Here is a 56331-nt window from a genome sequence, read left to right as displayed (position 1 = left end):
GTGCCCGCCGTAGAACCCTGCGAGGGGTCCCGCGTGCGCGAAGATCACCGCGAAGGCGAGAAGCCATCGGAGGAACCCGATGCTGTTGGCCCGTGGATCGAAGGCCTTGTCGAGCGTCAGCGGCATAGCTTCCTAGGTCGTGGAGTCGTTCGCCCGCAAGCAGGCGGCGCTTCATCCTACACAGAGAGCAGAATCGCGATTTCGGGCCGTCAGGGCGGAATTCCGGGGCTTCGGCTAGGAGACGGTGACCGTCATCGGCTCGCTGGAACCGCTGCCAGCCGGGCCCTCGTACTGCATGACGGCCGACCAGTCGCCGGCTTTGATGGCCGGGTCGCGCAGGTTCACGATGCAGCTGGACGCGTCGGTGTCGGCCGAGGTGGGGGCGGTGGCCGTCGCGGTGGCCGCGAACGTCTCGGGACCGTTCTTGAGGACCAGCGTGCACGTGCCGCCCGGGTCCGTGGTCGAGACGAGCGCTGCCGCAGAGATGACGCTCTGGTCCGGCACCCAGTAGACGCGGCTGAGCGAGACCTGCACGCCGGAGGCCTCGGCGGGGTCGCTCGGCTCGGCCGTGGCCGTCTCCGTCACGGTGACGGTCGGCACGGGCGTCGCCGTGACGATGAGCGTCTCCGGAACGGCGACCTCGGTCGCCTGCGGCAGCGTCGTGACGGGTGCCGTGTTGTCGGCAGGAGCGCCCTGGCCGAGTGGGTTCATGAGCACGAACACGATTGCCGCGATCGCCACGGCCGCCGCTATGAGGAGGCCGATGACAAGCCCCCGGCCGGTGCCACGGCGTTCGGCCTGGCTCTCCAGCTCTTCGAGCTCGTCGGGGTCGTACTGCCCGCCGAGCGGCGTCTCGCCGTTGCTCATCTGCCACCTCCAGTCGCAGACACGGTACCCCGGCGCGGGTAACGGCCACCTGATGCCGCGCCGCGAAGCGGGGTCAGCGGATGCGAGCGAGCAGTCCCTTGGCGTCAGCGGCGAGACGCCGCAGCGGCTCCTCCAGCGCCGGCATCCGGTGGAAGAGCGACGCGGCGAGACTCGCGACGCGACTGCCGCCAGGCTTCCGTGCCCGCGCGAGCCGGTGCGGCGCCCGCACCTCAGCGCCGAACTCCGCGACGAGGTCCTCGTACTTCGCGGCCAAGAGCGCGTAGTCGCTCGCGAGCCCGTCGGCTGTCTCCGCCTCCGACACCGCGAACCCTGCATCGAACACGAGGCGGCTCGCGAGCAGGTCGAGCAGCCGGGAGAGCTCGCCGTCGGGGAACCGGGCCTCGAGCGCCGAGAACCCATGCGTGTCCAGCACCGCGGCGAAACCGCGGAGCGCATCCACCCGGTACGCGGCGAAGCCCGCAAACGGCGCGACGGGCGAATTCGCGTCCAAGGGCGCAACCGCACCGAGCGAAGCTGCCAGCGCGGTCGCCTTCGCTCGCGCACCCCGCCAGCCGTCGGCGAGCAACCCCGTGCCGATCGGCGGTGTGACAGGGACGACCATGCCAAGCGTTCGGTGGTCGGCGAACTCCCACGCGAGGGGCTCGGCGCGCTCGAAGATGACCCGGCGCCCACGCTGGCGGGCGAGCAGGGAAGCGCTCGCCGGCATCGAGTCCAGGGACGCGGCCGCGACCGACTCGACGAGCACGAGGTCGGATTCGAGGAGTCGCGCGTCACCGTTCGCCAGCCTGCGCCAGAAGTCACCGCGCACGATGCGGAGGTGGAGCCCCGAGATGGTCGCCGACTCGTCGCCGCTCGCCTCGTCGCGAACCCACTCGTGCGTGACCGCGGTGGATGCGCGGCGCAGGACCCTGGGCCCGGCCCCCACTCCCCCGGCCAGCACACGGCTCGGCGCGAACCTCGCCGTGCTCTCGACGAGCACGTCGATGGGGAACGCGCGACGCTCGAGATCGAGCGCGACATCACGAGCGGACACACCCCGATGGTCGAGTTCGACGGGGTCGTGGACGAAGATCCGGCGCTTCACGAGCGGCGCACCGGCCTCGAGCAGCAGGACAGGCGTCTCGAGGCTCGGATTCGCGACCGGTGCCCCCTCGACTCTGAAGTTGCCCGCCGGGAACTGCGCGCCGACCGAGAAGCCGCGCTCCGCGAAGAACGGCGAGAACCGAGCCTCGTGGTGCCGCACCGAATCGTCGTAGGACCGGATCTCCGGCAACGACGCCCAGTACTCGGCCCACGCATCGCTCACCACGACGCTCCGGCGCACGGCGATCCAGTGCGACTGCAGATGTGCTGGCATCGTGCCGCGGCGCGTGTACGGGTCGGGCGTGAGTTGGCCGTGCTCGGTGACGCCCCACACATCGTGCCCCGCCGCATCCGCCCACTCGAACGTCGCGGCGAAGTCGCCGACGGGGCCGAGGAACGTGTAGTTCGCGAGGATCACCTCGTCGAAGGCGGCCAGACGCTCGGCGCCGATCTCCTCGAGCGCCGCACGGTAGCCGCCGACGTCGAAGCCCTCATTGGGTCGCTCGAAGACCGAATCGGCGACCGCGCCGAGCGACGCGCGCGACTCGTCGGTCACCGAGCCGTTCACGACGACGAAGAGCTCACTCGCGTGCGGGCGCAGGCCGCGCAGGGCGTGCAGCACGCCAGCGTCGGCGACGCCAGCCCTGTCGAAGAGCAGGTAGATGACAAGTCGATTCATAGTCGCGGGTGGCCGATACGGCCGACTCCTCCCCTGAGCGCGTGCAGACTCGTGCCAAGCTAGCACCACCGCGCACCAGACCCAGGAGAGCAGATGCCAGCTTCGCGACTCGTCGCCGAACGCCGACCAGAGGACGCACGCGAGCCGCGACTCGGAGACGCCGCCGTCACCGCGGTCGTCTGCACGCACAACGGCGAGAGATTCTTCGAGCAGCAGCTGCTGAGCATCCTGTCGCAGAGCCACCCCGTCGCCGAGATCATCGTCTCGGACGACGCGTCCAGCGACGGCACGGTGGAGCTCGCCCGCCGCGTGCTCGAAGCCTCCGACCGGGCGTTCCGCATCTACACGCGAGACGAGCCGCTGCGTGTCAGCGCGAACTTCAGCTTCGCCCTCGGCGAGGCCCGCACCGAGTACCTCGCGACGAGCGACCAGGACGACGTCTGGCACCCCAAGAAGGTCGAGCACCTCCTCGCAGCCCTCCTCGGTGACGACGAGGCGCTCCTCGCCCACTCGGACGCGCTCCTCGTGGACGAAGACGGCGAGCCCATCGGCGGCACCCTCCTCGACTCGCTCGAGATCACGCAGACCGAGTGGCGCGACTACGAGAACGGGCGGCAGCTCGAAGCGCTCACCGCCCGCAACTTCGTGACCGGCGCGACCATGATGCTGCGCGCATCCCTCGTCTTCCGGGCAGGCAATGCGCCGGCCCCCTGGATCCACGACGAGTGGCTCGCGACGACAGCCGCCCTCGTCAACGGCCTCCGCGTCGTCCGCGAGCCCCTCATCGACTACCGGCAGCACACGGACAACCAGATCGGGCAGACCGCGCCGACGCTGCAGGTCAAGATCGCGCAGGCGACGAAGGACGGCTCGGCCGACCAGCTGCGCCGCTACCGCCGCGCCGTCGCCCTCCTCAAGCGCGTCACCGAACTCGGCGGCACGGCAGAGCAGGAAGCCCACGTGCGGCGCAAGGTCGCCCACGAACGGCAGAGGGTCCAGCTGCCGACCGCACGAATCCGGCGCGTGCCCCGCATCCTCAGGTGGACCCTGCGGGGCCGCTACCGCACCTACTCGCGCGGCAGCTACGACATCGCCCGCGACCTCTTCCAGTCGCTGCGGGACCGCGACGCGCACACCGGGAGCTGAACCCCGGCTGCGACGCCGACGACGAAGGCCGTGACTCGGACGAGTCACGGCCTTCGCCATCATGAAGGACTCGCTACGCGAGCAGTCCCTGCATGTAGCGTCCGTATCCGCTCTTCTGCAGCGGCTTCGCGAGCTCAGCGAACTCGGCGTCGTCGATCCACCCGGCACGCCAGGCGATCTCCTCGATGCAGCCGATCTTGAAGCCCTGGCGGTCCTCGATGACGCGCACGTACTCGCTCGCCTGCATCATCGACTCGAACGTGCCCGTGTCCAGCCACGCCGTGCCACGGTCGAGGACCTGCACCTGCAGCTTGCCCGCATCCAGGTACGCCGAGTTGATGCTCGAGATCTCCAGCTCGCCACGCGCCGAAGGCTCGACGTTCTTCGCGATCTCGACCACGTCGTTGTCGTAGAAGTAGAGGCCGGGCACCGCGTAGTTCGACTTCGGCACCTCCGGCTTCTCCTCGATCGACACGGCCTTGTTGTCCTCGTCGAACTCCACGACGCCGTACGCGACCGGGTTCGACACGTGGTACGCGAAGATCAGGCCGCCGTCGAGCACGTTGTTGCCGCGCAGCGACGAGCCGAGGCCAGAGCCGTGGAAGATGTTGTCGCCGAGCACCAGCGCGACCGAGTCGTCGCCGATGAACTCCTCGCCGATGATGAACGCCTGCGCGAGCCCATCCGGCGACGGCTGCACGGCGTACTCGATGCGCATCCCGAGCTGCGAGCCGTCACCCAGCAGGGCGCGGAACTGCTCGTTGTACTCGGGCGTCGTGATGATCAGCACCTCGCGGATGTCCGCCATCATGAGCGTCGACAGCGGGTAGTAGATCATCGGCTTGTCGTAGATGGGCATGAGCTGCTTCGAGATGCCCTTGGTGATCGGCCACAGGCGCGTGCCCGACCCGCCGGCGAGGATGATTCCCTTCATGGCTACGCACCCGCCTTCGCGCTGAGCTCCGCGTAGTAGGCGCGAGCCTCTTCCCAGCTGGGGAGGAGTCCGGACGCGGCCGCCTCGGCGAGCGAGGGAGCATCCGTGTCCTTCGGGGAGAGCAGCAGCTCGCCGGCCTCCTCGGGGAACCGCAGGTCGACGTCCTTGTCGAGCGGGTTGATGCCGTGCTCGCGCTCCGCGTGATACGTGTCGGTGACGAGGTAGCTGACCGTCGCGTCGTCGGTCAGCGCGACGAACGCGTGACCGAGGCCCTCGGAGAGGTAGATCGCCTTGCGGTCGACGTCATCGAGACGGACCGAGTCCCACTCGCCGAACTTCGGCGACCCCGTGCGGATGTCGATGACGAAGTCGAGCACGGCGCCGCGCGTGCACGTCACGTACTTGGACTGGCTCGGCGGGATGTCCGCGAAGTGGATGCCCCGGACCACGCCACGCGTCGACACCGAGGTGTTCGCCTGCTTGAGGTCGATCGAGTGCCCGACAGCTTCTGCGAGCTTGTCGAAGCGGTACCACTCCAAGAACACGCCGCGGTCGTCGCCGAACTGCTTCGGCGTGATCTCGTAGCTGTCTGGGATGCTGAGTTCGCGAATCTCCATGCCGAGGAGTCTAGTGCGGTGCGTGCAGCGATCGCGCTTAGACGCACTCGGCCATACTTGGGGGCTGGCGACCTGCCCGACCCACAGGGTTCGCCGCACGCAAGAGAGAAAGAGGACGACGGATGCACACCAACGCCGAGTCGCGCACGCCGCCGCGCGTCGCCGTCCTCCTCGCGACGCACATGGGCAGGACCTACCTCGACGAGCAGCTCGACTCGATCCTCGACCAGGCAGGGGCCGACCTCCACGTGTTCGTCTCCGACGACGGATCGACCGACGGCACCCTCGAGCTCCTCGCCGAGCGGGCCGCAGCCGACGCACGCATCACGATCCTGCCGCCCGAGACCTTCGGCGCCCCCGCCCCGAACTTCTTCCGCCTGCTCACGACGATCCCAGTCGAGGAGTACGACTACGTCGGCTTCGCAGACCAGGACGACGTGTGGATGCCGGGCAAGCTCGAGCGCCACATCCGCCTCCTCACCGAGGGCCACGCCGACGGCGTCTCCTCGAACGTGACCGCCTTCTCGGAAGACGGCACGCGCATCCTCATCAAGAAGGACTACCCCCAGCGCCTCGCCGACCACCTCTTCGAGACGCCGGGCCCCGGGTCGACGTTCCTGCTCACGAGGCGCTTCGCGCACCTCGTCGCCGAGCAGCTCGACAACCCCGACTCCCCCGCACGCGAGGCCTTCGCGCACGACTGGCTGATCTACGCCCTCGCGCGCGCCGCCGGTCTGCACTGGATCATCGACGGCGAGTCGACCGTCGACTACCGGCAGCACGTCGCCAACGCGGTCGGCGCGAACACCGGCCTCGCCCAGGCCTGGAAACGGCTCCGCCTCACCTCCAACCGCTGGCACCGCGGGCAGGTGCAGCTGACCGTCGAGGCGTGCATCCACATCGCCTCCCCGGGAGAGCTGCCGAGGCTGCAGTGGCTGCACGAGATCCTCGTGGAGTTCACGTACCGGGACGCGCTGCGGCTCGTGCGACGCTGGCGTCAGCTGCGCCGCAGACCGCGCGATCGCGCCGCCCTCGCCACGCTCATCACCGCACGACTGTGGTAGCACGTCGGAGGGCCGCGCTAGAGTAGCTCCGACCGCGCGCGGGTCACACCGCGCCGCTCGAACCGCACAACCATCGGCAAATTTCCATCGGCACAGCCCGGCCGACGATTGAACAGGACAGGTATGAAACTTCTCGTGACCGGCGGGGCCGGCTTCATCGGCTCGAACTTCGTGCGCCGCGCGCTCCAGGACCAGTACGAGGGTCTGGAAGGCGTCGAGGTCGTCGTCCTGGACAAGCTGACCTACTCGGGAAACCTCGAGAACCTCGCTCCCGTGTCCGACTCCGAGCGGTTCACGTTCGTCGAGGGTGACATCACCGACGACGTCGTGCTCGACGAGTGGATCCCGAAGGTCGATGCAGTCGTCCACTTCGCCGCTGAGTCGCACGTCGACCGCTCCGTCCGCGACGCGTCCGTGTTCATCGAGACGAACGTCGTCGGCACGCAGAAGCTGCTCGACGCCGCGCTTCGCCACGAGCTTCCCCGCTTCGTGCACGTCTCCACCGACGAGGTGTACGGCTCCATCGAAGAGGGAAGCTGGAGCGAGACGTTCCCGCTCGAGCCGAACTCGCCGTACTCGGCGTCGAAGGCATCCTCCGACCTCATCGCGCGCTCATACCACCGCACGCACGGCCTGAACGTGTCGATCACGCGCTGCTCGAACAACTACGGCCCGTACCACTTCCCCGAGAAGGTCATCCCGCTGTTCGTCACGAACCTCATCGACGACAAGCACGTTCCCCTCTACGGCGAGGGCAACAACATCCGCGACTGGCTGCACGTGGACGACCACTGCCGCGGCATCGCGATGGTGCTCGTCGGCGGCAAGCCCGGTGAGATCTACAACATCGGCGGCGGCACGGAGCTAACGAACAAGGAGCTCACGCAGCTCCTGCTCGACGCGACCGGCAAGGACTGGTCGTACGTCGACCGCGTCCAGGACCGCCTCGGCCATGACCTGCGCTACTCGGTCGACATCTCGAAGATCCAGCGCGAGCTGGGCTACGAGCCGAAGGTTCCGTTCGAGCAGGGCCTGGCTGACGTGGTGCAGTGGTACCGCGACAACCGCACCTGGTGGGAGCCGCTGAAGGAGCGCGCTGCCCTGTGACCGATTCGACGTCTGTCCCCGCCGCGGCGGCCGCACCAGCGGCCGCCGCGCGGTTCCTGATCACGGGTGCATCCGGGATGCTCGGCCGTGACCTCCAGCGTGCCCTCGCGGGCCGGGACGTCACCGCCTTGGATCGCGCCGCGCTCGACATCACCGACCCCGCGGCGGTCGCGGCCGCCGTGGCGGGGATGGACGTCGTCATCAACGCCGCCGCCTACACCAACGTGGATGGCGCGGAGACCGACGAGGACACCGCCTACGCGGTGAACGCGACCGGTCCCGCCGTGCTCGCCGCCGCGTGCGCCGAGCACGGCGCGAAGCTCGTGCATGTGTCCACCGACTACGTGTTCCGCGGCGACGCGACGTCCCCGTACGAGGAAGACGCCGACCACGACCCGATCTCCGCCTACGGCCGCACGAAAGCGGCGGGCGAGACGGCCGTGCGCGACGCCCTGCCGGACGCCTCCTACATCGTGCGCACCGCCTGGCTCTACGGGGCCGACGGCCCGAACTTCGCGAAGACCATGGCGCGCCTCGCGGCCACCAAGCCCGAGGTCTCGGTCGTGTCCGACCAGCTCGGACAGCCCACCTCCTCGGCAGACCTCGCGGCCCAGATCGTCGCGCTCGTCGACGCCGACGCACCCGCAGGCACCTACCACGGCACCAACGCGGGCATCGCCTCCTGGTACGACTTCGCGCGAGAGATCTTCCGCCTCGCGGGCTTCGACCCCGCCAACGTGAAAGAGACGGACAGCACCGCGTTCGTGCGTCCAGCCCCACGACCCGCCTACTCCGTCCTCGGCCACGACGCCTGGGCGAGCGCGGGAGTTCCACCCATGCGGCCCTGGCTCGACGCACTCGAAGACGCCGCCGCCCAAGGAGTCCTCAGAACCTGATGGTTACCCTTCGTGTCCTGCTCGATCGCGCCGCCGACGAGCGCCCAGGCGGAACCCGGCGTTACAGCGAGGAGCTCGGACGCCAGCTCATCGTGCGCGCGCCACGCGGGTGCGACGTCGAGGCGATCATCCCCAAGCGGTCGCGCGAAGAGGTCGCGCTGCTCGAGGAGCGCGTGCCCGGGCTGACGAACGTCGTGCAGGCTCCACTTCGTCCGGAGCGCCTCGAATCGTCCTGGTCTCGAGGGCTGCTCACGAACTCCGTCGGCGGCGGGTTCATCCACAGCTTCACTCCCCTCGCCCCCATGCGCGACATCTCACTCAGCCAGGGCATCGACCAGACGGTCGTCACCTGGCATGACATGACGGCGTTCACCCACCCCGAGCTCATCAGCTCGCACACCGTCAAGCACCACAAGGCGCTGCTGCGCCGCGCGTTCCGCTACGCGAGCGGCATCGTCGTGCCGACCAACGCCGTCGCCGACCAGGTCATCGAGCACTACGACTTCGGCGACCGCGTACGGGTCATGAGCCCCGCCGCGGCAGCCAGCATCCGCCTCCCCGAGTCCGAAGAGGCCGGCGATGCGATCGCCGAGACGCTCGGACTCCCCGACGACTACATCGTCACGCTCGCCTCGCTGCACAAGCGCCACGGCCTCGCGCAGCTCCTCAAGGCACTCGGCGAGCGCAGCCTCGACGGCGTCAAGCTCGTCGTCGTCGGCCCGACCGAGCGCGGCGACGTCACCCTCGACGCGCTCGTCAGCGAGTCCGGGGTCGCCAGCGAGCGCGTCGTTGCCGTCGGAGCCATCACCGACGAGCAGCTCGCCGTCGCGCTCCAGCGCGCCAGCGCGCTCGTCGTGCCCAGCCTCAGCGCCGGATTCGGTCTGCCCATCATCGAGGCCTTCAAGTTCGGCACCCCCGTCATCACCTCCGACGACCCCGCCCTCGTCGAGGTGGGGCTCGACGCGACCCTCGTCGTGGAACGCGGCGACGGTATCGCCGACAGCGGCTACCCGGAACGACTCGCCGGCGCCATCGCCGGGGTCCTCGGCGACAGCGACCTCGAACGTCGACTGCGCCTCGCCGGCAAAGACCGCGGCGGCATGTTCTCGTGGGAGATCTCGGCCGACCAGGTCTGGAACTTCCACGCCGACCTGTAGCCGCGTCTCGGGCTGGGAACCTCACTTCGTGGCGGGCCGTCTGGCGGGCCGCCTGGCCTTCGGGATGGCTTTCACGCATGCAGATGGCTTACAACCCATCCCGAGGCGTGCAATCCATCCCGAGACCGGGTGACCGGTACTTGTGGATAAGTCCCGAACACGTGCACACGGATCTCTACTGTTGCGGACATGGAATCGCAGGACGAGGAACGCTCGGCTCCACGGATGCGTGCGTTCACGACACGAGACGGCCAGAGCGCGGGGATCAGCGCGCGCGAGCTCTACGGTGGCGACTACGGTCGCCCACACCGTGGCGTCTTCACCACGCGTCCTGTCGAATCCGCCGTCGACTACGCCCGTGCCTTAGCCCCACGGATGCGCGACTGGCATGCGCTCGGCGATGCTACGGCCGCTCGGGTATGGGGGCTCCCACTCCCACGCCGCTTCGAAGCCGAGCGAACCGTGCACATCGTCGTACCATCCGGTCGTAACAAACCGCGCGGGAACGATATCCGGGCGAGGAGCATCCAGGCTTCGAACTGGGCCCGAACCATGGAGTTCGAACTCTCGCTCGCACCCCCTCCACTCACGTGGGCACTCCTCGCGCGCGCGCTCACCACTCGCGAACTCGTGACCGTCGGAGATGCGCTCGTGACCACGTCGCGGAGCTACAGAGGGATCAATCGTCCGTACGATCCGGCTGTCTCGGAGAATCCCTACTCCCCGGTGCCACCACTGGCACAGCTCGCCGAGTTGCAAGCGGTGACCGATTCCTGGGGGCGCACTGTCGGAGCGACGCGGATGCGGTCAGCCCTCACGTTGATCCGCCTCGGCGTCGAATCTCCTATGGAGACACTCACCAGACTTGCGATCCTCGAAGCGGGGTTCCCTGAACCGGCCGTTGGCTACCGAGTTCTCGACGGGGGCATCTTCATCGGGCGCGTCGATCTCGCCTTTCCTGAAGCGAAGGTCGCGGTCGAGTACGACGGGGAGTACCACTGGGAGAAAGAGCAGGCGATGGAGGATCTCGCACGGATCAACCGCCTCCAGCACGCCGGTTGGACAGTGATTCGCGTGACGAACCGAGACCTCGCCAACCCGACCGCGTTCTTCTCGCAGCTGCGCACGGCACTGCGACGCGGCCGCGCGTCCTAACTCGATAGTCCCACTGCTGATTCGTACCGATCCGCGGCTTCGTCCGCGCCCGCAACTTCAACTCGGGATGGCTTGCACGCTTCGGGATGGCTTGCAAGGCATCCCGAAGCGTGTAAACCATCCCGAAACCACGAGGTGACGGCGCGGGCGCGCGCTACTCGGCGGGCGCGGTCTCCTCGGGGGCCGGCGCCTCTGGCGGGTCGGAGGCGATCGCGTCCTGCACGGCGACGTGGATGGCGGGGATGTCGGGGTTGCCCTGGTCGAAGTTCGGCGGCACGATGTCGAGGCGAACGCTGTTGCCGCTGCGGGACTTCAGGAGGAGGTCGCCGACGTAGCCGATCATGCCCTCGGGGATGTCGGTCTGCACCACCTTCTCGAGCGCATCCGTGACCGGGCCGATCTTGCCGAGCAGGTTGCTGGGGGTCATGGTCGCCACCATCGCCTCCTGCAGCTGTCGCTGGCGTTCCATGCGTGCGAAGTCGGTGGTCTCGTAGCGGGAGCGGGCGTACCAGAGTGCGGTCGAGCCGTCCATGTGCTGCTGTCCCACCTCGATGAACTCCGTTGCTGGCGCCCATCCGGGTGAGCCGTCGTCGTTGATGCCGATGCCGACGCGTTCGGTGACGTTGATGTCGACGCCGCCGAGGGCGTCGATGAGCTCGGTGAAGCCCGCCATGTCGACGAGCACGTAGTACTGGATGCTCAGCCCGGTGATGCCCTCGACGGCGTCGCGCATCGCCTCGATACCGGGCTCGGAGCCCTTCTCACCGGCGTCGGCGTAGCTGCCGTTCTCGGAGATCGTGGCCTCGGTGTAGACGGAGTTGAGGTAGCAGACGTCGACGGCGCAGCCCTCGTAGAGGTTCGGGTAGAGGTCCTGCATCGGCCCCTCGGAGAACGGGAAGCTCTCCATCGCTCTCGGCAGTCCGATGGTCGTGAGCTTGCCGGTGAACGCGTTGAAGCTCATCACGCTGATGGAGTCGGGGCGGAGCCCTTCGCGGTCGTCGCCGCGGTCACCACCGAGCATCATGATGTTCAGCTGACCGTCTGCTGGCAGCTGGATGCCGTTGGAGGCGCCGCCGAAGAGCCCCTCGATGGCGGACCTGCCCTGGTTGGCGACCTGCGAGGTCACCGCAGCGAAGACGAGCGGCACCGTGACGAGCACGACGCCGACGATGGCGATGAGGGGGCGCGCGACCTGTTCGAGCTTGATGATGCGCACGAGCCGCAGCGCGTCCAGCCCGCTCACCACCCACATGGCGATGTAGAAGAGCAGCACGAGGTGCGCGACCGTGATGCCGAGCGTCGTCGAGAAGACGAAGAGCAGGGGCCCGCGGAGCACGAGGGCGAGGATGACGACCACGAGGATCGCGGCGATGCCACCGAGCCAGATGGACAGCATGAAGCGCCCGAACTTGCGGTTCCCGGCCAGCACCTGCGCGGTTCCCGGCAGGAAGAAGTTCGCGACGAGCAGCCACCAGGCGCGCCTGGTCATGAGCTGCGGCGAGCTGGCGTCCGGGTACCGGAGCGGGAGGGTGAGTGTCATGGGGTCCTGCGGTCGAGGAGCATGGATGCGGCGACGGGTCTGGCCGGCGACGGCTTGGCTAGAGCGACTGCTTGAGGGCGTCGTTCTTGGCTTCGACGGCGTCGCGCAGTCCGTCACTGTAGTCGGCGAGTCTGGCCGCGAGCGCTTGATCGCCTGTGGCGAGGATGCGTGCGGCGAGGATTCCCGCGTTCTTGGCTCCGCCGATGGAGACCGTCGCGACGGGGATGCCGGCGGGCATCTGCACGATCGAGAGCAGCGAGTCCATGCCGTCGAGGTACTTGAGCGGCACGGGGACGCCCACGACGGGCAGCGTTGTGAGGGAGGCGACCATGCCGGGGAGGTGCGCTGCGCCACCGGCTCCGGCGATGATGACGCGGATGCCTCGGTCGCGCGCTTCGCGGCTGTAGCTGACGAGCTTCTCCGGGGTGCGGTGCGCGGAGACCACTTCGACCTCGGCGGGGACGCCGAACTCCGCGAGCACGTCGCGGGCCTCGTGCATGACGCGCCAGTCGCTGTCGCTGCCCATGATGATGCCGACGAGGGGCGCCTGCTGCGAGGCCTCGTCGGTGGGCGCGGGCGATGCGGTGGGGTTCTCGCTCATGCGTGCAAGCGTAGACGCGGGTTCGCCGGGCGCCGCTGAGGCGTGCCGGTGGGGCCCTTCCTCCGGGCGCCCCAGGTCACACGCGTCAGATGGTGCTGTCGTCGTCGAAGGCGGCCGCCGCTGCGCGAGCACGGTAGGCGACGTCGTCGAGTTCCTGACCGGCGACGGTCACATGTCCGACTTTCCGCCCGGGACGCGCGGACTTGCCGTAGCTGTGGATCTTCGCGTCGGGATGCGCGTGCATGGCCCGCTCGTAGCGGTCGCCGTAGCTACCTTCTTGCGGGCCGCCGAGCACGTTGACCATGACGGCGTGCGGCGCCGTCATGCCGGTGTCGCCGAGCGGGAGGTCGAGGACTGCGCGGAGGTGCTGTTCGAACTGGCTCGTCGTGGATCCGTCGATCGTCCAGTGGCCTGAGTTGTGGGGGCGCATGGCGAGCTCGTTGACGAGGATGCGCTGGTCGGTGGTCTCGAAGAGCTCGACCGCGAGCACTCCGGTGACGTCGAGGCCGAGGGCGACGGACTGGGCGATGGTCGCGGCGACGTAGCCGAGGCGGTCGTCTGCTCCTTCTGCGCCGGGCGCGGGGGCGAGGACTTCGGCGCACACGCCGTTTCGCTGCACGGTCTCGACGATGGGCCAGAGGGCGATCTCGCCGGAGGGACGGCGGGCGACGAGCTGTGCGAGCTCACGCCGGAAGTCGACTCGCTCTTCGACGAGGAGCGGCTCGCCTGCTTCGAACCAGTCGGCGCCTTCCGCGCCGGACCGCACGATGCGCACGCCCTTGCCGTCGTACCCGCCGCGTGGGGTCTTGAGGACTGCGACGCCGCCGTTGGCATCGATGAAGGTCTGCAGTTCGGCTTCGTCCTGCACTTCGGCCCACTCGGGGATGGGGATGCCGAGTTCCGCGAGCCGTCGGCGCATGAGCAGCTTGTCCTGCGCGTACTGGAGGGCGTGGGGTCCCGGCCGCACGGCGACACCGGCGTCGACCAGGCCGCGGAGGACGTCCTGCGGGACGTGCTCGTGGTCGAAGGTGACCACATCCACGCCTCGGGCGAACGCGAGCACCTCTTCGAGCACGTGCATGTCGCCGACCTCGGTGACCGCCCGATCTGCGCTCTCACCGCGGCTGGCGGCGAAGACCCGCAGGTCGATATCCAGCTCGATGGCGGGCGGGAGCATCATTCGTGCGAGCTGCCCTGCTCCGATGACGCCGACGACCTGACCCATGGTTCGCTCCGTTCGAGAGTGTGCCGGCAGTCTGCTGCCGTGGAGGAGTCTGTGCGCCCGCATCGAATTCGACGTGAGGGGACTTCTCCCCGCCTTCGGTGCTGTGGCAATCTCGTGCCTGTGCTCTGACGTGTCTATACTCCGACGAGGGTCACAACTCCCCGACAGTTTATCCTGCTTGCGGCGGCATCATCCCCGCAAGTGCCCCACGATGGAGGTCGAGCGCTTGACCAATCGCTCCCACAAGCACGCAGAGCCGCATCACTCTGAGCCTGAGGATTTCGTCGGCTTCGTCGCTGCTGAGACGGCGGAGTTCGATCTTCCCGCCCAGCGCACCTCGAGGTCGCTCTGGGGCCGCGTCGCCAACGTGTTCCGGCGCATTGCCGCGTCCAAGGGCATGATGGCGCAGCTCATCAACTTCGGTCTGGTCGGCGGGGTCGGCTTCATCGTCGACACGGGCCTCTTCAACGTCCTCATGCTGACCGTGCTCAATCCGAGTGAGGTCGCGCACGGTGCGCTCTGGGCGAAGGTCATCTCGACGTGCGCCGCGATCGTGACGAACTGGATCGGCAACCGCATCTGGACGTTCCGCCAGCACAAGCGCCAGGACAACTTCCGCGAGGCGATCGAGTTCTTCGGCGTCAGCCTCGTGGGGCTCGGCATCGGTCTGCTGCCGATCTGGTTCACGAACGCCGTGCTCGACAACCACTCGCTGGTGGCGTACAACATCGCGAACCTCGTGGGCATCGGCCTGGGTGCGATCTTCCGCTTCATCCTCTACCGCTTCTGGGTGTTCTCCCCGAAGCGCGTCGCCGAGATGCAGGACAAGAACGACTCGGACGTCGCGACCAGCTGACGCCCGCCCGCGCCCCGAGACCGACCTCTTCGACCCTACGGCCCGCTGAGTTCCCGGATGCACGCGGCGACCGAGTTCGCGCTCGGGACGTCGACGAGTCGCAGCCGCTGCCCTGACACCGAGGTGATGACGATCGTTCCCGAGCGGAACATCGCCTGCCACAGGTTGCGCCGGACGGTGACGTCGACGATCGCGTTCATGGGGATCTCGCGGTTCTCGCTCGTCAGCGTGCCGTGGGAGAGCACGACCCTGTGCGTGGTGATTCGGTTCCGCGCCTGGAGCCACATGACGATGGGCACGATCCCGAGCAGGACGATCGCGGCGAGCGAGACGAGCAGCCAGGCGTGGCGGGCCCCGATGGTTGCCTCCTGCAGGGCGCCCAGGTTGTAGCCGGCGGCGCCGAAGCCGGCGATGAGGATCAGCGAGGGCAGCAGGAGGCGGCGCCCGTGCTTGCGGACCCGCATGACCGTCTGCTCGGGCAGGCGCATGCCGAGCGGCTCGTATTGGCGCTGCGGGCCGCTGTCTGGCTGCGCGGCGTATCCGTCGTACTGCTGCTGGCTGGGGTCGCCGTACTGCGGGTACTGCGTGTACGCGTGGGGAGCCGCCGGCTGGGCGTACTGGTTCGGGTACTGCGCGGGCGCGGGCTGCGCCGGGTACTGCTGGTAGCCCGGCTGCGCGCTGGCGGGGGCACCGAAGATCTGGTCCCAGGACTGCTCGCTCGGGTGCGGTGGGCGGCCGCGCATCAGGCCCCGTTCTCGGGGCGCACCCGTTCGACGTCGCCCGCAGCGACGGCTCTCGTCTCACCGTTGTCACCGCGGATCACGAGGTGCCCGTCTGGCGTGAGCTCGGTGGCGAACCCGTGCAGCACCTCGCCCGAGGGGAGGGATGCGGCGACTCGCGCCCGGAGGGTGGAGCAGACGTCGCTCAGCTCGCCGTGCGCGCCGCTCGCGACGGCGTCTCCCTGTGCCGCGCGAAGCGCGTCGAGGCGCGCGACGAACTCGGCGAGGTAGGCGGGAAGCAATTCCGCCGGATGCGCGGGGAGCATGCCGCTGAGGGCGAGCGAGGTCGCGTGCGGGGTGGGGAGCTCGTCGGACTGCAGCGTGATATTGACGCCGGTGCCGACGACGCAGGAGAGCTCGCCGTCACGAGTGCCGAGGACTCGGCCGAGAATGCCAGCGACCTTGTTGCCGTCGATCTGCACGTCGTTCGGCCATTTGATCTCGACGCGGGCCGCCTGCTCGTCGGGGCGGAAGCCCGGTGCGGGCGGTGAGAGCTCGAGGATCGCGCTGCGGAGGGCGAGGCCCGCGATGAGTGGCAGCCAGCCCAGGATGCGGGGAGCGGTCTCGTCGTCGGTGAGGCGCACGAGCGTCGATGCGGCGAGGCACTTGCCTCGGGGGGACACCCATTCGCGCCCGTGGCGTCCGACGCCAGCGGTCTGCGCGTAGGTGACCAGCGTGCTGAGGGCCGGGTTCTGGCTGGCCTCTCCTCCGGTGCGCTCCCAGATGTCGGCGAGCACGTCGTTGGTCGAGGTCGCCTCCGGCACGGAGATGAGGCGGAGCTCGGTGCCGGCCGCGCGCCCCCCGAGGAGGAGCTGGGTGATGGCGGGGGCGTTCACTGGGCGCCCGCGATCGCCGAGCCGATGAAGGAGAGGTAGACGAACGTCATCACGACGGAGGCGAGGACGGCGACGAACAGCGTGACGAGCGCGGTGATGGCGAGCGCCTTCGAGCGTCGCTTCTGCCAGAGGGCGACGATCGAGAGGACGAACGCGACCGCCGCGATGGAGAGCGCGAGCGCGATGTTGAGCACGGGAACGGGGATGAACGCGAGGACCAGCGACAGGACGGCGACGCCGAGCGCCCACATCCCCCAGACGCTGCGGCGTGACTCGGGAACATCCGCCGGCCGGTCTCCGCGCGCGTTCGCGTCGTACGGGGTGACGGGGGCGCTCGGCGGCAGCATGCACTGCTGCGCCTGCGCATCCGGTGCGAGCGGTACTACCTCGGCGCCCGGTCGAGGCGCGGCCTCGTTCGGTGCACCAGTGCCCTGAGTCATGCCGTCAACCTCTCAAATGTCGTGCGTCGCGCGTGTCTCGTGCACGCCGCCGGGCACTCAGGCTAACCCGTACGGCCGCATGTGAGCCGTTGCCCGGTAAAGTAGCGCGGGTGAACTCCGCACCACTTGACTCCGCAGCGTCCGGCCCGACTCCCACGAGCACGGCCGACAAGATCGCCGACCTCAGGGCCCGCCACGCGGAAGCGGTGACGCAGGCGGAGGAGGTCTCCGCGTCGAAGCAGCACGCGAAGGGCAAGAAGACCGCCCGCGAGCGCATCCTCGAGCTCCTCGACCCGGGTTCGTTCGTCGAGCTGGACGAGTACGTTCGGCACCGGACGACGGCGTTCGGCATGGATGCGCGCCGCCCGTACGGCGACGCGGTCATCACCGGCACCGGCACGATCCACGGTCGCGGAGTCGCGGTGTACTCGCAGGACTTCACGACGTTCGGCGGCTCGCTCGGCGAGGTCGCCGGCGAGAAGATCATCAAGATCATGGACCACGCCATGAAGGTGGGGGTGCCGATCATCGGCATGCTCGACTCGGGCGGGGCGCGCATCCAGGAAGGCGTCGTCGCGCTCGGCAAGTACGGTGAGATCTTCCGCCGGAACACGCAGGCCTCCGGCGTCATCCCGCAGATCTCCATCGTCATGGGTCCCGCTGCGGGTGGGGCCGTGTACTCCCCCGCGCTCACGGACTTCGTCATCATGGTCGACAAGACGAGCCACATGTTCGTGACGGGGCCCGACGTCATCAAGACGGTGACGGGCGAGGAGGTCGGCTTCGAGGAGCTGGGCGGCGCGCTCGCGCACAACCGCACCTCGGGCGTCTCCCACTACCTGGCAGCGGACGAGGACGACGCGCTCGACTACGCGCGCCAGCTCCTCTCGTTCCTCCCTGACAACAACCAGGCGGAGCTGCCGAGCTACGACATCGAGACGGAGCTCGAGGTCACAGACCTCGACAAGAAGCTCAACACCGTCATCCCGGACTCCCCGAACCAGCCGTACGACGTGAAGCAGGTCATCGAGCTCATCGTCGACGACGGCGACTTCCTCGAGGTGCAGCCGCTGTTCGCGCCGAACATCATCATCGGGTTCGCGCGCGTCGACGGCACCTCTGTCGGCATCGTCGCGAACCAGCCGAACGCCATGGCGGGCACCCTCAACATCGAGGCCGGCGAGAAGGCCTCCAGGTTCGTCCGCTTCTGCGACGCGTTCTCCATCCCGATCCTCACGCTCGTGGATGTGCCCGGCTACCTGCCAGGCACCGACCAGGAGTGGTCGGGCGTCATCCGCCGCGGCGCGAAGCTGCTCTACGCGTATGCGGAGGCGACTGTGCCGCTCGTCACCGTCATCCTGCGCAAGGCCTACGGCGGCGCGTACATCGTCATGGGGTCGAAGCAGCTCGGCGCCGACCTGAACTTCGCGTGGCCGACGGCCGAGATCGCCGTCATGGGTGGACAGGGGGCCGTGAACATCCTCTACCGCGGCGAGATCAAGCGCGCCGAGGAGGCCGGGGAGGACGTGGCCGCCGTGCGCACGCGCCTCGCGAACGAGTACACGTACAACGTGGCGTCTCCCTTCCTCGCCGCGGAGCGCGGTGAGCTCGACTCGGTCATCGAACCGGCGTCGACCCGCGTCATCGTCGCGAAGGCGTTGCGCACGCTGCGCACGAAGCGCGCTTCGCTGCCACCCAAGAAGCATGGGAACATCCCGCTGTGAGCCAGGAGCAGATTCCCTCGCACGTCGGCCTCGAGCACATCGTGCGCACGGTCAGCGGCAATCCGAGCGAGGACGAGCTCGCCGCGGCGACGCTTGTGCTCGCGTCGATGATCGAGTCCGCGCAGGACCTCGACCGACCGCGTGACATCGTCAGGCGGCGCACGACGTGGGAGCTCTCCCAGCGCGGGATGCGGGGCGGCGGCTCCGCGAGCGACCCGTTCGGCGGCTCCTACCGGAGCTGATCCCAACCGCATGCGAACCGAGCGATCGTCTGGCGGGTTCCTGTTCGCCGTCGTCGCCTTGCTTGCCGTGGTGCTGGTGTTCGCGACTCCTGCCGGTGTGCCCTCGGACGACGAGGGTGGTGCGAGTGCGGCAGAGCCGTGGAGCGCTGAGGGCGTCCGCGAGTGGTTCGAGGTCAACGTCTTCGGCACGCAGTCCCGCTTCGAACCGGTCGTCGTCGCGCCGGAGGATGCGCAGAGCTCCTCGTTGAGCTACCCGCCGCTCGTCACGGCCCCGCTTGGTCCGTGGCCGGAGGGGGACGCAGGCATCGACGCGTTCATCGCGGCATCCGGTGTTCCTGCGACCTGGGCTGCGGATGGCCAGACGGCCTGCCCTGAGGGCGCGCAGGCCTGCACGAAGCAGTCCTGGTGCGAGGGCAGCGGCTGCCCGGTCGAGCCGCCGACGGCCAGCATCCATCTGCGGGCGGATGATGCGACGCTGTTCCCGACGATCACGGAGGTGGGCGCGTCGGTCCTGATCCATGAGCTGGGCCACGCGCAGCAGGCGTACGTCTTCCCGAACCCGGACGAGATGATCCGCGTGCTGGAGGAGGAAGGATATGGGCAGTTCTCCGGCTGGGACGGCAGCACCGTCCCCGCGGTCGAGGGGCACGCCGAGTGCTACACGCAGGCGCTCATCGCGAGCTCAGCGTATTTCGCGGACTGCCCGGTTGATCGGAAGGAGCGCGCCGTTGCGCTGCTTCTCGAGAAGCGGTCCTGAAGCGCCCATTTTGTCGCTACAGTGAGCGAAAACCACCGAGCCTCCAGGGGGAGAACATGGCGAAGAGCACCGTCACATCAGCACTCGCGATCGGAGCACTCGCGCTCCTCGGGTTCGGCCTCACCGGCTGCTCAGCGGCGCAGGAGATCGCGGACTCGGTCGAGAGCGAGGTCTCCGGTGGTGAGAGCGAGGTCCGCGACGACGAGACGCAGGAGGTCACCGAGTCGGGTGACCTCGACGTCTTCAAGCTCGCGATGGGTGACTGCTTCAACGACGCCGGCAGCACCATGGTCAGCGAGATACCTGTCGTGCCGTGCTCGGAGCCGCACGACTTCGAGGTGTACTTCGAGGTCGAGATGCCCGCGGGCGAGTACCCGGGAGACGAAGCCATCAGCGCGCAGGCGGAAGCCGACTGCACGGCGCAGTTCGCGACCTTCGTGGGGCTTCCCTACGAGGAGAGCGCGCTGAACTTCAGCTACCTCACTCCCACCCAGCAGAGCTGGGATGACGCCGATGACCGCCTCATCCAGTGCATCGTCACCGACGAGGCCGCGCAGACGACGGGCAGCCTCGCCGGCGCAGCTCGCTAGGACGCTCTGGTCTCGTCGTTCGACAGAGGCCGTGCGACGAACGCCGGGCGCCTCGCGGATGCGAGTGCCCGGCGTTCTTCGCGTGTGGCGACGTCGTTCGGGTCAGGCTCGCACGAAGCGCGCGATCGTCTCGAAGTGGTGGGTGTTCGGGAAGAGGTCGTAGGCGCGCATCCACTCGAGCGCGTAGCCGTGCGCGAGGAGGAGGCCCGTGTCGCGTGCGAGGGCGACTGGATCGCAGGCGACGTAGATGAGCTGGGCTGGCGCGAAGCCGGCGATGCGGTCGACGACGTCTTTGCCTGCACCCGAGCGGGGTGGGTCGAGGATGACCGTGCCGCGGCTGATGCCTTCCCGGTCGAGGTGCGTGGCGTCACGTTCGAGGTGCGCGAGGTACTGGTCGACGCGTGCGGTCGCGGCGCTCGCGCCGCGCCATTCGGCGAGGTTCGCCGCGGCGTGGCGGGTGGCCGCCGCGTTCGACTCGACGGTCTCGATGAACGCGCCTGGTCCGGCTTCCTGAGCGAAGGCGGCGGCGAGCAGGCCGACGCCGCCGTAGAGGTCGAGGTTCACGGCCTCCGCGTCGACAAGTGCCGGGTCGATCGCGTCCGCGACGGCGTTGGAGAGGGTCTCGGCGGCGAGTCGGTGCACCTGCCAGAACCCGTCTTCGTCGACCCGGTACTCGCGCCCGTTGACGACCTCGGTGACCACGCCCGGCTTGCGCCCGTGGGCGCCGTCGAGGATGGTCCGCATGCGCGTGTCGAGCTCAGCCGGCGCGACGAGTTCGATGCGCCCGGTTCCAGCGAGGCGCTCGCCGAGGGGAGCCAGCTCCTCGATGTCGCCGTGCGCGAGCGGCAGCGTCTCGGTCTCGACGACGCGGTGCGAACGCGCGGCGTACGGGCCGACGCGGCCGTCCTTGTCGACGTGCAGGGTCACGCGGGTGCGCCACCGGGTGCCACCGTTCTCGTCGTCGCCGAGCAGCGGTTCGACGACGCCCTGCCATTCGTGGCCGGCGAAGCGCGCCATGGATTCGCTGAGCACCTGCGCTTTGAGCTCCCGCTGCCGGGCGAGGCGGATGTGTCCGAGCTCGGCACCGCCAGCCCGGTCCTCCGGAGCTCGCTCGATGCTCGCCTCCTGCCAGACGTGCACCTGGCGGTCGGCGGACGCGCGCAGCACGTCGGTGGCGACGGCCCGAGCGAACGACTTCCGCACCTCGGTGATTCGCGCCCGCACTCGCTCCCCTGGCACGGCGTCGGCGACGAACACGACGCGACCCTCGTGGCGAGCCACGAAGATGCCACCGTGCGCGATGTCGCCGACTTCGAGTTCGACCTCGTCGCCTGGGGTGATCTCCGCCGAAAGGTGCTGGGTCGTGCCGTCCTGGGTCATGCGCTCGAGCCTAGCCGGGTGCGTGCATCCCGCCCTCCGCGTGAGGGTCAGAGGCGGGCGAAGAGGCCGGGGTAGGTGAGGACGAAGCCCTGCTCGTCGGTCGTGATCTCACGCTCGAAGGAGCCATCGACTGCTTGGAAGAGGTAGCGGGTGCGACTGAGGCGGCGGTACCGCTGGCGGTCGAGGAAGACGGAGAACGTCTCGGTGTCGATGTAGGCGACCTCGATCTCGCGCTGCTCACCGACCTCGAGGCCGAGCCTGCGCATCGGAAGCGTGTTGGTGAGCGGCGTCGCGCGGATGTCCACATCCAGTGCCCCGCTCAACTCGGGGGCTGGACGATCGCCGACGCGCCAGTCGCCGCGGCCATTGGACGTGATGGCGAGGCTCTCCCCTGAGCGGGGACGGCGAAGGGAGACGAGCCTGGTGCGCAGCACGGGGTCCGTCTCGAGCAGGTATTCGAGCACCGGATCCTGCGCCTGGACGGGTGCGCCGGCGACGGGCGCTGAGATCCGGGAGTTCGCAGTGAGGGCTCCGACGGCGTTCTCGACGACGCTCGCCGACTCGACATGGCCGGTCGCCTCGGCCACCCAGGCGAGCGTGGCGGGGGCAGACACGGCCTCGACGCCTGGCGCATCCCACACCACCGATGAGCGGGAGAACCTGGTCTGCCTCGGCGCACGGTACCGCGATTCGAGACGGGTCACCCGACGCCCCTCCCCTCGGAATCTGGGCGCTGGGCCGAACTGCGGAGCCTGATGAGCATGCGAGAGATCGTATGCAAGCGGCCTTGGCGCACTCTGGCAGGAGCTGGCGCGTTGGCTGACCGCGCCCTGACCAACGCCCGGGGAGCGGTCTCGCGTGCCCTCCACCGCCGCGTCCTCCCACAGCCCCGGTACCCTCGCCTCATGCGCTTGTACCTCGCCTCGACGTCGCCCGCCCGCCTCATGCTGCTCCGCCAGGCGGGCATCGAGCCCGTCGTCATCCCGTCGAGTGTGGACGAGGACGCCGTGATCGAGGCCCGCCTCGCCGAGGGCCCTCTCGATCCGAGCGACTACGTGCAGCTGCTCGCTCGGGCCAAGGCACTCGCGGTCGCGGATGCGCCAGACCCGTCGACGGGAGAACCGCTCGACGGGCTGGTGCTCGGCGGCGACTCGATGTTCGAGATCGGTGGCCGGATGCACGGCAAGCCCTACGAGCCGCAGGCGGCCCGCGAGCGCTGGCTCGGGCAGCGAGGCCAGACGGGCACGCTGTGGTCCGGGCACTGGCTCGTCGACCGCCGTGGCGGCTCGAGCGCTTCCGGGGACGGGGTCGGGAGCACCGCGAGCGCGAGCGTGACATTCGCCGGCGACCTCGACGACGCAGAGATCGACGCCTACGTCGCCTCGGGCGAGCCGTTGCACGTGGCCGGCGCTTTCACGATCGACTCCCTCGGGGCGCCGTTCATCGACCGCATCGAGGGCGACCCGTCGACGGTCGTGGGGCTCTCGCTGCCCGCGCTCCGACGGCTCGTACGCGGGTTCGGCGTCGAGTGGCCGGAGCTCTGGAACCGGGCCTGACCCTCCGCGACCCACGGGCTCGCGGCATCCCCCGAACAAGTGATCTCGCGTATTCGGACACAAAATGAGCACAGACGCTCCTCACGTCTAGCGGATGTCGGAGGCCGGGCGTAACGTCGCGCTCGAGTCGTCAACGGTGACGCCTCACAGGGGAGGGGTCCTGCCATGTCCGCACACTCATCAGGAGCTTCTGGGCCAGCCCAGGAGATCGTCGACCAGCTCGGTGGGGCCGGGAACATCGACAATCTCACGCACTGCGCCACCCGGCTGCGATTCCAGCTTCGCGACGCATCCGGCATCGACCAGGCGGCCGTCGAAGCCATCCCCGGCGTCATGGGAGTCGTACCCCAGTCGGGTGACCGCTACCAGGTTGTCATCGGTGGCGGCGTGCAGAACGTCTACAACGACATCCAGGCGCTCCCCTCCATGTCGGGAGGCGGGGCGCCCGCTGATCCGGAGGACGCGGCGTCCATCAAGGCGGCCGCGAGGGCGAAGGGGCCCCGCGGCAAGTTCGCCTGGCTCGACAGTGTCTTCGAGTTCCTGTCCGACTCGTTCCGGCCCATCCTCGGGGCGCTGCTCGGCGCATCCCTGTTCATCACGTTCATGGCGCTCATGAGCACCCTCGGCGTCATCCCCAACTGGGCCGACCCGCGCACCGACCTGCCACCGTCGTGGCGTTTCCTGAACCTGTGCTGGCAGGCGGTGTTCGTCTTCCTCCCCCTCTACATCGCCTACAACGCGTCGAAGCGAGTCGGGGCCGACCCGTGGATCGGCTTCGCCATCATGGGCGTCGTCATGCTGCCCGGCTTCACAGGACTCAGCGACGGCATCGACCCGATCGAGGTCTTCGGCTCCGAGGTGTCGGTCGTGCCGATCTTCGGACTGCCGCTGACCGTCTTCGACTACAGCTCGCAGGTGTTCCCGCCGCTGCTCATGGCCGCGCTGCTCGGGCCCCTGTACAAGGGCTTGAAGAAGCTCATCCCCGAAGACCTCCACCTTATCTTCGTGCCGTTCCTGAGCATGCTGATCATGATCCCGCTCACTGCATTCCTCATCGGGCCCATCGGCGTCTACACGGGTGCCGGCCTCGCGAACCTGCTGCGGGCGATCAACGACTTCTCGCCGCTCATCTTCGCCATCGTCATCCCGCTCGCCTACCCGTTCATGGTGCCGCTCGGCCTGCACTGGCCCATCAACGCGATCATGCTCCTCAACATCCAGACACTCGGCTACGACTACATCCAAGGCCCCATGGGTGCTTGGAACTTCGCCTGCTTCGGCGCCACGGCGGGTGTGCTGTACCTGTCGATCCGCGAGAAGGATGCGCAGATGCGGCAGACCTCCACGGGCGCCCTCGCAGCTGGCCTCCTCGGCGGCATCTCGGAGCCGTCGCTGTACGGCATCCATCTGCGGTTCAAGCGCATCTACGGGCGGATGCTCGTCGGCTGCCTCGTGGGCGGCGTCATCATCGGCATCGGCGGCGGCGTCAAGACGAGCGCCTTCGTCTTCACCTCGCTCCTCACGATCCCGGCCTTCGACAACATCCCGCTGTACGCCACCGCGGTCGGCGCGGCGTTCTTCGTGGCGATGTTCCTGGTCATCTTCTCCGGGTACCGCAGCCCCGAGCAGCAGGCGGCCTTCGAGGCGGCCCGCGTGCCTGTGGCCGATCTCGAGACCGCGAAGAAGGGCGAGAGCACGGACGATGTCATCGCGGCGGCCGGCGCCCGCGAGGCAGAGACGCGGCCGCACACCGTCGAAGTCCTCTCCCCGCTCGACGGTGAGATCGTGGCGCTCGCCGAGGTCCCGGACGCCGTCTTCAGCCAGGGCATCATGGGCCCCGGCGCCGCCATCAAGCCGAGCGGGAACGTCGTCTACGCGCCCGGAACCGGAACGGTCGCCGTCGCGCAGGCAACCGGGCACGCGTTCGGCCTGCAGCTCGACAACGGGCTGGAGGTGCTCATCCACGTCGGCATCGACACGGTCGAACTCGACGGGAAGGGGTTCGACGTCAAGGTCAAGGCTGGTGACACGGTGACGCCGGAAACCGTGCTCGTCGAGTTCGACCGCGACGTCGTGGAGGCGGCCGGCTTCTCACTCATCACGCCGGTCATCGTGCTGAACGCGGCCGCGTTCGCGTCGGTCGAGGCGGTCGGCCTCGGGGACGGGAAGGTCGGCACGCCGATCCTCGAGGCGGTGACGAAGGTGACCGCCTCCAGCGACGTGTAGCTGGCGCCGCTCGTCTCGACCAGGGGACGGCGCGCGTCAGCCCCGCGCGGCGCGGATCTCCCTCGCTGAGACGAGCAGCGTCAGGGCGCGTGCGTCGAACGAGTGGAACTCGGCGACCTTGCGCGCGGTCGCCAGTCGCTCCTCCGGAGTCGGCCATCCGGCCGCCCCTTCCGCGAGGAGACCACGCAGCTCATCGACGGAGGAGTAGGTGCGCACGGAGCCACCGAACTCGACGGGGAACCCACCGGTGATCTGGTCGGAGACGACGGCGGCACCGGCGGCGACGGCGTCGAACAGTCGGTTGGAGACGAAACCGTGCTGCGCCATGTCGTCCCAGTGGTCGTTGAGCACGATGCGTGCACCCCGGTAGGCGCCGGGAGCGGCGGCGTTGTCGAGGTACTCGGACGTGATGTGGCGTGCGTCGATGAACTGGTCCCAGAGGTCGCCGTACACCTCGAGGTCGGCGCCAGCGGCGATGGAGTCGCGCACGATGGGCCGGAAGACGTTGCGCGAGCGCCCGACGAACAGCACTCCGGACTCGAGGTCGTCCGGCTGAGGCTCAGGCGTGAACCGGTCGGCGTTCGTGGCCTGCAGCAGGGGGCGGATCTCGCGGTCCGGGCGCGACATGACGGCAGCCCATGGCACGCTCGCGGCGAGACGCAGGTCGAAGGGCAGGTCGAGCTCTTCCTCGCTCACCCAGTCCGGGTGGCTGATGATCCAGAGGATGTTGACGGCTCCGTCGACGAGCTCGGGGCGGTGGAACCCACGCAGGTGCACGGCAACATCGTCCTGCACGCTCGGGTCGGGCCGGTTGCGCGTCTCCCAGCGGTCGACGTACACGGTCTGCCCGAGGCGGCGCAGGGCGGCCGCGAGGTCGTCCGCGTAGAACACGTCTCCCCAGACGTCACCCTCCGGGGAATCTGGAGCCGGCACCTTGATGGCCCACGTCAGCGGGGGCTCGTCCGCGGGCGCTCCGACGACACGCTTGGCGCGGGACAGCAGGGTTCGAAGGAGGTTCTCGGCGCGGGGGGACACCGGGTCAGCTTAACCGTCAGACGGCGTCGACCCCATCTCGGGTCATCGCGGCGCGACGACGGCTGCGCCTCGGATGAGTTCCTCCAGGGTGCGGACGCAGATAGCCGGAACGGGGAGCCCCGACTGTTCAGCGGCGACGCGGATGCGCTCCTCGATGTCGGCGTTCTCGGCGAGCTGGTCGGCGGCTTCTATCTCGGCCGCGGCCTCGCGGACGAGGATGAGCTGCGCGTCGGCCGGCCAGCGGTGCGCTCGTTCGGCGACGCGCGCTACGCCGTGGGACCCAGCCCCCTGGAGCTTGCCGAGGAGACGCTCCGCGACCTGCTCGGCGGTCCCCTCGCCGAGCTCACCGACCAGCACGCCGAAGTGCGTGACCTCGCCGAGGTTCAACTCGATGCTCTCGCGCAGCTCCGCGAGCGCCTGGGGGGTTGTCGCGGTGAGTTCGACGGGCATGATCGCGTCGGCATAGTCGTCGACGAGCAGCGCGAAGGGCGCGACGTCGCGCCCCACGATGGCAACCGTGCTGCCGCCGCGCAGGAGGGCGTCGGCGAGGCGCCGGTCGGCCCCGTTCTCGCCGCCGGCGATGCACCAGATCTCGTTGGTCATGATCGACTCCGTTCTCCGCGGCGCGCTCGCTCGGGCGCCTGCACCCCGAACTATACTTAGGTGCATCCTCACTATTAGAGTGAAGCTTGGCAATCTCAGGAGGTTCCCATGCAAGCAGACGCTTCACGCGACGAGCTGCTCACACAGCTGAACGACGTCCGAGCCGAACTCACCCGCGGGCTTTCCGCCAGACACATGGCCCCCTTCCTCGAGCTCGACATCACCGCACAGCAGCTGAAGACCGTCTTCCTCGTCACGACCGGCACCGTCACGACGATCTCGCAGGCCGCCGAGCACCTCGGGGTCGCCGTCCCCACCGCCTCCGCGAGCATCGACAAGCTCGTCGAGCTCGGCCTCCTGACCCGCACCGAAGGCAAGCCCGACCGGCGCATCCGACACCTCACGCCCACTCGCAAGGCCATTCGGCTGCACGAGCGCTTCCTCGGGCTCCGGACCGACACCGACGAGTTCGCCGCGCACTTGAGCGACGAGGAGCTGCGGGGCCTCGTGCTCGGATTCGAGGGCATCCGCCGCGTGCTCCGCCAGCTGTCAGACGGAGCAGACGCGACGGACGGCGCCGGCGCGGTCGGCGCCTGACCTCACTCAGGGCGCGAGCGACCGCCAGAACAGCTCGAGGGATCGGCGAGCCAGAGCCTCACGCTCCCCGCGCGGCGTGCGAGGCAGCACCCCGGCGAGCATCGAAAGCAGCAGGAGCACGTCCTCCGCGCTGATGTCGCTCCCGACCCGGCCGGCCGAGCGCTCCCGCGGGAGGGCGATGTCGAGCACCGTGAGCATGCGGTCGCGCACCGTCGAGCCGTGCGCGTCGCCGACGTCCGTCAGGGTGAGCTGGATGAGCCCGACCGACACGAGCATCTGCTGGACGATGAGGTCGAGGAGGTCCGCGAGGCCAGCGCTCGGCGACTGCATGAGCTCCTCCAGCTCGACGACGGCGTCGCCGAACACCGCGAGCGCCAGTGCGCCCCGCGTGGGGAAGTGCCGGTAGAGGCTGCCCTGGCCGACGCCGGCCAGCCTGGCGACGGCGCTGAGCGGCGCATCCACTCCCCCCTCGGCGAAGACGACTCGCGCGGCCTCGATGAGGGCGCGGCGATTCTCGGGCCCCGCGCTTGGTCCCCGATTGGCTTTCGCTGGAGTCGACACCGGGATAGCATAATCCGGACAGCGTTGTCCGGTTCGTTCGAGCCGGCGCTGTCACCGCCTGACTCGGGGCTCCGGCGAGCGGCGAGCGGCGAGCGGCGGACCGAGCAGAAAGCTGGCACCCAGATGACCTCGAGCGCGAACCCCCTGACCGCCGACAACACCATCGGCGAATGGCTCACCGATCCGACCGGCGGCGTGGTGATCCGCGAGATCCTCGCTCAGGGCGGGCAGGATGCCTCTTCCCTCTCGCCCGTCGCGGGCGTGCCCCTCTCGCAGCTCGTCGAGCTCAGCCAGGGCAAGTTCCCCCAGGAGATGGTGGATGCGATGATCGCGCGCGTCAACAGCGGCGAGGTCACCCCCGCCTCCCCCGGCGACTTCGGCCCGGTCGCCGACCTCGACGCGCCGCGCGCGCCCCGCGCCGCCGCCTGGCTCGAGGCGGTGACCGGCGGACGATTCGCCGGCCAGACCGTCATCGTCACGGGCGCAGGGTCCGGCATCGGCAAGGCCACCGCGTCGCGCATCGCCCGCGAAGGCGGGAGGGTCATCGCCGTCGACGTCTCCGCCGAACGCCTCGCCACCCTCGTCACCGAGCACGAGGGCGCCGACATCGTCACGCTCACGGCCGACATCACCGACGACGCGGGCGTCGCCCAGATCGTCGAGGCCGCCGGTGCGCAGGTTGACGGCCTCGCGAACATCGCCGGCATCATGGACAACATGACGCCCGTCGGCGAGGTCAGCGACGAGATCTGGAACCGCGTCTTCGCCGTGAACGTGACCGGCACGATGAAGCTCATGCGCGCCGTGATCCCGGCGATGCTCGCCGTCGGCAAGGGCGCGATCGTCAACGTGGCCTCCGAGGCCGCCCTCCGCGGGTCGGCTGCTGGCGCCGCCTACACGGCGTCGAAGCACGCCGTGGCCGGCCTCACCAAGTCGAGCGCCTTCATGTACGGCCCGAGCGGACTCCGCATCAACGCCGTCGCACCCGGCGGGGTCGCCACCAACATCGAAGCGCGCTTCGATTCCGAGCTCGGCGCGAAGCGCGTGCAGCAGGGCATGGCGATCATGCCGACGCCGACGACGGGAACCGCCCTCGCCGCATCCATCACCTTCCTGCTGAGCGACGACGGCGTCAACGTGAACGGCGTCATCCTCCCCTCGGACGGCGGCTGGTCGGCCGCGTAGGCCCGCCGCAGGGAGTGCCCGCCGCACGCACGGTGGGCACTCCCCCGCACGTAGGCTTCCCCCATGAGCAAACCCGTCACGCGCACGCGCAAGTTCTTCTGGATCGGCCTCGTCGTGATCGCGCTGGTCTTCATCGGCTCCGGCGTCTACGAGATGCTCGTCTAGCCGCATCCGTCGCCCCGACACCCCTGAACGCAGTTTCGGGATGGGTTTCGCACTTCGAGATGGGAAAGAACCCATCCGGAAGCGCGGAACCCATCCCGAAACGGTGGAGGACTACGAGGTGAGCGTGCGCTCCTCCACGTCCAGGTCGCTGACGGCCTGCTCGAACTGAGAGTTGTAGAGCCTCGCGTACGCGCCGCCCTGCTTCACGAGCTCGTCGTGCGTCCCCTGCTCGACGATGGAGCCGTGCTCCATGACGAGGATCAGGTCGGCGTCGCGGATCGTGGAGAGACGGTGCGCGATGACGAAGCTCGTGCGTCCCTGGCGGAGTGCCGCCATCGCCTGCTGCAGGAGCAGCTCCGTGCGGGTGTCGACCGAGCTCGTCGCCTCATCGAGGATGAGGACCTGCGGGTCGGAGACGAACGCGCGCGCGATGGTGATGAGCTGACGCTCCCCCGCGGAGACGTTGGACGCGTCCTCGTCGAGCACGGTGTCGTACCCCTCCGGGAGGGAATGCACGAAGCGGTCGACGTAGCAGGCGGTCGCAGCCGCGAGCACCTCCTCGTCGGTCGCGTCCTGGCGCCCGTAGCGGATGTTCTCGCGGATCGACCCGGCGAACAGCCACGGGTCCTGCAGCACCATGCCGGTGCGGCTGCGGACGTCATCTCGCCGCAGCTCGGCGATGTCCTGCCCATCCAGCAGGATGCGCCCGCCGTCGAGTTCGTAGAACCGCATGATGAGGTTCACGAGCGTCGACTTGCCAGCACCCGTCGGCCCGACGATCGCGACCGTCTGGCCAGGCTCGACCGAGAAGTTGAGGTTCTCGATGAGCTTCTGCTCGGGGGTGTACGAGAAGGTGACGTCGTCGAAGACGATCTCCCCCGCGCCGTTCGCCGGCTTGAGAGCATCCTTCGAGTCGGGCTCCTGCTCGTCCTCGTCGAGGAGCTCGAACACGCGCTCGGCCGAGGCCGTGCCCGACTGCAGCACGGCGGCCATGCCGCCGAGCTCCGCGAGGGGCTGCGTGAACTGCTGCGAGTACTGGATGAACGCCTGCACGTCACCGAGGCGGAGGTTGCCGCCCGCGACCATGAGGCCACCGAGCACCGCGATGCCCACGTAGGACAGGTTGCCGATGAACATCATCGCCGGCATCATCACGCCCGCCCAGAACTGCGCCTTGAAGGCCGCCTGGAAGAGCTGCTCGTTGTCGACCTGGAACTGCTCACGCGCATCCTGCTCACGTCCGAAGACGCGGACGAGTGCGTGACCCGAGAAGGACTCCTCGACGCGGGCGTTGAGGCGCCCCGTCTTCTTCCACTGCTCGGCGAAGTTCCTCTGCGACTTCGGCCCGATGACACCGAAGATGACCCCCATGAGGGGCAGCGTGACGAGCGCGACGAGCGCGAGCTGCCAGGAGATGGAGAACATCATGACGAGCACGCCGACCACGGTGAGCACGCTCGTGACGACCTGCGACAGCGACTGCTGCATGGTCTGGGTGATGTTGTCGATGTCGTTCGTGACGCGGCTCAGCAGCTCGCCGCGCTGCACGCGGTCGAAGTAGCTGAGCGGCAGCGCGTTGATCTTGCGCTCGACGTCCTCGCGCAGCTTGTACATCGCCTTCATCATGATGATGTTGATGACGTAGCCCTGCAGCCACATGAGCAGCGCCGAGAAGACGTACAGCGCGAGCACGGAGAGCAGCACCATGCCGAGTCGCTCGAAGTTCACACCCTCGCCCGGGGTGATGTCCATGGCCGCGACCATGTCGGCGAACTGCGTCTGGCCGGAGTCGCGGAGCCCCGCGACGACCTGCTCCTTGGAGGCTCCCGAAGGCAGCTGGCTGGAGACCACGCCCTCGAAGATGAGGTTCGTCGCCTCACCCAGCACGCGCGGGGCGATGACCGAGAGCACGACGCCGACCGCGCCGAGGAACGACACGATGATGAGTGCCGCGCGGTAGGGGCGGAGCCTGCCGAGCAGCCTGCCGAAGCTCTGCCCGAAGTTCTTCGCCTTGCCGGGAGCCACGCTGTCCCAGTCGCCGGACGACTGACGAGCCTGTTCGGCGAGCTCGAGCTCGAGCTGCTCCTCCTCCGTCAGGACCTTCTCGACGACCTCCTTGGCCTTGCGACCGCGGCCGCGCGATGCCTTCGCATCCTGCTTCTGGTTCTCTGCGTCACGGCTCATGACTGTGCCTCCACTGCAAGCTGGGAATCCACGATCTCCTTGTACGTCGTGCAGCTCTCGAGCAGCTCGTCGTGCGTTCCGAGACCGACCATGTGACCGTCGTCGAGGACCACGATGCGGTCGGCGTCGACGATGGTCGAGATGCGCTGGGCGACCACGATCTTGGTGACGCCCGGCAGCTGCTCCCAGAGGGCGCGGCGCAGCCTGGCATCGGTCGTGAGGTCGAGCGCCGAGAAGGAGTCATCGAAGACGAACACCTGCGGCTCGTGCACGATCGCGCGAGCGATGGCGAGTCGCTGGCGCTGCCCGCCAGAGACGTTCGTGCCGCCCTGGGCGATGCGCGACTCGAGCTGCTTGTCCTTCTCCTGGACGAACGCCGTGGCCTGCGCGATCTCGAGCGCCTTCCAGAGGTCGTCGTCCGTCGCGGCCTCGCGGCCGTACCGGAGGTTGGAGGCGATCGTGCCGGTGAAGAGGAACGGGCGCTGCGGGACCAGGCCGATGCCGCCCCACAGGAGCTCCGCATCCGCCTGGCGCACGTCGACCCCGTTGACCTTGACGGTGCCACCCGTCGCATCGAACAGGCGCGGGATGAGCGACACGAGCGTCGTCTTGCCCGCACCCGTCGATCCGACGACGGCGACCGTCTCCCCGGGGGCGGCGCGGAACGAGATGCCGGTGAGGACAGGCTCGTCGGCGCCCGGGTACGTGAACTCGACGTCGTCGAACTCGATGACGCCGGGCTCCGGGAAGTCGGTCACCGGGTGCGCCGGCATGATGAGCGTCGACTCGGTGGCGAGCACCTCGGAGATGCGGTCGGCGCTCACCGCGGCGCGCGGGATCATGATCGTCATGAAGCTGGCCATGAGCACGCCCATGAGGATCTGCATGACGTAGGCCATGAACGCGAACAGCGTGCCGATCTCGACCGTGCCCTGGTCGACCTGGATGCCGCCGAACCAGATGACGCCGACCACGGTGATGTTCAGGACGAGCATGGCGAGCGGGAAGAGCGTGACGAAGAGGTCGCCGACGCGCTTGCCGAGCAGGAAGAGGTCGTTGTTCGCGACCTCGAAGCGCTTCTCCTCGATGGGCTCGCGCACGAACGCGCGCACGACGCGCACGCCGGTGAGCTGCTCGCGCAGGATGCGGTTGATGTTGTCGAGCTTCACCTGGAACTGGCGGAACAGCGGCACCATGCGGCTGATGATGATGCCGACCAGCAGGAGCAGCACGGGTGCCGCGACGCCGATGATCCAGGACAGGCCCACGTCCTGCTGCAGGGCCATGATGATGCCGCCGATCGCGAGCATCGGGGCTGAGACCAGCATGGTGGAGCCCATCATGGCGAGCATCTGCACCTGCTGCACGTCGTTCGTGTTGCGCGTGATGAGCGAGCCCGCGCCGAAGCGCGAGACCTCGCGCTCGGAGAAGCTGCTGACCCGGGCGAAGACGTCGGCGCGGATGTCGCGGCCGAGCGCCATGGCGGCGCGGGCGGCGAAGACCGTCGCGATGATCGAGCAGGTGATCTGGCCGAGCGAGATGGCGAGCATGACGGCGCCGGTCGACCAGATGTAGTCGGTGTCGGCGTTGGCAACGCCCTTGTCGATGATGTCGGCGTTGAGTCGCGGCAGGTACAGCGACGCGAGCGCTTGAAGGAACTGGAAGACCAGCACACCCGCGAGGAGCGGCCAGTACTTCCGTAGATAACGGGCGAGGAGCTTACCGAGCATCGATTCTCCGGAACGACGAGGCCTCTTCGACGGCGCATCCACTAACGTGGTGGATGCGCGTCACCGAAGACGCGGAGTGGACGGCAATGTGGGCGGGCCCGGAGCGGACCTGGCACGAATGACCATTGCTGGCTAGGTGCCTGGCTGGGCAAAAAACCGCAGCCCTGTAGCTAAGCACGAGGTGACATCACCTGCAATCGGCTTCCCACCCCATGGGAATGTGTTGCGCCGCCAATGTCGCCCAACTGACAGCACCTCGGCGTGGTGAGAACCTCCAACCGCGCGCATCTGACAACCTTCTCCGGATAAGTTTGTCGAATCGAGCCAAATCCGGCCGCCCCGACCTCAATAGGCTTAGGAACCATGTCGCGAATCTCGAAGCTGCTCATCGCCAACCGTGGCGAAATCGCCGTACGCATCGCACGAGCTGCTCGAGACGCGGGTATCGCCTCCGTCGCCGTGTACGCAGACCAGGACCGCGACGCACCGCACGTTCGCCTCGCTGACGAGGCCTACGCGCTGCGCGGCGCGACCAGCGCCGAGACGTACCTCGTGATCGACAAGCTCCTCTCCATCGCGCGCCGCTCCGGTGCTGACGCCGTGCACCCCGGCTACGGCTTCCTGGCCGAGAACGCCGACTTCGCTCGCGCCGTCATCGGCCAGGGCCTCACCTGGATCGGCCCCTCCCCGGAGGCCATCGAGGCGCTCGGCGACAAGGTCACCGCCCGCCACGTCGCCGAGAAGGTCGGCGCACCGCTCGCCCCAGGGACGCTCAACCCCGTCGAGGGCCCGGACGAGGTGCTCGCCTTCATCGACACGCACGGTCTGCCCGTCGCCATCAAGGCCGCGTTCGGCGGCGGCGGACGCGGACTCAAGGTCGCCCGTGAGCGCGAGGAGGTCGCCGAGCTCTTCGAATCGGCCACTCGCGAGGCCATCACGGCCTTCGGCCGCGGCGAGTGCTTCGTCGAGAAGTACCTCGACAAGCCGCGCCACGTCGAGACGCAGTGCCTCGCCGACGCCCACGGCAACGTGGTCGTCGTCTCGACCCGTGACTGCTCGCTGCAGCGCCGCCACCAGAAGCTCGTCGAAGAGGCCCCCGCCCCCTTCATCACGGCCGAGCAGGAAGCTGAGATGCGTCGCGCCTCGAAAGCCATCCTCAAGGAGGTCGGCTACGTCGGCGCGGGCACCTGCGAGTTCCTCCTCGCCGCCGACGGCACCGTCGCGTTCCTCGAAGTCAACACGCGCCTCCAGGTCGAGCACCCCGTCTCCGAAGAGGTCACAGGCATCGACCTCGTGCGCGAGCAGTTCCGCATCGCGCAGGGCGAGGCCCTCGGCTACGACGACCCCCAGGTGAGCGGCCACTCCTTCGAGTTCCGCATCAACGGCGAGGACCCGGGCCGCGGCTTCTTCCCCGCTCCCGGAACCATCACGACCTTCCGTGTGCCTGGCGGCCCCGGCGTTCGCGTGGACTCGGGTGTCCGCGAGGGCGACATGGTCTCAGGCGCCTTCGACTCGCTGCTCGCGAAGCTCATCGTCACGGGCGCCACCCGCGGGGAAGCACTCGAGCGCTCACGCCGCGCCCTCGAGGACTTCGAGCTCAACGGCATGCCGACGGTGCTCCCGTTCCACCGCTCCGTGGTGCGCGACCCCGCGTTCACGGCCGAGAACGGCGAGTTCGGCGTGTACACGAGCTGGATCGAGACCGAGTACAACAACACCCTCGAGCCGTGGGGCGGCGAGGCAGGCGACGTCAACGAGCCCATCGCTCGGCGCAACGTCGTCGTCGAGGTCAACGACAAGCGCCTCGAGGTGTCCCTCCCCGAGCGCCTGCTTGCAGTGACGGGTGCCGGCCACGGTGGCGCAGGCCGCACCATGGCGGGCCACGCCCCGAAGCGTCGCACGCACACCAACGTCGAGACGCATTCGAGCGGAGACATCACCGCCCCCATGCAGGCGACGATCGTGAAGTTCGCCGTGGCAGAGGGCCAGAAGGTCGTCAAGGGCGACCTGCTGGTCGTGCTCGAGGCCATGAAGATGGAACAGCCCATCCAGGCTCCGCGCGACGGCGTCGTCGCGGCCATCACCGGCACGGCGGGTGAGACCGTCTCGAGCGGCACGAAGCTGCTCGAGCTCGCCGACGCCGAGTAGCCTCGACAGGTGCCCGACGCCTTCCTGCTGACCTCCGCTCTGCTCTCGCCTCCGCTCGACGCCACGCTCGCCGCGTCCGACCCGAGCTGGCTCGAGTCGTTCACGGGGCTCGAGGGGTTCAACGGGTGGCTGCTGGCGCTCGTCATCGCCGGCGGCTTCGCAGCCGGCTGGGTGGATGCGGTGGTCGGGGGCGGCGGGCTCATCCAGCTCACGATGCTCCTCACCCTGCCCGGCGTCACGCCCGTGCAGGCGCTCGCGACGAACAAGCTCGGCAGCATCGCCGGCACCACGACCAGCTCCATCACGTACTTCCGGCGCGTGAAGCCCGACCTCCGCACGGCGCTGCCCATGGCGGCGATCGCGCTCTTCGGCGCGTACGGCGGCGCGATCCTCGCCTCCAGCATCCCGGCCGCCGCGTTCAAGCCGATCATCGCCGTCGCGATCCTCGGCATCGGCATCTTCACGGCCTTCAAGCCGAGCGTCGGGCAGCTCGACAAGCTCAAGTACGAGGGCCGCAAGCACCACGTCGTCGCGGGCCTCATCGGCTTCGCGATCGGCGTCTACGACGGCGTGCTCGGGCCGGGTACCGGCTCGTTCCTCGTCATCGCCCTCGTGTCGCTGCTCGGCTACTCGTTCCTGCAGGCCAGCGCGAAGGCGAAGATCGTGAACCTCGGCACCAACCTCGGCGCGCTGCTGTTCTTCGCGCCACAGGGGTACGTGCTGTGGGGCCTCGGCGCCATCCTGGCAGTCTCGAACGTCGCCGGCGGCTACATCGGCGCGCGCACCGCCATCCGCGGCGGCAGCAAGCTCATCCGCTGGGTCTTCCTCATCGTCGTGAGCGTGCTCTTCGTCAAGCTCGCCATCGACATCTGGAACGAGTACTTCGGCGGCTGAGCGCACCGCGATCCGCAGAGGGGGATGCTGCGGATCGTCGACCTCCGTGCGGGCCCGACTACTCGGTCTTGATGACCGATATCTCGAACTCCAACGTGATGCGCTCCGACACGAGCACCCCGCCGGAGTCCAGCGGCATGTTCCATTCGAGTCCGAAGTCGCGCCGCCGCAATCGGCGGCTCCCCTCGAAGCCCGCTCGGAGCACGCCGAACGCATCCGTCTCGACCCCGACCAACGAGATCGGCACCATGACCTCCTGGGTGACGTCGCGGATCGTGAGATCTCCGGTCACGGCGTACGAGCCCTCGTCGATCTCCTCGATCTTCCTGCTGACGAACGTGATGTCCGGCCAGCGATCCACGTCGAAGAAGTCCGCGCTGCGCAGATGCTCGTCACGCTTCGCGTTCCGGGTGTCGACGCTCGACGCTCTCACCGTCAGCGTGGCCTCGGACCTCGAGAGGTCGTCGGCGTCGACCAGAAGCTCGCCCTCGACGTCATTGAACGCCCCTCGCACCGTCGTGATCATGGCGTGACGCGCCGAGAACCCGATACGGGTGTGCTCCGGGTCGAACGCCCATACTCCATTCACTTGCTCGACATCGATCATCGCTCCCCAATCGTGGATTCCCCCCAGCCACGCACCCGCCAGAAGCAGGAAGACGCGGAACCACGCACAACGCGCAGCCAATCGGCACGATACCTGCGCGTGACGGGACTCCCCGCCAAAACGCTGGCGGCGGGCGAAAAGGAGAATGCGGATTAGCAGCGAGCGCCCGCAGAGGCCGCCTAGCTCTTCGTCTGCTCCGAGTAGGGCACGTGCATGGCGTGCGCCGCATCCGAGATGCTGCTCGCGAGCGACGGGTAGACGGCCCACGCGCGCGCAACCTGGTCGACCGTGAGGCGCTGCTCGATCGCGATCGACAGTGGCAGCACGAGCTCTGAAGCGCGCGGCGCGACGATGACGCCGCCGATGACCGTGCCGAGATCGTTGCCCGCGATGAGCTTCACGAAGCCGTCGCGGACACCCTGCATCTTGGCACGAGGGTTCTCGCTCAGCGGCAGCTTGTAGACGCGCCCCTCCCGGGTGCCGTCCTCGATCGAGCGCTGCTGCCAGCCGACGGTCGCGATCTCCGGGTACGTGAAGATGTTCGACGCCACGTTGCGGAGGTTGATGGGACGCACCTCGTCACCCAGCGCGTGGAAGACCGCCGTGCGCCCCTGCGTGGACGCGACGGACGCGAGCGGGAAGAACTCCGTGCAGTCGCCCGCCGCGTAGATGTTCGGCACAGAGGTGCGGGCGACGCGGTTGACGCGGATGTGGCCGGAGGGCGTGACCTCGACGCCGGCGCCTTCCAGGCCGATGCCCGAAGTGTTCGGGATGGAGCCGACCGCGATGAGGCAGTGCGAGCCGCGCACCTCTCGCCCGTCGTCGAGCGTCGCCACGACCTCGTCGCCGTCGCGGACGACGGTCGCCGCGCGGGACTTGGACAGAACTGTCATGCCGCCCCGCTTGAAGACGTCCTCGATCACGTCAGCCGCGTCCGCGTCCTCGTTGGGAAGCACGCGGTCGCGGCTCGAGACGAGCGTGACCTTCGCGCCCAACGCCGAGTAGGCAGAGGCGAACTCGGCGCCCGTGACACCGGATCCGACGACGATGAGATGGCTCGGCATCTCCTTGAGGTTGTACAGCTGAGTCCAGGTGAGGATGCGCTCGCCGTCCGGCTTGCACGAGTCGAGGGTGCGCGGGCGAGCGCCCACCGAGATGACGGCGGAGTCGAACTCGATGCGATCGAAGTCCTGCCCACCGGAGCCCGTGCCCACCGTGACCGCCGAGTTGCCGTCGAGCTTGCCCTCGCCCTGGATGACGTTGACGCCCGCCGCCTCGAGGGTGCGCTGCATGTCATCCGACTGGTTCTGAGCGAGACGCAGCAGACGCTTGTTGAGCTTCGAGAGGTTCACCGCCACCTCCGGCTTCAGCGGCTTGCCGCTGTCACCCTTCGCGAAAAACTGCACGCCCAGCTCGCCGGACTCGCGGATCGCCGTCGCAGCCTCCGCACTCGCGATGAGGGTCTTCGACGGAACGACGTCGGTGAGGACTGCGGAGCCGCCGACGCCGACGCGCTCGACGAGAGTGACTTCCGCGCCGAGGCGGGCGGCCGACAATGCGGCTTCGTACCCGCCTGGCCCCCCGCCGACGACGACGATGCGGTGCTTGCGATCAAAAGGCGTGGCCATGAGCCCATTCTCCTCCTCCCGCATGAACCCGCCAAACCGGGCCGGTATCCGAGCCGTTTCCGGGCACGCGCGGAGTTGATCAGCCCTTGCTCCCCGTTCGCCGCGCCACGGTCGCTACGCTGGTGAGCATGTCTACGCACGAAGCAGCCTCGATCGACGACCCAGCCACCTCACCCTTCGAGTTCGCGCAGGCAGCTGCCGCGGTCATCGCCGAGAAGACGGGTGTCGAACGCCACGACATCGCGCTCACGCTCGGCAGCGGATGGGGCCAGACCGCCGACCTGCTCGGTGAGACGATCGCGACCATCCCGGCCGACGAGGTGCCCGGGTTCGCGAAGTCCGACATCCCCGGTCACTCCGGGACCCTCCGCTCCATCCGCCTCGCGAATGGCAAGCACGCGCTGGTCATCGCCGCGCGCACCCACTACTACGAAGGCAAGGGTGTGCGCCGGGTCGTGCACTCCGTGCGCACCGCCGCCGCCACCGGCGCCTCCGTCATGATCCTCACGAACGGCGCAGGCGGGGTGCGGCCCGAGTGGGGCCCCGGCACGCCGGTGCTGATCTCGGACCACATCAACCTCACGGCCGACTCCCCCCTCGAGGGCGCGACCTTCATCGACCTCACCGACCTGTACTCCGCACGCCTCCGCGAGCTGGCGCTCACGGTGCGCGAACTCGACGAGGGCGTCTACGTGCAGTTCCGCGGCCCGCACTACGAGACACCCGCCGAAGTGAAGATGGCGCGCACGATCGGCGGCGACATCGTCGGCATGTCGACCGCGCTCGAGGCGATCGCCGCACGCGAGGCGGGTATGGAGGTCCTCGGCATGTCGCTCATCACGAACCCCGCCGCCGGCGTCTCGCCGAACCCGCTCAGCCACACCGAGGTGCTCGAGGCGGGCAAGGCGGCAGAAGCCGACCTCGCCGAGCTGCTGTCGCAGATCGTGGTGAAGCTCTGATGAGCGGCCTCGCACGCCAACTCCAGGTCGCCCTGCGACACAACGCGATCGCGTGGCGCGACCAGGACCCCGACGAGGTCACGCGCGCCGAGCTGCAGCAGCTGCTCGACGCCGCAGGCGACGTCTCGCCCGAGCTCACCGCCATCGAAGACACCGACACGAGCGAGCGAGCGATCGCCTGGCGCGACCTGCACGACCGGTTCTCGGCACGTCTGGCCTTCGGGACCGCAGGTCTCCGCGGCAGGCTCGGAGCCGGACCCAACCGCATGAACCGGGTGCTCGTCGCCCAGGCCGCGCGTGGCTTCGCCGACTTCCTGCTCGCGCGCGAGGAGTCGCCATCCATCGTGATCGGCTACGACGCCCGCAACAACTCGAAGCGGTTCGCCGAGGACACCGCCGAGATCATGCAGGCCGCAGGCGTGGCCGCGACGATCCTGCCGAGGCAGCTGCCGACGCCTGTGCTGGCCTTCGCGGTCCGCCGCCTCGCCGCATCCGCTGGCGTCATGGTCACCGCCTCGCACAACCCGAAGTGGGACAACGGCTACAAGGTCTACCTCGGCGGCGCCGATGACGGTTCGCAGATCGTCGCACCCGTCGACGCCGAGATCGCCGCGGCCATCGGCGCCGTCGCGGCCGGCACGACCGTGCCCGAGATCCCGCGGTCCGGCGACTACGCCACGGCGGACGAGTCGATCGTCAGCGAGTACGTGTCGGCGACCGCTGCGCTGCTGCGCGGAACGCCGAGCGATGTCCGCTTCGTCTACACGCCCCTGCACGGCGTCGGATGGGAGACCTTCCGCGCCGTCATCGCCGAGCTCGGCATCGCCGAACCGGTGGTCGTCGCGCAGCAGGTCGAGCCGGACGGAGCCTTCCCAACCCTCGACTTCCCGAACCCCGAAGAGCCCGGCGCCCTCGACCTCGCCTACGAGACGGCGGATGCGGCCGGCATCGACCTCGTCATCGCCCACGACCCCGACGCCGACCGTCTTGCGGTCGCAGTGAAGGACGCAGCCGGGTGGCGCCGATTCGGCGGCAACGACATCGGCAAGATCCTCGGCTGGCGCGCCGCCGAGCAGGCGAAGGCGGACGGCGTGCACGGCACGCTTGCGACCTCCGTCGTCTCCGCCCCGGCGCTCGGGCGCATCGCGCACGAGTACGGGCTCGACTACGCCGAGACCCCGACGGGATTCAAGTGGATCTCGCGCGCCCCGAACATCCTCTACGGCTACGAGGAGGCCCTCGGCTACCTCGTCAACCCCGAGACCGTGCACGACAAGGACGGCATCTCGGCGTCCGTCGCGATCCTCGAGCTCATCATCGGCCTGCAGACCGAGGGACGCTCGCTCATCGATCACGACGACGCGTTCGCCGAGCGGTTCGGCACGTTCGTGTCGACACAGGTGTCGGTGCGCTTCGACGACATCACCGAGATCCCACGCGTCATGGCCGTGCTGCGCAGCCACACCCCGAGCGAGGTCGGCGGTGTCGAGGTGCTCGAGACCGGCGACCTGTCCGGCGACGAGGTGCCCATCGACCTGCTCCGCTACCAGCTCGCAGACGGCACCCGCGTCATGGTGCGCCCGTCGGGCACCGAACCCAAGATCAAGGTCTACGTCGACGCGTCGAGCGAGGAAGGCTCGCCCGCGGAACGAGCGGCCGACGCCGAATCGAAGGCCGCTCGCGCCGGGGAAGCCCTGCGAATCACCCTCACCACCGCGTAGACACCGCAGCGCACGTATCGGGAGCCCCTCGGGATGGAGATCCTTCCATCCCGAGGGGCTCCCGTCGTTCTTGCGCCGCTGTGCCTCTCCCTCGAACCTTCCGGCCGCATCCCGCGCCTCGCATCCACTTCGGGATGGGAACCTCGCAGTCTTGCGGGAAACTTCCCACAACGAAGCGAGGTTCCCATCCCGAAAGCGCGGACGGGGCCCGTCGCGAGCTTCCCGGCCCGAGGCGACCTTCCCTGCCCGGCGCTCCCTGCTCGCCCGACAGCGGCGTTTCGGGATGGGTTCCACGCTTCAAGGTGGGTTGCAACCCATCCGCGTGCGCGAAACCCATCCCGAATACGCACCGAGCAGAGTCCGGTCACGCACATCCACGCTCGCACCACCCACCCCAGACTTCGGGATGGGAACCTCGCAGTCTTGCGGGAACCTTCCCACAACGAAGCGACTTTGCCATCCCGAAACTCCGGGCGAGGCCCGAGTCGACCTTCCTGACCCGATGGCATCGTTTCGGGATGGGTTTGACGCACGCAGATGGGTTGCAACCCATCCGCGTGCGCGAAAGCCATCCCGAGTCCGGGGAGGCGCGTGGATGCGGCGCGTCAGGAGGCGTGGGCGAGTTCGCGCTGCAGCAGCGAGCGCTTCACGTCGACACCCCATGCGAAGCCGCCGAGGGTGCCGTCTGACCGCAGGACCCGGTGGCACGGCACGAACAGTGCCGGCGCGTTGCTGGCGCAGATGCTCGCTGCCGCCCGCACGGCCGTCGGACGACCGAGGGCTGTCGCGAACTCCGTGTAGGTGAGCGGATGCCCGGCCACGATGTCCCGCAGGCCGCGCCAGCCCTGCATCCGGAACTCCGCGCCGAACTGGGCGACGGGAACGTCATCGATGGCGTCGAGCTGGCCCTCGTAGTACGCCCGGACGGCGTCGGATGCGGCACTGCGTCCGCGGGTGAGGACCGTCGGCCTGGCCTTCGGCGTGATGCGGGCCACGACGAGCTGTTCGTCGTCGCTCCACCCGGACGAGAGGACCGCGCCGTCGCTCTCGCGGGCGACGATCGTGAATGGGCCGTCCGGCGTGCCGAACGTCTCGATGACGGCCTGCTTCTCAGCATTGGATGTCGGCGCGACGTCGACGGCGTGTGTGCGGCCGACCGCAGTCGCTCGTGGGTTCTCGTGTGTGCTCATGCTGGTTGCTCCGTGCTGCGAGGTTGAGGTGCGGTCTGGGGTGCGGCGGCGGAAGCCGCGGGCGGTTGCTCGGCGGTCTCAGTCCTGTTGGTGTTCTTGGCGACGGCCCGCGCGCTGGGCGGTTCCGCTCCCCAGAGGTGGAGCGAGAGGTAGCTGCGCCACGGCCTGAACTGCTCTGCTATCGAGGTGAGGTCTTTTGGTTCCGATGGGAGGCCGAGGGCTCTTGCTCCGCTGCGCAGGGCGACGTCACCGGTGAGCAGCACGTCAGGGTTTCCGAGCACGCGCATGCTCACGTAACCGGCTGTCCAGTCGCCGATGCCTCGAAACGCGGTCAGCGCCGAGTGCTGTTCCGCGGCGTCGTCGCCGTGCGAGAGACGCAGCTGTCCGCCGGCGATCGCCTCGGCGACGTTTGTGATCGTCGCTGAGCGCGCGCGGGGGCCGGCGAACGACTCCTCACCGAGCTCTGCGATGGCGGATGCGCTCGGGAAGAGCCGAGTCACGCGGCGGCCCGGGACCTGCCCGGTCGCGGCGGCGGCGGTAGCGCTACCCGCCGCGTCCATCTCGTCCGGTCGGCGATCGTCGCCATCCGGCACCAGCGCCGCGCCCGCTCGCGCCGTCAGGCGGCTGAGCGCTGTGCGGGCCGCGGAGACGGTGATCTGCTGTCCGATGATCGCGCGGAACAGCATCTCGTCGGGGTCCACCGCTCCGGGAAGACGCCTGCCGGGGCGCAGGCGCACGCGCTCCGCGATGCCGGGATGCACGGAGAGGGCCGCGTCGATCGCGGCCGGGTCAGCGTCCAGGTCGAAGAGACGGCGCACGCGGGTGACAAGCGTCTGCAGGTCGCTGAGGTCGGTCAGCTGAGCCCGGAGGCGGAGCGACGAGGGCTGCGAGCCCCCCGCATCCACGCTGAACCATGCTGGTCCGCCTGGCAGCAGGAGACTGCGCTCGTAGCTGTGCCCCGTCGCGATCTCCACGCCGTCGATGGCGCGCTCCCCCAGCCAGGTGAAGACTCCGGCGGCGTCGTACGGTTCGCGGTAGGCGAGCGCAAGGGTCAGCGGGACCCCACCGGCACCGAGAGCCGGGCCGCCCTCCTCGACACGGCCGCTGCCTGCTCGCATCCTCGCTGATCGGCCCCGTGAGGCGTCCCGCACCTGCGTGGGCGTCAGCTGGAAGACCTCCTGCACGGTCTCGTTGAACTGCCGGACGCTCGCGAACCCCGCCGCGAAGGCCACGTCGGCGAGGGGGAGGTCGGTGGCGCCGAGCAGGGTCGCCGCGGTCCTCGCCCGCTGTGCGCGGGCGAGGGACAAGGGCCCCGCGCCGAGCTCGGCTGCGAGCACACGACCCAGGTGGCGAGCGGAGTAGCCGAGCCGCGCAGCCAGGCCGGGGACGCCCTCGCGCTCGACGACGCCGTCGGCGATGAGGCGCATCGCGCGAGCTGCGACATCGCCACGCAGGTTCCAGGCGGGGTCGCCGGGAGCCGCATCAGGCAGGCAGCGCTTGCACGCCCGGTAGCCGGCCTCGTGTGCCGCGGCGCTGGTCGCGTAGAACGTGACGTTCTCCCGGTGCGGCGTGCGCGCGGGGCAGCTCGGTCGGCAGTAGATGCCGGTCGAGCCGACGGCCGTGATGAACTGGCCGTCGAAGCGGCGGTCCTTGGCGAGGATCGCTCGGTACCGGTCGTCTCCGGTCAGGTTGGTGCTTGCCATGCGATGAGTCTGGCAGGTTCAGACCGCGTCCACTCGCGGGAATCGGACACGACGGTGGGCGATCGGTGGCGACCGGTCACGGTCCACGTCGGTGACCTCGCAGCGGACGGCGGGCGCCCGCAGCGCAGGCGTCAGGCGATGGCGAGCCCGGCAGCCACGAGGCGCGGCTTGAGCAGCTCGACAAGCGACTCGGGCGACGCGGCGGCGACGAGCTCGCCGAGGACGACCTCGTTGTCGAAGACCTTCGCGAGCGCGGCGATGAGCTGCAGGTGCTCGGATGCGCTCGTCGCGGTCATGCCGACGACGACCCTCACCGGGTCGTAGCGCGCATGTCCGAAACCGACGCCTTCTGGGTAGGTGATGACGGCGAGACCGTTCTGGATGGTCTCCTCGCCGGGTCGCGCGTGCACGAGTGCGACCCCGGGGCCGACGACGACGTACGGACCGAAGCGCTCGATGACACGCACCATGTTGCTCGTGTACCCGCGCTTCGCGAATCCACGCTCGGCAAGCAGCTCGCCCATCTGGCCGACGGCCTGGCGCCAGTCGAGGGCGTGTGCTGCGAGCCGCACACTGGTGGGGTCGAACTGCAGCTCAGGCGTCTCCTGCGCGCTCATGCTCCTGCCTCGTCGAACCCTTCGCTCACGATCTCCGCCAGCTCTTCGCGGTCTTCGATCGGCAAGAAGGCGCCTTCTGCGGCGTTCAGCTGGAAGGTCTCCAGATCTGCGAGGTCGTAGTCGAAGGTGTCCGCGAGCAGCGTCAGCTCTCGGGAGATGCTCGTCGCGCTCATGAGGCGGTTGTCGGTGTTGACGGTCACCGTGAACCCGAGCTGGTAGAGCAGGTCGAAGGGGTGGTCTTCGATGCTCTCACCCCACGCGGCGATGGCACCGGTCTGCAGGTTCGAGGATGGGCTGAGCTCGAGCGGGATGCGGCGGTCGCGCACCCACTGCGCGAGTCGCCCGAGCGACACGTACGTGCCGTCCTCGTCTTCACCTTCGAGGTCGATGTCTTCCGCGATGCGCACACCGTGGCCGAGACGCAGGGCGTGCGCGTCGAAGATGGCGCTCTCGATGGAGTCGAGTCCGGCGGCCTCGCCGGCGTGCACCGTCGCGGGGAAGCGCTCCGACATGAGGTAGTCGAAGGCCTCCTGCAGGTTCGTGGGCGGGAAGCCGTCTTCAGGGCCGGCGATGTCGAAGCCGACGACACCCTGTTCGCGGTGGCGGACGGCGAGCTTTGCGATCTCGAGGCCGTTGCCCGCGTGGCGCATCGCGCTGACCAGCTGGCCGATGCGGATGCGCTTGCCGTGCGAGCGCACGTCGTCGATGCCCTCGTTGATGCCTGCCTGCACCGCGTTGACCGCGTCGTCCAAGCTCAGGCCGCGCTTGAGATGCTGTTCGGGAGCCCAGCGGACTTCGCCGTAGACGACGCCGTCGGCGCCGAGGTCGTTGACGAAGTCGCGGGCGACGCGGCGAAGGCCGTGCGCGGTCTGCATGACGGCCGTGGTCACGTCGAAGGTCTTCAGGTATTCGACGAGCGAGCCGGAGTCGGACTGGTCGGCGAACCAGTTCGAGAGCTCCGGTGCGTTTGTTGCGGGGAGCTCGAGGCCGATCTCGTCGGCCAGCTCGATGATCGTCTGAGCACGCAGGCCGCCGTCGAGGTGGTCATGCAGCGACACCTTGGGCAGCGTACGGATGTTGGTGCCGTCTCGCAGCGTGAAATCGCCCTCGTCGTATGGCGCGGAGCTCTGCACAGACACGGTGTTCCCCTTCGAATGTGGCCGCGATCCAGAAAATGCGGCCGTCCAGAGCCATGATTCTATCTGGCGGAGGCAACCGGCGCGCGACCTGGCGTGGCGGTGTGGAGAAGGTTTCCCTTCTCCACACCGCGAGCCCGACTACTCCGCGCCGACGCGGCCAGCGATGAGCGGACCGCCGGTGAGGATCTCCGAGCCGGCGTCGCCGATCTCGTACGCCCCCTCGAGCGCCTCGAGGGCACGCGGGAAGCGGGCGGCATCCTCGGCCGAGAGCGTGAAGAGCACGTCCCCCTTCTTCACGGCATCGCCCGGCTTCGCGGCGAGGTCGATGCCTGCCGAGTGGATGACCGGGTCCTGCTTGCGCGCGCGTCCGGCTCCCAGGCGCCAGGCCGCGATGCCGAACGGCAGCGCTTCCTGGCGGACGAGCACACCGTCGCGGTCGGCGCGGACGTCGTGCGTCTCGCGCGCGACGGGCAGCGCCCCATCCGGGTCGCCGTCCTGCGCCGAGACCCACCGGCGCCACACATCCATCGCCGCGCCGTTCTTCAGCGCACCTTCGACGTCGGCGTCCGGCTGCCCCGCGAGGCGGAGCATCTCGCGAGCCAGCTCGACCGTGAGCTCGACGACGTCGGCGGGGCCGCCGCCGGCGAGCACCTCGACCGATTCGCGCACCTCGTTGGCGTTGCCGATCGCGAGCCCGAGCGGGACGTTCATGTTCGTGAGCAGCGCCGAGGTGCGCACACCGGCATCCTCGCCGAGCGCGACCATCGTCTCGGCGAGCGCACGCGAACGCTCGATGTCGCCCATGAAGGAGCCGGAGCCGAACTTCACGTCGAGCACCAGCGAATCGGTGCCCTCGGCGATCTTCTTCGACATGATGCTCGAGGCGATGAGCGGGATGCACTCGACGGTTCCCGTGATGTCGCGGAGCGCGTAGAGCTTCTTGTCGGCTGGAGCCAGGCCTGCACCGGCTGCGCAGATGACGCCGCCGATCTCCTGCAGGAGGGTAAACATCTCCTCGTTGGAGAGCTCGGCACGCCAGCCGGGGATGGCCTCGAGCTTGTCGAGGGTGCCACCCGTGTGGCCGAGTCCGCGGCCCGAGAGCTGCGGCACGGCGACGCCGAAGGAGGCGACGAGCGGCATGAGCGGGAGCGTGATCTTGTCGCCGACACCTCCCGTGGAGTGCTTGTCGACCGTGACCTTGCCGAGCCCGTCGAAGTTCATCCGCTCACCCGACGCGATCATGGCGAGCGTCATGTCGCGGATCTCGGTGCGCTCCATGCCGTTGAGGAAGATGGCCATCGCCATCGCCGCCATCTGCTCGTCACCCACGTAGCCGTTGGCGTAGCGCGAGATGAGCCAGTCGATCTCGGGCGTCGACAGCAGACGACCGTCGCGCTTCGCCTTGATGAGGTCGACGGCGTCGAACGCCTCGACTGCGGACTGGGCGGGGGTGGAGCTCATTTGATCCCTTCGAGATCTCTGGGGCCGAACGCGTCCGGCAGTACCTGGTCGATGGTGCGTATGCCCGAGACGGTGTCGAGGAGCATCCCCGGTGCCGAGAACTCGTACAGCAGCTGGCGGCAGCGGCCGCACGGCATGATGACGTCGCCGTCGCCGTTGCAGCATGTGAAGGCGACGAGCTTGCCGCCGCCGCTCGCCTGGAGTGCCGAGACGAGTCCGCACTCAGCGCAGAGGCCGACCCCGTAGCTCGCGTTCTCGACGTTGCAGCCGACGACGATGCGACCGTCGTCGACGAGCGCGGCCGCGCCGACGGAGTAGTTCGAGTAGGGCGCGTACGCCTTCGTCATGATGTCGCGCGCAGCCTCGCGGAGGGTCGCCCAGTCGGGCTCGAGCGCTTCGGTTCCTGTTGCCGTCATGGCTGCACCTATGCCTTCACGTAGGGTTTGCCCGCCGCGGCGGGGCCTCGGGACTGGCCGACGAAACCGGCCACGGCGAGGATCGTCACGATGTACGGGATCATCGCCATGAACTCGGGCGGGATGTTCGCCCCGACCTGGCTCACGAGGGTCTTGAGGTTCGAGGCGAAGCCGAACAGCAGCGCGGCGAGGGTCGCGTAGACCGGGTGCCAGCGGCCGAAGATGAGGGCGGCGAGGGCGATGTAGCCCTGGCCGCTCGTCATCTCCTGGCTGAACGAGCCGACGCTGCCGAGCGTGAAGAAGCTGCCGCCCGCGCCGGCGATGGCGCCGGAGAGCAGGACGTTCCAGAAACGCGTCTTGTTGACCTTGATGCCGACCGTGTCGGCCGCCTTCGGGTGCTCGCCGACGGCGCGGAGGCGCAGCCCCCAGCGGGTCTTGAAGAGCGCGAAGGTGAGGACGGGCACCGTGATGAACATCAGGTACACGATGAACGTGTTGTCGAACAGCAGCGGCCCGATCACGGGGATGTCGCTCAGCAGCGGGATCGCGAAGCGCGGGTACTTCTCGTTCTGCGCGATGGTGTTGAGGAACCCGCTGTCGCGCGTCATGACGCCCGAGTAGAGGAAGTTCGTCAGTCCGATCACGAGCATGTTGATGACGACACCGACGACGACCTGCTCGACCAGGTAGCGGATCGAGAAGACGGCGAGGATGAGCGAGACGAGCATGCCGGCGAGGATCGCGCCGAGGAGGCCGAGGAACGGGTTGCCCGTCATCGAGCCGATCAGCGCTGAGGTGAAGGCGCCGGCGAGGAGCTGGCCTTCGATGGCGATGTTCACGACGCCGACGCGCTCGGAGACGAGGCCCGCCATCGAGCCGAAGATGAGCGGGGTCGAGATCGCGAGCGTTCCCGTGAGCAGCCAGGTGAGCGGCACGTTGGCGTTCGCGCCGATGAAGACGATGAGCGCCCACACCCAGAGGATGCCGAAGACGACCATGACCCACATGGGCAGCTTCGCCCCTGCGGCCGTGCGGAGGAAGGCGACGACGGTGATGCCGGCGAGGATCACGCCGATCACGAGGTTCGTGACCATGGTCGGGAGGACCAGCGGGTCGAACTTGATGGGCACGCCGTCCGAGTTCAGGTCGATCGTGCTCGAGGCACCGGCAGGTGCGAGAAGCCCGAAGACCACGAGCACGAGTGCACTGAAGAAGGCGTACGCGATGGGGGCCTTCCAGCTGCGCGTCGTGCGGACCTCAGCCTTGGTGCTCGCGCCCACCGGGATCTGCTCCTCGGTGCTCGGCGTCACTGCGGTCATGCGTTCACCTCGTTCTTCGTGCCGTTGCTGCCCTTGCCTGTGCCGTCCTTCGTGCTCGACGGCCCGTCATCCTTCCCTTCCCTCGACGCGCGGATGCGGTCGAGCAGGCGGATGCCGGAGGGCTTCGGCAGGCGGAAGATCGCACGGATGAGCGGAGGTGCCGCGATGAAGAGCACGATGAGGCCCTGGATGACGGCGACGATGTCGATCGGGATGCCCTCGACGACCTGCATCGGGAAGGAGCCGGCCTTGAGCGCGCCGAAGAGGAGACCGGCGAGGATGATGCCGACGGGGTGGCCCGCACCGAGGAGCGCGACTGTGATGGCATCGAAGCCGATGCCCGCGTGGACGCCGGGGTCGTAGCCGGCGGTGGCGCGGCCGAGCACCTGCGTGGCGCCCGCGAGGCCGATGAACGCACCGGCGATGGCCATCGTGAGGAACGTGATGAAGGCGACATTGATGCCTGCAGTGCGAGCGGCACTCGGGTTGAGGCCGACGGCCCGCACCTTGAAGCCGATCGTCGTGCGCTCCATGATCCACCAGTAGACGAAGGCGGCGATGATCGCGAGGATGAAGCCCCAGTCGGCGGCGCCCACGAGATCGGGCAGCTGCGCCGACTCGACGATGGGCTTGGCCTTCGCGTTTCCGCCGGCGCCTTCCGCCTGGAAGACGGGGGTCTTGAGCAGGTACGTGAGGCCCCAGAACGCGATCCAGTTGAGCATGATCGTGACGATCACCTCGTGCGTTCCGGTCTGCGCCTTCAGCCAGCCGGCGATGCCGGCCCAGATCGAGCCGCCGACGATGCCGGCGAACGCTGCGACGAGCACGTGCACGACGAAGGGAAGCTGCAGGCTCGCGCCCACGAAGCCGGTGAAGAGCGCGGCGATGAGGATCTGGCCCTGACCACCGATGTTGAACAGGCCAGCGCGGAACGCGAACGCGACCCCGAGGCCGGCCGTGATGAGCGGCGTCGCCCACATGAGCGTGTTCGTCAGCGGAACGAATCCGTTGCGGGGCGAGTAGACCGCACCCTCCCACAGCGCGCGGAACGCACCGCCGATGACACCGCCCGCGGCGGCGAAGAGGTCCATCGGCCGGGAGAAGAAGTACCCGGTCGTCTCGAGCACATCGTCGCTCGTGAAGACGACGAGGAGCGAGCCGATGAGCAGCGCGAGGACGATCGCGAGGATGGAGCGCAGCGGCCCACCCCCGAGGATGTCGCGCCAGAGGCCGTGCCACGGCGACTGCTCGCTCGCGGTGACCGGCACCTGCGTGCCGGGTGGTGGCGGCGTCTCGGCCGTCACGTTCTGGAGCTGGCTCATACTTCGACCCCCGCCATCATCTGGCCGAGCACGTCGCGAGACGTCTCCGGTCCAACGATTCCCATGCTCTTGCCCTGGTACATGACCATGATCCGATCCGCCAATTGCACAACCTCGTCGAGCTCGGTCGACACGATGATGACCGGGATGCCCGAGTCGCGGACGCGCACGATCTGCTCGTGCACGAACTCGATCGATCCGACGTCGAGACCGCGCGTCGGCTGCGAGGCGATGAACATCCGCAGGTCCCGGCCGAGCTCGCGCGCGAGCACGACCTTCTGCTGGTTGCCGCCGGAGAGTCGGCCGACGGCCGTCTCGATGGAGGGCGCCCTGACGTCGAAGTCCTTGACGTTCTTCTCGGCGAAGGCCGTGATCTCCCGCAGGTTCAGCGCGATCCCGTTTGAGAACGGTGCGCGGTCGGCGCGGTCGAGCACGAGGTTCTCGGCGATCGTGAAGTCGCCGACGATGCCATCTTCCGTGCGGTCTTCCGGCACGAAGCCGAGCCCGGCATCCAGCGTCTTCTTGACCGTCTGCCCGATGAGCTCGCTGCCGTCGAGGCTGATCGAGCCGAGCGCCTTCTTGTGGAGGCCGAGGATGGCCTCCGTCAGCTCGGTCTGCCCGTTTCCCTGCACGCCGGCGATCACGAGGATCTCGCCCTCGCGGACCTCGAAGCTGAGGTCGTCGACCTGCTTGGCGCCGACCTCGTCGAAGACCGTCAGCTCGGAGACGACGAACGTCGTCTCCCCCAGCTTCGGAGCTTCCTTGTCGACGTCGAGGTCGACGGCGCGGCCGACCATCTTCGCCGCGAGCTCCTCGTTCGACTCGCTCGGGAGTGCCGTGCCGACGACCTTGCCGCGGCGGATGACGGTGATGCGGTCTGCGACCTTGCGGACCTCGCGCAGCTTGTGCGTGATGAAGACGATGGACGTGCCCGCTTTGCGCAGCTGGTCCATGATGACGATCAGCTCGTCGGTCTCCTGGGGCGTGAGCACGGCGGTGGGCTCATCCAGGACGAGGATCTTCGCGTCTCGCGAGAGCGCCTTGATGATCTCGACGCGCTGCTGCGCGCCGACGGGCAGGTGCTCGACCAGCGCATCCGGATCGATGTTGAAGCCGAACTGCGCTGAGAGGTCACGGACCTTCTGGCGGGCGCTGTCGATGTCGAGGACTCCGGCGCCGTTGGCCGGCTCGTGGCCGAGCATGAGGTTCTCCGCGACCGTGAAGACGGGGATGAGCATGAAGTGCTGGTGGACCATGCCGATGCCGGAGGCCATGGCGTCACCCGGCCCGGAGAAGTGCTGGACGGCGTCGTCCAGCAGGATCTCGCCCTCGTCGGCCTGGTACAGGCCGTAGAGCACGTTCATCAGGGTCGACTTGCCAGCACCGTTCTCGCCGAGGAGCGCATGGATCTCGCCCTCCTCGATGGTGAGGTTGATGTTGTCGTTGGCCGTGAAGGCACCAAATCGCTTGGTGATGCCTCGAAGCTCGAGTTTCATAGCGGTCCACTTCGCTGTGCGGTAGTGCGGGATACGGCCTGGTGGGCCGGTCGTGCTGGAGCCGGGGCGGCGGGTGGCCGCCACCGACTCGGATTGCATGCGTAGGCATGCTACGGGGCCGCCGCGAGTTGCGCGACGGCCCCGCATCCATGTTGTGCCTGGACGTCAGTCCAGATGCCGGAGGGTCAGACCTTTGGTGAGGAAGGCGACAGGTCCGGGTACTTGCCGTCGATGACTTCCTGCTTCAGGGCGTCGATCTCGTCGAGCGTGCCTTCGGGCAGCGAAGACTCGAAGGCGCCGAAGCCCGAGAGGCTGACACCCTCGTTCTCGAGGACGCCCGTGTAGGTCGTGCCGCCCTCGAAGGTGCCGTCGACGCTCTGGGAGATGGCGTCGAGAACGGTGACGTCGAGTCCCTTCATGATCGAGACGAGGATGATGTCCGCGTACTGCTCGTCAGCGATGGCGAGGTCGGAGTCGACGCCGAGGATGACAGCGTCCTGGCCGCCTTCGCGGATCGCTTCTGCTGCGCCCTGGTAGAGGGGGCCGCCGACGGGGAGGATGACGTCTGCGCCCTGGCTCAGGAAGCCGGTGGAGATCTCCTTGGCACGGGAGACGTTCGTGAAGTCATCGACGAACGAGCCCTGCTGCGAGTCGACGTCCCAGCCGATGACCTTGACGTCCTTGCCCTTGGCCTCGTTGAAGTGCTTGACGCCGTTGGCGAAGCCGTCCATGAAGATCGTGACGGTCGGGATGGCGGCGCCGCCGTAGGTGGCGACCGTGCCCGTCTTCGAGTACGCAGCTGCTGCGTAGCCCGCGAGGAACGCAGCCTGCGCTGTGTCGTAGTTGAGCTCGAGCACGTTCGGGATGCCGAGGCCTTCGACGTCGACGATCGCGAAGTCGACCTCTGGGTTCGCCTCGGCGGCGGCAGCCGTCGCGTCGGCCAGCTTGAAGCCGACGGGAACGATGATGTTGCAGCCCTGGTCGACCATGGTCGTCAGGTTGGCCGCGTAGTCGTCCGGTGTCGCCGACTCTGCCTCGAGCACGCTGACTCCGAGCTCGGACTCCGCGTTCTCGAGACCGGTGTGTGCGAGCTGGTTGAAGGAGCGGTCGTCGAACCCGCCCTCGTCAGACACCATGCACGCGGTGAAGTCGGATGCACCTTCAGCTGGCGCGTCGCCCGCGTCCGGAGCTGGGGCACAACCGGCGAGCACGAGGGCTGCGACGCCCATGGTGCCAATTGCAGCGAAGCGCTGCTTCGAAGAGATAGCCACTCTCGATCCTCCTGAGTTGGATGTCCGTCGCGCCGCAGAACGCGGAAGCCGACGAAGCTGGTGATTGCCCGAGCATAGCCGTAGCCCGGCGTCACAATACGGCCCAGATCGGAATCGAAACCCGACCGTTGCACAGTTACGAGTGTGTTTCCCGGCGCGTCGGGCGCCGATTCTCACGGGGCCGGAATCTTCCGGGCCGATCGGTCGGTGAGCGTGCTCGATCGGGTCGCAGATCCGCTCAGTTGGCGCCCGTCGGCGACGACGGCGACTCGACGACGATCTCGCCGGCCACGATCTTCGCCTTCAGATCCTCGACCTCGGCCTTCAGCTCGGCGGGGATCTTCGAGTCCCAGTCGTGGAAGGAGGAGAGCCCGACTCCGTCGTTCCCGAGCGTGCCGACGTTGTTGCCCGGCTCGAAGGTGCCATCGATGTCTGAGCCGATGACGCCGAGGATGGCCGGCTCCATCCGCTTCTCGACCGTCGTCACGAGCAGGGGGCGGTACTCCTCGCCGAGGAGCTCGTAGCCGTCGGAGTCGACCCAGATGATGCCGACGTCGCCCGCCCCGAGCGCTGCCGCAGCGGCGCCTTCACCGGCCTGGGCTGCGACGGGCATGATGATGTCTGCCCCCTGCGAGATGAGCCCCTGCGCCGTCGTCTGCGCCGCGTTCGTGTTGGTGAAGTCGTCCGTGAACGAGCCCTGCTGCGTCTTGGGATCCCAGCCGACGACACGCACCGACGCGCCCTTGGCGGTGTTGTACTGCTCGACGCCCGCCGCGAAGCCGTCCATGAACACGGTCACGGGTGGCTGGTTGCCGCCGCCGAAGGTGCCGACGACGCCCGTCTGGCTGACGCCCGCCGCGAGGTACCCGGCCAGGAACGCCGCTTGCGCGGTGTCGTGCACGATCGAGGCCACGTTCGGCCCCTCGACGACCTCGTCGACGATCGAGTACGTGATGTCCGGGTTCGCCTCGGCGGACGCCCTGGTCGCGTCGGCGAGCTCCCACCCGACCGTCACGATGTAGTCGCAGCCCTCGCCGACCATGGTCTCGAGGTTCGTCTCGTAGTCGGCCTGCGACTGCGAGACGGTCTCGCGCATCTCCACGCCGTACTCGTCCTGCGCCGCCTCGAGCGACTCGAAGACGGCCTGATTGAACGAGCGGTCCTGGATGTTGCCGCTGTTCGCGACCATGCACGCGAGGTAGTCGCTGCCAGCGGCAGCCGCATCCGTCGAGCCCGGGGCCTCCGGTGGAGCCTGGCAGGCGGTCAGGGCGAGGGTGGCGACGGCGAGGGCACCGAAGGCGCCTGGGATGCGAGAGCGAGACATGCCGGAAGAGTAGTGGGAGCCGCGCCCAGACCGCTACGCGCGTGCACGGATCGTTGTGACCGTGCACGCGCGCAGAGGAGAGGGAGGCGGACTACAGGACTTCCGGGCGCCTCGACTCCTTGATCTCGGCGACCAGCTGCTTCACCTTCTGCGCGTTGGCCGCGGTCGTGACGAGCAGCGCATCCGGCGTATCGACCACGACGATGTCCTTGATGCCGGCGATGGCGACGACTCGGTCTGTGTGGTTGACGATGAGCCCGGAGCCGTCGACGACGACGACGTTGCTCTCGTCGCCGTGCACCGTCACGCCGTTGCCGTTGGTGCTCTTGCGGAGTCGGCTCACCGCTGCGAAGTCACCCACGTCGTCCCACTGGAAGTAGCCGGGGATGACGGCGAGCTCACCGCGCGCGGCGGCCGGCTCGGCCACCGTGTAGTCGATGGCGATCTTCTCGAGACCGGGCCAGACGCGCGCCGTGACCTCGGCCTGCTGCTCGGTGCCCCAGGCATCGGCGATCTCGTTGATGCCCGCGGCCAGGACCGGGTTCGACTCGGCGAGCGCCTCCATGAGGCGGTCGACGCGCGCGAAGAACATGCCGGCGTTCCACAGGTACTCGCCAGACGCCAGGTAGCGGCGCGCGGTCGCCTCCTTGGGCTTCTCGACGAACGCGTCGACCTTGCGGGCGCTCGGTGCGGCTGGGATCTTGAGCGGCTTGCCCGCTCGGATGTAGCCGAATGCGGTCGACGGCTCGATGGGCTGGATGCCGATCGTCACGATGACGCCGGCGTCGGCAGCCTCGACGGCCTCGCGCACCGCAGCGGCAAAGCGGTCGGTTGCGCCGATGAGGTGGTCAGCGGCGAAGGAGCCGATGATGGCGTCTGGCACACGGCGCTGCAGGATCGCGGCGGCGAGGCCGATCGCCGCCGTCGATTCCCGCCCCTCGCTCTCGAGGACGATGTTCTCCTCGATGAGCTCGGGAAGCTGCGCGCGCACCTCCTTCGCGTGCGCCTCACCCGTCACGACGAGCAACCGGTCTTCAGCGCACAGCGGCGCGAGCCGGTCCCAGGTCGCCCTGAGCAGGGTCGAGCCGTTTCCGACGACGTCGTGGAGGAACTTCGGGGCTTCGGCCCGCGAGAGGGGCCAGAGTCGGGAACCGACGCCTCCCGCTGGGATCACGCCATAGAACCGATCGATCGCATCTGCCATGCGCAACACCATAGGGGAACACTGTCTCCTGCTGGTTTCGGCGTGACGATGCTGTGGATATGTCGTCGGGAACACGTCGCCAGGAGTTCACCTCGACGCCACGCTGGCCGCCTACGTTCGCGTCATGCGCATCGCGGTCGTCACCGAGAGCTTCCTCCCCACTGTCAACGGCGTGACGAACAGCGTGTGCAAGGTGCTCGACCACCTCGCACTGCGCGGTCATGAGGCGATGGTCATCACCCCGGCCGCCGGCTCGCCCAGCGAGTATCGCGGCTTTCGGGTCGTCGAGGTGCCAGCCCTCGACTACCGCCAGTTCCCGGTCGGCCTCCCCTCCCCAAGGGTGGACCGACTGCTCGCCGAGTTCGCGCCTGACA

52 protein-coding genes (2 of these 52 cut by a window edge) are annotated in these 56331 nt (G+C 68.7%); 20 read left to right on the top strand and 32 right to left on the bottom strand.

Going from position 1 to position 56331, the window contains the following annotated elements; all coding sequences use genetic code 11:
• From ABVF28_RS05235 to ABVF28_RS05225, 3 genes are all read right to left on the bottom strand, one after another.
• Positions 1 to 126: the start of an acyltransferase family protein gene (locus ABVF28_RS05235; RefSeq protein WP_371029717.1), read on the bottom strand. It extends 1092 nt beyond the left edge of the window; the window shows 126 of its 1218 coding nt (coding positions 1–126); the start codon lies at positions 124 to 126; its stop codon lies beyond the left edge, outside the window.
• 108 nt (positions 127 to 234) lie between these two features.
• Positions 235 to 867 (bottom strand): hypothetical protein, encoded by a 633-nt coding sequence (locus ABVF28_RS05230; RefSeq protein ID WP_104312807.1) that lies wholly within the window; start codon positions 865 to 867, stop codon positions 235 to 237.
• A 73-nt stretch (positions 868 to 940) separates the two neighbouring features.
• The gene (locus tag ABVF28_RS05225; RefSeq protein WP_371029716.1) at positions 941 to 2650 is read right to left on the bottom strand and encodes a rhamnan synthesis F family protein; all 1710 of its coding nucleotides are present in this window, start codon (positions 2648 to 2650) and stop codon (positions 941 to 943) included.
• A 93-nt stretch (positions 2651 to 2743) separates the two neighbouring features.
• Between ABVF28_RS05225 and ABVF28_RS05220 the strand changes: the two genes are divergently transcribed.
• Positions 2744 to 3796: a glycosyltransferase gene (locus tag ABVF28_RS05220; RefSeq protein WP_371029715.1), complete on the top strand. Its 1053-nt coding sequence runs from the start codon at positions 2744 to 2746 to the stop codon at positions 3794 to 3796.
• A gap of 73 nt (positions 3797 to 3869) precedes the next feature.
• Here ABVF28_RS05220 and rfbA read toward each other — a convergent pair whose 3' ends face one another.
• Together rfbA and ABVF28_RS05210 are read right to left on the bottom strand one after the other, a co-directional pair.
• A complete protein-coding gene (gene rfbA / locus ABVF28_RS05215) occupies positions 3870 to 4730 on the bottom strand; it encodes a glucose-1-phosphate thymidylyltransferase RfbA (RefSeq protein WP_104252242.1) in 861 nt (286 codons plus the stop codon).
• A gap of 2 nt (positions 4731 to 4732) precedes the next feature.
• Positions 4733 to 5347, bottom strand: a complete 615-nt coding sequence (locus ABVF28_RS05210) for a dTDP-4-dehydrorhamnose 3,5-epimerase family protein (protein WP_068479667.1) — start codon at positions 5345 to 5347, stop codon at positions 4733 to 4735.
• 122 nt (positions 5348 to 5469) lie between these two features.
• Here ABVF28_RS05210 and ABVF28_RS05205 point away from each other — a divergent pair, with 122 nt between their 5' ends.
• From ABVF28_RS05205 to ABVF28_RS05185, 5 genes are all read left to right on the top strand, one after another.
• Positions 5470 to 6411, top strand: coding sequence for a glycosyltransferase (locus tag ABVF28_RS05205; RefSeq protein ID WP_371029714.1), 942 nt, complete (start codon positions 5470 to 5472; stop codon positions 6409 to 6411).
• A gap of 123 nt (positions 6412 to 6534) precedes the next feature.
• A complete protein-coding gene (gene rfbB / locus ABVF28_RS05200; protein ID WP_104252240.1) occupies positions 6535 to 7518 on the top strand; it encodes a dTDP-glucose 4,6-dehydratase in 984 nt (327 codons plus the stop codon).
• Positions 7515 to 8414 (top strand): dTDP-4-dehydrorhamnose reductase, encoded by a 900-nt coding sequence (rfbD, locus tag ABVF28_RS05195; RefSeq protein ID WP_371029713.1) that lies wholly within the window; start codon positions 7515 to 7517, stop codon positions 8412 to 8414. The genes rfbB and rfbD overlap by 4 nt, the downstream gene beginning before the upstream one ends.
• Entirely contained in the window at positions 8414 to 9571 is a 1158-nt protein-coding gene (locus ABVF28_RS05190) for a glycosyltransferase family 1 protein (protein ID WP_179557938.1), read from the top strand. Before rfbD ends, ABVF28_RS05190 begins: the two co-directional genes overlap by 1 nt.
• A gap of 189 nt (positions 9572 to 9760) precedes the next feature.
• Positions 9761 to 10726, top strand: coding sequence for an endonuclease domain-containing protein (locus ABVF28_RS05185; RefSeq protein WP_371029712.1), 966 nt, complete (start codon positions 9761 to 9763; stop codon positions 10724 to 10726).
• A 154-nt stretch (positions 10727 to 10880) separates the two neighbouring features.
• Here ABVF28_RS05185 and ABVF28_RS05180 read toward each other — a convergent pair whose 3' ends face one another.
• The 3 genes from ABVF28_RS05180 to ABVF28_RS05170 all read right to left on the bottom strand — a co-directional run bounded on the left by ABVF28_RS05180 (position 10881) and on the right by ABVF28_RS05170 (position 14155).
• Positions 10881 to 12266, bottom strand: a complete 1386-nt coding sequence (locus ABVF28_RS05180) for an LCP family protein (protein WP_371029711.1) — start codon at positions 12264 to 12266, stop codon at positions 10881 to 10883.
• A gap of 58 nt (positions 12267 to 12324) precedes the next feature.
• Entirely contained in the window at positions 12325 to 12867 is a 543-nt protein-coding gene (purE, locus tag ABVF28_RS05175) for a 5-(carboxyamino)imidazole ribonucleotide mutase (protein ID WP_271984482.1), read from the bottom strand.
• An 85-nt stretch (positions 12868 to 12952) separates the two neighbouring features.
• Positions 12953 to 14155 (bottom strand): 5-(carboxyamino)imidazole ribonucleotide synthase, encoded by a 1203-nt coding sequence (locus ABVF28_RS05170; protein WP_371029710.1) that lies wholly within the window; start codon positions 14153 to 14155, stop codon positions 12953 to 12955.
• Positions 14156 to 14318: 163 nt separating this feature from the next.
• On the opposite strand from ABVF28_RS05170, the gene ABVF28_RS05165 reads away from it, so the two are divergent.
• Positions 14319 to 14948: a GtrA family protein gene (locus tag ABVF28_RS05165; protein ID WP_181027037.1), complete on the top strand. Its 630-nt coding sequence runs from the start codon at positions 14319 to 14321 to the stop codon at positions 14946 to 14948.
• 35 nt (positions 14949 to 14983) lie between these two features.
• On the opposite strand, the gene ABVF28_RS05160 is transcribed toward ABVF28_RS05165, so the two are convergent.
• Genes ABVF28_RS05160 through ABVF28_RS05150 form a run of 3 tightly spaced genes read right to left on the bottom strand, consistent with a single transcriptional unit; the run spans position 14984 to position 17003 of the window.
• The gene (locus tag ABVF28_RS05160; RefSeq protein WP_371029709.1) at positions 14984 to 15691 is read right to left on the bottom strand and encodes a PH domain-containing protein; all 708 of its coding nucleotides are present in this window, start codon (positions 15689 to 15691) and stop codon (positions 14984 to 14986) included.
• On the bottom strand, positions 15691 to 16563 hold the full coding sequence (locus ABVF28_RS05155) for a biotin--[acetyl-CoA-carboxylase] ligase (protein ID WP_146080834.1): 873 nt from the start codon (positions 16561 to 16563) through the stop codon (positions 15691 to 15693). Before ABVF28_RS05155 ends, ABVF28_RS05160 begins: the two co-directional genes overlap by 1 nt.
• Positions 16560 to 17003, bottom strand: coding sequence for a hypothetical protein (locus ABVF28_RS05150; RefSeq protein WP_371029708.1), 444 nt, complete (start codon positions 17001 to 17003; stop codon positions 16560 to 16562). The genes ABVF28_RS05155 and ABVF28_RS05150 overlap by 4 nt, the downstream gene beginning before the upstream one ends.
• Positions 17004 to 17113: 110 nt before the next feature.
• Here ABVF28_RS05150 and ABVF28_RS05145 point away from each other — a divergent pair, with 110 nt between their 5' ends.
• From ABVF28_RS05145 to ABVF28_RS05130, 4 genes are read left to right on the top strand one after another with little or no spacing between them, the layout of a single operon-like run.
• Entirely contained in the window at positions 17114 to 18727 is a 1614-nt protein-coding gene (locus ABVF28_RS05145) for an acyl-CoA carboxylase subunit beta (protein ID WP_104252231.1), read from the top strand.
• Complete coding sequence (locus tag ABVF28_RS05140) at positions 18724 to 18969, top strand: acyl-CoA carboxylase subunit epsilon (protein ID WP_244296236.1); 246 nt, start codon at positions 18724 to 18726, stop codon at positions 18967 to 18969. The genes ABVF28_RS05145 and ABVF28_RS05140 overlap by 4 nt, the downstream gene beginning before the upstream one ends.
• A 10-nt stretch (positions 18970 to 18979) precedes the next feature.
• Positions 18980 to 19726, top strand: a complete 747-nt coding sequence (locus ABVF28_RS05135; RefSeq protein ID WP_371029707.1) for a hypothetical protein — start codon at positions 18980 to 18982, stop codon at positions 19724 to 19726.
• Between the two features lie 56 nt (positions 19727 to 19782).
• Positions 19783 to 20316, top strand: coding sequence for a septum formation family protein (locus ABVF28_RS05130; protein WP_104312820.1), 534 nt, complete (start codon positions 19783 to 19785; stop codon positions 20314 to 20316).
• A 102-nt stretch (positions 20317 to 20418) separates the two neighbouring features.
• On the opposite strand, the gene ABVF28_RS05125 is transcribed toward ABVF28_RS05130, so the two are convergent.
• Together ABVF28_RS05125 and ABVF28_RS05120 are read right to left on the bottom strand one after the other, a co-directional pair.
• On the bottom strand, positions 20419 to 21696 hold the full coding sequence (locus tag ABVF28_RS05125) for a class I SAM-dependent RNA methyltransferase (protein WP_371029706.1): 1278 nt from the start codon (positions 21694 to 21696) through the stop codon (positions 20419 to 20421).
• Positions 21697 to 21743: 47 nt separating this feature from the next.
• A complete protein-coding gene (locus ABVF28_RS05120; protein ID WP_371029705.1) occupies positions 21744 to 22400 on the bottom strand; it encodes a putative glycolipid-binding domain-containing protein in 657 nt (218 codons plus the stop codon).
• A gap of 201 nt (positions 22401 to 22601) precedes the next feature.
• Between ABVF28_RS05120 and ABVF28_RS05115 the strand changes: the two genes are divergently transcribed.
• Together ABVF28_RS05115 and ABVF28_RS05110 are read left to right on the top strand one after the other, a co-directional pair.
• The gene (locus ABVF28_RS05115; RefSeq protein WP_371029704.1) at positions 22602 to 23252 is read left to right on the top strand and encodes a nucleoside triphosphate pyrophosphatase; all 651 of its coding nucleotides are present in this window, start codon (positions 22602 to 22604) and stop codon (positions 23250 to 23252) included.
• A gap of 165 nt (positions 23253 to 23417) precedes the next feature.
• Positions 23418 to 25478 carry a glucose PTS transporter subunit IIA gene (locus ABVF28_RS05110; RefSeq protein WP_371029703.1) on the top strand — a complete coding sequence of 687 codons (2061 nt, stop codon included), beginning with the start codon at positions 23418 to 23420 and terminating at the stop codon, positions 25476 to 25478.
• A 36-nt stretch (positions 25479 to 25514) separates the two neighbouring features.
• Here the strand turns inward: ABVF28_RS05110 and ABVF28_RS05105 are convergent, their stop codons facing one another.
• Together ABVF28_RS05105 and ABVF28_RS05100 are read right to left on the bottom strand one after the other, a co-directional pair.
• Positions 25515 to 26513, bottom strand: a complete 999-nt coding sequence (locus ABVF28_RS05105; protein WP_371029702.1) for a hypothetical protein — start codon at positions 26511 to 26513, stop codon at positions 25515 to 25517.
• 42 nt (positions 26514 to 26555) lie between these two features.
• Entirely contained in the window at positions 26556 to 27116 is a 561-nt protein-coding gene (locus ABVF28_RS05100) for a hypothetical protein (protein WP_371029701.1), read from the bottom strand.
• A gap of 108 nt (positions 27117 to 27224) precedes the next feature.
• On the opposite strand from ABVF28_RS05100, the gene ABVF28_RS05095 reads away from it, so the two are divergent.
• Positions 27225 to 27713, top strand: coding sequence for a MarR family winged helix-turn-helix transcriptional regulator (locus tag ABVF28_RS05095; protein WP_104312826.1), 489 nt, complete (start codon positions 27225 to 27227; stop codon positions 27711 to 27713).
• Between the two features lie 6 nt (positions 27714 to 27719).
• On the opposite strand, the gene ABVF28_RS05090 is transcribed toward ABVF28_RS05095, so the two are convergent.
• Positions 27720 to 28274 carry a TetR/AcrR family transcriptional regulator gene (locus ABVF28_RS05090; RefSeq protein WP_371029700.1) on the bottom strand — a complete coding sequence of 185 codons (555 nt, stop codon included), beginning with the start codon at positions 28272 to 28274 and terminating at the stop codon, positions 27720 to 27722.
• A 123-nt stretch (positions 28275 to 28397) separates the two neighbouring features.
• On the opposite strand from ABVF28_RS05090, the gene ABVF28_RS05085 reads away from it, so the two are divergent.
• On the top strand, positions 28398 to 29459 hold the full coding sequence (locus ABVF28_RS05085; protein WP_371029699.1) for an SDR family NAD(P)-dependent oxidoreductase: 1062 nt from the start codon (positions 28398 to 28400) through the stop codon (positions 29457 to 29459).
• A gap of 276 nt (positions 29460 to 29735) precedes the next feature.
• Here ABVF28_RS05085 and ABVF28_RS05080 read toward each other — a convergent pair whose 3' ends face one another.
• Positions 29736 to 31808, bottom strand: a complete 2073-nt coding sequence (locus ABVF28_RS05080; RefSeq protein WP_371029698.1) for an ABC transporter ATP-binding protein — start codon at positions 31806 to 31808, stop codon at positions 29736 to 29738.
• On the bottom strand, positions 31805 to 33538 hold the full coding sequence (locus ABVF28_RS05075) for an ABC transporter ATP-binding protein (protein WP_371029697.1): 1734 nt from the start codon (positions 33536 to 33538) through the stop codon (positions 31805 to 31807). The genes ABVF28_RS05080 and ABVF28_RS05075 overlap by 4 nt, the downstream gene beginning before the upstream one ends.
• A gap of 363 nt (positions 33539 to 33901) precedes the next feature.
• Between ABVF28_RS05075 and ABVF28_RS05070 the strand changes: the two genes are divergently transcribed.
• On the top strand, positions 33902 to 35686 hold the full coding sequence (locus ABVF28_RS05070; protein WP_371029696.1) for a biotin carboxylase N-terminal domain-containing protein: 1785 nt from the start codon (positions 33902 to 33904) through the stop codon (positions 35684 to 35686).
• A 129-nt stretch (positions 35687 to 35815) separates the two neighbouring features.
• Positions 35816 to 36580 carry a sulfite exporter TauE/SafE family protein gene (locus tag ABVF28_RS05065; RefSeq protein WP_371029742.1) on the top strand — a complete coding sequence of 255 codons (765 nt, stop codon included), beginning with the start codon at positions 35816 to 35818 and terminating at the stop codon, positions 36578 to 36580.
• Positions 36581 to 36638: 58 nt separating this feature from the next.
• Here the strand turns inward: ABVF28_RS05065 and ABVF28_RS05060 are convergent, their stop codons facing one another.
• Together ABVF28_RS05060 and ABVF28_RS05055 are read right to left on the bottom strand one after the other, a co-directional pair.
• Entirely contained in the window at positions 36639 to 37187 is a 549-nt protein-coding gene (locus ABVF28_RS05060; RefSeq protein ID WP_371029695.1) for a YceI family protein, read from the bottom strand.
• A 179-nt stretch (positions 37188 to 37366) separates the two neighbouring features.
• On the bottom strand, positions 37367 to 38815 hold the full coding sequence (locus ABVF28_RS05055; RefSeq protein ID WP_104252218.1) for an NAD(P)H-quinone dehydrogenase: 1449 nt from the start codon (positions 38813 to 38815) through the stop codon (positions 37367 to 37369).
• Between the two features lie 128 nt (positions 38816 to 38943).
• Here ABVF28_RS05055 and ABVF28_RS05050 point away from each other — a divergent pair, with 128 nt between their 5' ends.
• Together ABVF28_RS05050 and ABVF28_RS05045 are read left to right on the top strand one after the other, a co-directional pair.
• Positions 38944 to 39774, top strand: coding sequence for a purine-nucleoside phosphorylase (locus ABVF28_RS05050; RefSeq protein ID WP_104313025.1), 831 nt, complete (start codon positions 38944 to 38946; stop codon positions 39772 to 39774).
• Positions 39774 to 41495: a phospho-sugar mutase gene (locus ABVF28_RS05045; protein ID WP_371029694.1), complete on the top strand. Its 1722-nt coding sequence runs from the start codon at positions 39774 to 39776 to the stop codon at positions 41493 to 41495. Before ABVF28_RS05050 ends, ABVF28_RS05045 begins: the two co-directional genes overlap by 1 nt.
• Positions 41496 to 42100: 605 nt before the next feature.
• Here ABVF28_RS05045 and ABVF28_RS05040 read toward each other — a convergent pair.
• The 12 genes from ABVF28_RS05040 to ABVF28_RS04985 all read right to left on the bottom strand — a co-directional run bounded on the left by ABVF28_RS05040 (position 42101) and on the right by ABVF28_RS04985 (position 55957).
• Entirely contained in the window at positions 42101 to 42685 is a 585-nt protein-coding gene (locus ABVF28_RS05040) for a methylated-DNA--[protein]-cysteine S-methyltransferase (RefSeq protein ID WP_371029693.1), read from the bottom strand.
• On the bottom strand, positions 42682 to 44388 hold the full coding sequence (locus tag ABVF28_RS05035; protein WP_371029692.1) for a DNA-3-methyladenine glycosylase 2 family protein: 1707 nt from the start codon (positions 44386 to 44388) through the stop codon (positions 42682 to 42684). The genes ABVF28_RS05040 and ABVF28_RS05035 overlap by 4 nt, the downstream gene beginning before the upstream one ends.
• 131 nt (positions 44389 to 44519) lie before the next feature.
• Entirely contained in the window at positions 44520 to 45005 is a 486-nt protein-coding gene (locus ABVF28_RS05030) for a PTS sugar transporter subunit IIA (protein ID WP_104312836.1), read from the bottom strand.
• The gene (locus ABVF28_RS05025; protein WP_307852786.1) at positions 45002 to 46144 is read right to left on the bottom strand and encodes an adenosine deaminase; all 1143 of its coding nucleotides are present in this window, start codon (positions 46142 to 46144) and stop codon (positions 45002 to 45004) included. The genes ABVF28_RS05030 and ABVF28_RS05025 overlap by 4 nt, the downstream gene beginning before the upstream one ends.
• A gap of 138 nt (positions 46145 to 46282) precedes the next feature.
• Positions 46283 to 47605 (bottom strand): thymidine phosphorylase, encoded by a 1323-nt coding sequence (locus ABVF28_RS05020; RefSeq protein WP_104312837.1) that lies wholly within the window; start codon positions 47603 to 47605, stop codon positions 46283 to 46285.
• Positions 47602 to 48021, bottom strand: a complete 420-nt coding sequence (locus ABVF28_RS05015) for a cytidine deaminase (protein WP_104312838.1) — start codon at positions 48019 to 48021, stop codon at positions 47602 to 47604. Before ABVF28_RS05015 ends, ABVF28_RS05020 begins: the two co-directional genes overlap by 4 nt.
• Before the next feature lie 8 nt (positions 48022 to 48029).
• Positions 48030 to 49340 (bottom strand): ABC transporter permease, encoded by a 1311-nt coding sequence (locus ABVF28_RS05010; protein WP_104312839.1) that lies wholly within the window; start codon positions 49338 to 49340, stop codon positions 48030 to 48032.
• A complete protein-coding gene (locus tag ABVF28_RS05005) occupies positions 49337 to 50662 on the bottom strand; it encodes an ABC transporter permease (protein ID WP_371029691.1) in 1326 nt (441 codons plus the stop codon). The genes ABVF28_RS05010 and ABVF28_RS05005 overlap by 4 nt, the downstream gene beginning before the upstream one ends.
• The gene (locus ABVF28_RS05000; protein WP_371029741.1) at positions 50659 to 52158 is read right to left on the bottom strand and encodes an ABC transporter ATP-binding protein; all 1500 of its coding nucleotides are present in this window, start codon (positions 52156 to 52158) and stop codon (positions 50659 to 50661) included. The genes ABVF28_RS05005 and ABVF28_RS05000 overlap by 4 nt, the downstream gene beginning before the upstream one ends.
• Positions 52159 to 52343: 185 nt before the next feature.
• The gene (locus tag ABVF28_RS04995; protein WP_371029690.1) at positions 52344 to 53429 is read right to left on the bottom strand and encodes a BMP family protein; all 1086 of its coding nucleotides are present in this window, start codon (positions 53427 to 53429) and stop codon (positions 52344 to 52346) included.
• A 238-nt stretch (positions 53430 to 53667) separates the two neighbouring features.
• Entirely contained in the window at positions 53668 to 54753 is a 1086-nt protein-coding gene (locus tag ABVF28_RS04990; RefSeq protein WP_371029689.1) for a BMP family protein, read from the bottom strand.
• 91 nt (positions 54754 to 54844) lie between these two features.
• Positions 54845 to 55957, bottom strand: coding sequence for a mannose-1-phosphate guanylyltransferase (locus ABVF28_RS04985; RefSeq protein WP_104313027.1), 1113 nt, complete (start codon positions 55955 to 55957; stop codon positions 54845 to 54847).
• A gap of 124 nt (positions 55958 to 56081) precedes the next feature.
• Here ABVF28_RS04985 and ABVF28_RS04980 point away from each other — a divergent pair, with 124 nt between their 5' ends.
• A protein-coding gene (locus tag ABVF28_RS04980; protein ID WP_371029688.1) for a glycosyltransferase family 4 protein crosses the window boundary here: on the top strand, positions 56082 to 56331 show its 5' end (the start). Its footprint extends 896 nt past the window's final position; only the first 250 of its 1146 coding nucleotides appear in the window; the start codon lies at positions 56082 to 56084; its stop codon lies off the right edge, out of view.

Source organism: Pseudoclavibacter sp. JSM 162008 (assembly GCF_041366455.1).
Taxonomy (GTDB): domain Bacteria; phylum Actinomycetota; class Actinomycetes; order Actinomycetales; family Microbacteriaceae; genus Pseudoclavibacter.
This window is presented reverse-complemented; position numbering and strand designations above follow the sequence as displayed.

What these genes read in the sequence shown, in the direction of transcription:
- ABVF28_RS05230 (WP_104312807.1), bottom strand. Translation starts at nt 867, where the DNA reads ATGAGCAACGGCGAGACGCCGCTCGGCGGGCAGTACGACCCCGACGAG.
- ABVF28_RS05225 (WP_371029716.1), bottom strand. Translation starts at nt 2,650, where the DNA reads ATGAATCGACTTGTCATCTACCTGCTCTTCGACAGGGCTGGCGTCGCC.
- ABVF28_RS05220 (WP_371029715.1), top strand. Translation starts at nt 2,744, where the DNA reads ATGCCAGCTTCGCGACTCGTCGCCGAACGCCGACCAGAGGACGCACGC.
- rfbA (WP_104252242.1), bottom strand. Translation starts at nt 4,730, where the DNA reads ATGAAGGGAATCATCCTCGCCGGCGGGTCGGGCACGCGCCTGTGGCCG.
- ABVF28_RS05210 (WP_068479667.1), bottom strand. Translation starts at nt 5,347, where the DNA reads ATGGAGATTCGCGAACTCAGCATCCCAGACAGCTACGAGATCACGCCG.
- ABVF28_RS05205 (WP_371029714.1), top strand. Translation starts at nt 5,470, where the DNA reads ATGCACACCAACGCCGAGTCGCGCACGCCGCCGCGCGTCGCCGTCCTC.
- rfbB (WP_104252240.1), top strand. Translation starts at nt 6,535, where the DNA reads ATGAAACTTCTCGTGACCGGCGGGGCCGGCTTCATCGGCTCGAACTTC.
- ABVF28_RS05190 (WP_179557938.1), top strand. Translation starts at nt 8,414, where the DNA reads ATGGTTACCCTTCGTGTCCTGCTCGATCGCGCCGCCGACGAGCGCCCA.
- ABVF28_RS05185 (WP_371029712.1), top strand. Translation starts at nt 9,761, where the DNA reads ATGGAATCGCAGGACGAGGAACGCTCGGCTCCACGGATGCGTGCGTTC.
- ABVF28_RS05180 (WP_371029711.1), bottom strand. Translation starts at nt 12,266, where the DNA reads ATGACACTCACCCTCCCGCTCCGGTACCCGGACGCCAGCTCGCCGCAG.
- purE (WP_271984482.1), bottom strand. Translation starts at nt 12,867, where the DNA reads ATGAGCGAGAACCCCACCGCATCGCCCGCGCCCACCGACGAGGCCTCG.
- ABVF28_RS05170 (WP_371029710.1), bottom strand. Translation starts at nt 14,155, where the DNA reads ATGCGGGCGCACAGACTCCTCCACGGCAGCAGACTGCCGGCACACTCT.
- ABVF28_RS05160 (WP_371029709.1), bottom strand. Translation starts at nt 15,691, where the DNA reads ATGCGCGGCCGCCCACCGCACCCGAGCGAGCAGTCCTGGGACCAGATC.
- ABVF28_RS05150 (WP_371029708.1), bottom strand. Translation starts at nt 17,003, where the DNA reads ATGACTCAGGGCACTGGTGCACCGAACGAGGCCGCGCCTCGACCGGGC.
- ABVF28_RS05135 (WP_371029707.1), top strand. Translation starts at nt 18,980, where the DNA reads ATGCGAACCGAGCGATCGTCTGGCGGGTTCCTGTTCGCCGTCGTCGCC.
- ABVF28_RS05130 (WP_104312820.1), top strand. Translation starts at nt 19,783, where the DNA reads ATGGCGAAGAGCACCGTCACATCAGCACTCGCGATCGGAGCACTCGCG.
- ABVF28_RS05125 (WP_371029706.1), bottom strand. Translation starts at nt 21,696, where the DNA reads ATGACCCAGGACGGCACGACCCAGCACCTTTCGGCGGAGATCACCCCA.
- ABVF28_RS05115 (WP_371029704.1), top strand. Translation starts at nt 22,602, where the DNA reads ATGCGCTTGTACCTCGCCTCGACGTCGCCCGCCCGCCTCATGCTGCTC.
- ABVF28_RS05110 (WP_371029703.1), top strand. Translation starts at nt 23,418, where the DNA reads ATGTCCGCACACTCATCAGGAGCTTCTGGGCCAGCCCAGGAGATCGTC.
- ABVF28_RS05100 (WP_371029701.1), bottom strand. Translation starts at nt 27,116, where the DNA reads ATGACCAACGAGATCTGGTGCATCGCCGGCGGCGAGAACGGGGCCGAC.
- ABVF28_RS05095 (WP_104312826.1), top strand. Translation starts at nt 27,225, where the DNA reads ATGCAAGCAGACGCTTCACGCGACGAGCTGCTCACACAGCTGAACGAC.
- ABVF28_RS05085 (WP_371029699.1), top strand. Translation starts at nt 28,398, where the DNA reads ATGACCTCGAGCGCGAACCCCCTGACCGCCGACAACACCATCGGCGAA.
- ABVF28_RS05080 (WP_371029698.1), bottom strand. Translation starts at nt 31,808, where the DNA reads ATGAGCCGTGACGCAGAGAACCAGAAGCAGGATGCGAAGGCATCGCGC.
- ABVF28_RS05075 (WP_371029697.1), bottom strand. Translation starts at nt 33,538, where the DNA reads ATGCTCGGTAAGCTCCTCGCCCGTTATCTACGGAAGTACTGGCCGCTC.
- ABVF28_RS05070 (WP_371029696.1), top strand. Translation starts at nt 33,902, where the DNA reads ATGTCGCGAATCTCGAAGCTGCTCATCGCCAACCGTGGCGAAATCGCC.
- ABVF28_RS05060 (WP_371029695.1), bottom strand. Translation starts at nt 37,187, where the DNA reads ATGATCGATGTCGAGCAAGTGAATGGAGTATGGGCGTTCGACCCGGAG.
- ABVF28_RS05055 (WP_104252218.1), bottom strand. Translation starts at nt 38,815, where the DNA reads ATGGCCACGCCTTTTGATCGCAAGCACCGCATCGTCGTCGTCGGCGGG.
- ABVF28_RS05050 (WP_104313025.1), top strand. Translation starts at nt 38,944, where the DNA reads ATGTCTACGCACGAAGCAGCCTCGATCGACGACCCAGCCACCTCACCC.
- ABVF28_RS05045 (WP_371029694.1), top strand. Translation starts at nt 39,774, where the DNA reads ATGAGCGGCCTCGCACGCCAACTCCAGGTCGCCCTGCGACACAACGCG.
- ABVF28_RS05040 (WP_371029693.1), bottom strand. Translation starts at nt 42,685, where the DNA reads ATGAGCACACACGAGAACCCACGAGCGACTGCGGTCGGCCGCACACAC.
- ABVF28_RS05035 (WP_371029692.1), bottom strand. Translation starts at nt 44,388, where the DNA reads ATGGCAAGCACCAACCTGACCGGAGACGACCGGTACCGAGCGATCCTC.
- ABVF28_RS05030 (WP_104312836.1), bottom strand. Translation starts at nt 45,005, where the DNA reads ATGAGCGCGCAGGAGACGCCTGAGCTGCAGTTCGACCCCACCAGTGTG.
- ABVF28_RS05020 (WP_104312837.1), bottom strand. Translation starts at nt 47,605, where the DNA reads ATGAGCTCCACCCCCGCCCAGTCCGCAGTCGAGGCGTTCGACGCCGTC.
- ABVF28_RS05015 (WP_104312838.1), bottom strand. Translation starts at nt 48,021, where the DNA reads ATGACGGCAACAGGAACCGAAGCGCTCGAGCCCGACTGGGCGACCCTC.
- ABVF28_RS05010 (WP_104312839.1), bottom strand. Translation starts at nt 49,340, where the DNA reads ATGACCGCAGTGACGCCGAGCACCGAGGAGCAGATCCCGGTGGGCGCG.
- ABVF28_RS05005 (WP_371029691.1), bottom strand. Translation starts at nt 50,662, where the DNA reads ATGAGCCAGCTCCAGAACGTGACGGCCGAGACGCCGCCACCACCCGGC.
- ABVF28_RS05000 (WP_371029741.1), bottom strand. Translation starts at nt 52,158, where the DNA reads ATGAAACTCGAGCTTCGAGGCATCACCAAGCGATTTGGTGCCTTCACG.
- ABVF28_RS04990 (WP_371029689.1), bottom strand. Translation starts at nt 54,753, where the DNA reads ATGTCTCGCTCTCGCATCCCAGGCGCCTTCGGTGCCCTCGCCGTCGCC.
- ABVF28_RS04985 (WP_104313027.1), bottom strand. Translation starts at nt 55,957, where the DNA reads ATGGCAGATGCGATCGATCGGTTCTATGGCGTGATCCCAGCGGGAGGC.